Annotated in this window: 46 protein-coding genes (1 of these 46 running past the window's edge); 32 read left to right on the forward strand and 14 right to left on the reverse strand. The window is 61.4% G+C overall.

Going from position 1 to position 57671, the window contains the following annotated elements; translation table 11 throughout:
- The first annotated feature begins 148 nt into the window (after positions 1 to 148).
- The 9 genes from xerD (at position 149) to RLO07_RS05145 (ending at position 11102) form a co-directional block, all read left to right on the forward strand.
- A complete protein-coding gene (xerD, locus tag RLO07_RS05105) occupies positions 149 to 1042 on the forward strand; it encodes a site-specific tyrosine recombinase XerD (protein ID WP_462291050.1) in 894 nt (297 codons plus the stop codon).
- A gap of 85 nt (positions 1043 to 1127) precedes the next feature.
- The gene (locus RLO07_RS05110) at positions 1128 to 1874 is read left to right on the forward strand and encodes a DsbC family protein (RefSeq protein WP_462291051.1); all 747 of its coding nucleotides are present in this window, start codon (positions 1128 to 1130) and stop codon (positions 1872 to 1874) included.
- Between the two features lie 128 nt (positions 1875 to 2002).
- Positions 2003 to 3190 (forward strand): alanine transaminase, encoded by a 1188-nt coding sequence (gene alaC, locus RLO07_RS05115; protein ID WP_462291052.1) that lies wholly within the window; start codon positions 2003 to 2005, stop codon positions 3188 to 3190.
- On the forward strand, positions 3183 to 4538 hold the full coding sequence (locus tag RLO07_RS05120; RefSeq protein WP_462291218.1) for a homoserine dehydrogenase: 1356 nt from the start codon (positions 3183 to 3185) through the stop codon (positions 4536 to 4538). Before alaC ends, RLO07_RS05120 begins: the two co-directional genes overlap by 8 nt.
- A gap of 11 nt (positions 4539 to 4549) precedes the next feature.
- On the forward strand, positions 4550 to 5947 hold the full coding sequence (thrC, locus tag RLO07_RS05125) for a threonine synthase (protein WP_462291053.1): 1398 nt from the start codon (positions 4550 to 4552) through the stop codon (positions 5945 to 5947).
- Positions 5948 to 5956: 9 nt separating this feature from the next.
- On the forward strand, positions 5957 to 7699 hold the full coding sequence (gene recJ / locus RLO07_RS05130) for a single-stranded-DNA-specific exonuclease RecJ (protein ID WP_462291219.1): 1743 nt from the start codon (positions 5957 to 5959) through the stop codon (positions 7697 to 7699).
- Positions 7700 to 7817: 118 nt separating this feature from the next.
- Positions 7818 to 8916, forward strand: a protein-coding gene (gene prfB / locus RLO07_RS05135; protein WP_462291054.1) for a peptide chain release factor 2 whose coding sequence is annotated in 2 segments (ribosomal slippage) — positions 7818 to 7892 and positions 7894 to 8916 — 1098 coding nt in all. Because the reading frame shifts where the segments join, the coding sequence is not laid out codon by codon here.
- A gap of 8 nt (positions 8917 to 8924) precedes the next feature.
- Positions 8925 to 10421 (forward strand): lysine--tRNA ligase, encoded by a 1497-nt coding sequence (gene lysS / locus RLO07_RS05140; protein WP_462291055.1) that lies wholly within the window; start codon positions 8925 to 8927, stop codon positions 10419 to 10421.
- An 81-nt stretch (positions 10422 to 10502) separates the two neighbouring features.
- Positions 10503 to 11102 (forward strand): hypothetical protein, encoded by a 600-nt coding sequence (locus tag RLO07_RS05145; protein WP_462291056.1) that lies wholly within the window; start codon positions 10503 to 10505, stop codon positions 11100 to 11102.
- On the opposite strand, the gene RLO07_RS05150 is transcribed toward RLO07_RS05145, so the two are convergent.
- Genes RLO07_RS05150 through RLO07_RS05160 form a run of 3 tightly spaced genes read right to left on the reverse strand, consistent with a single transcriptional unit; the run spans position 11050 to position 14397 of the window.
- The gene (locus RLO07_RS05150) at positions 11050 to 12588 is read right to left on the reverse strand and encodes a sensor histidine kinase (RefSeq protein WP_462291057.1); all 1539 of its coding nucleotides are present in this window, start codon (positions 12586 to 12588) and stop codon (positions 11050 to 11052) included. The two genes, RLO07_RS05145 and RLO07_RS05150, sit on opposite strands and share 53 nt — an antisense overlap.
- Positions 12585 to 12959, reverse strand: coding sequence for a response regulator (locus RLO07_RS05155; protein ID WP_462291058.1), 375 nt, complete (start codon positions 12957 to 12959; stop codon positions 12585 to 12587). Before RLO07_RS05155 ends, RLO07_RS05150 begins: the two co-directional genes overlap by 4 nt.
- Positions 12952 to 14397, reverse strand: a complete 1446-nt coding sequence (locus RLO07_RS05160; protein WP_462291059.1) for an adenylate/guanylate cyclase domain-containing protein — start codon at positions 14395 to 14397, stop codon at positions 12952 to 12954. The genes RLO07_RS05155 and RLO07_RS05160 overlap by 8 nt, the downstream gene beginning before the upstream one ends.
- A 221-nt stretch (positions 14398 to 14618) precedes the next feature.
- Here RLO07_RS05160 and RLO07_RS05165 point away from each other — a divergent pair, with 221 nt between their 5' ends.
- Positions 14619 to 15266 (forward strand): Crp/Fnr family transcriptional regulator, encoded by a 648-nt coding sequence (locus RLO07_RS05165; protein WP_462291060.1) that lies wholly within the window; start codon positions 14619 to 14621, stop codon positions 15264 to 15266.
- Here RLO07_RS05165 and xseA read toward each other — a convergent pair.
- Entirely contained in the window at positions 15263 to 16618 is a 1356-nt protein-coding gene (gene xseA / locus RLO07_RS05170) for an exodeoxyribonuclease VII large subunit (protein WP_462291061.1), read from the reverse strand. The genes RLO07_RS05165 and xseA overlap by 4 nt on opposite strands.
- Before the next feature lie 76 nt (positions 16619 to 16694).
- Between xseA and guaB the strand changes: the two genes are divergently transcribed.
- Positions 16695 to 18164, forward strand: a complete 1470-nt coding sequence (gene guaB / locus RLO07_RS05175; protein WP_462291062.1) for an IMP dehydrogenase — start codon at positions 16695 to 16697, stop codon at positions 18162 to 18164.
- Between the two features lie 12 nt (positions 18165 to 18176).
- Positions 18177 to 19754: a glutamine-hydrolyzing GMP synthase gene (gene guaA / locus RLO07_RS05180; protein WP_462291063.1), complete on the forward strand. Its 1578-nt coding sequence runs from the start codon at positions 18177 to 18179 to the stop codon at positions 19752 to 19754.
- Between the two features lie 92 nt (positions 19755 to 19846).
- Here the strand turns inward: guaA and RLO07_RS05185 are convergent, their stop codons facing one another.
- The gene (locus RLO07_RS05185; protein WP_462291064.1) at positions 19847 to 20746 is read right to left on the reverse strand and encodes a LysR family transcriptional regulator; all 900 of its coding nucleotides are present in this window, start codon (positions 20744 to 20746) and stop codon (positions 19847 to 19849) included.
- 150 nt (positions 20747 to 20896) lie between these two features.
- Here RLO07_RS05185 and RLO07_RS05190 point away from each other — a divergent pair, with 150 nt between their 5' ends.
- Genes RLO07_RS05190 through RLO07_RS05205 form a run of 4 tightly spaced genes read left to right on the forward strand, consistent with a single transcriptional unit; the run spans position 20897 to position 23825 of the window.
- On the forward strand, positions 20897 to 21340 hold the full coding sequence (locus RLO07_RS05190) for a DoxX family protein (protein ID WP_462291065.1): 444 nt from the start codon (positions 20897 to 20899) through the stop codon (positions 21338 to 21340).
- A gap of 33 nt (positions 21341 to 21373) precedes the next feature.
- Positions 21374 to 21970 carry an FMN-dependent NADH-azoreductase gene (locus tag RLO07_RS05195; protein WP_462291066.1) on the forward strand — a complete coding sequence of 199 codons (597 nt, stop codon included), beginning with the start codon at positions 21374 to 21376 and terminating at the stop codon, positions 21968 to 21970.
- Between the two features lie 2 nt (positions 21971 to 21972).
- Positions 21973 to 22932, forward strand: a complete 960-nt coding sequence (locus RLO07_RS05200) for a glutathione S-transferase family protein (RefSeq protein WP_462291067.1) — start codon at positions 21973 to 21975, stop codon at positions 22930 to 22932.
- 32 nt (positions 22933 to 22964) lie between these two features.
- Entirely contained in the window at positions 22965 to 23825 is an 861-nt protein-coding gene (locus RLO07_RS05205) for a pirin family protein (protein WP_462291068.1), read from the forward strand.
- Positions 23826 to 24033: 208 nt separating this feature from the next.
- Here the strand turns inward: RLO07_RS05205 and RLO07_RS05210 are convergent, their stop codons facing one another.
- Positions 24034 to 24462 (reverse strand): hypothetical protein, encoded by a 429-nt coding sequence (locus RLO07_RS05210; protein ID WP_462291069.1) that lies wholly within the window; start codon positions 24460 to 24462, stop codon positions 24034 to 24036.
- A gap of 15 nt (positions 24463 to 24477) precedes the next feature.
- Here RLO07_RS05210 and RLO07_RS05215 point away from each other — a divergent pair, with 15 nt between their 5' ends.
- Together RLO07_RS05215 and RLO07_RS05220 are read left to right on the forward strand one after the other, a co-directional pair.
- Positions 24478 to 25077, forward strand: coding sequence for a c-type cytochrome (locus RLO07_RS05215; protein WP_462291070.1), 600 nt, complete (start codon positions 24478 to 24480; stop codon positions 25075 to 25077).
- 3 nt (positions 25078 to 25080) lie between these two features.
- The gene (locus RLO07_RS05220; RefSeq protein WP_462291071.1) at positions 25081 to 26373 is read left to right on the forward strand and encodes an FAD-dependent oxidoreductase; all 1293 of its coding nucleotides are present in this window, start codon (positions 25081 to 25083) and stop codon (positions 26371 to 26373) included.
- Between the two features lie 79 nt (positions 26374 to 26452).
- Here the strand turns inward: RLO07_RS05220 and RLO07_RS05225 are convergent, their stop codons facing one another.
- Complete coding sequence (locus tag RLO07_RS05225; protein ID WP_462291072.1) at positions 26453 to 27646, reverse strand: BaiN/RdsA family NAD(P)/FAD-dependent oxidoreductase; 1194 nt, start codon at positions 27644 to 27646, stop codon at positions 26453 to 26455.
- A gap of 305 nt (positions 27647 to 27951) precedes the next feature.
- The gene (locus RLO07_RS05230; protein WP_462291073.1) at positions 27952 to 28467 is read right to left on the reverse strand and encodes a helix-turn-helix transcriptional regulator; all 516 of its coding nucleotides are present in this window, start codon (positions 28465 to 28467) and stop codon (positions 27952 to 27954) included.
- Between the two features lie 131 nt (positions 28468 to 28598).
- Between RLO07_RS05230 and RLO07_RS05235 the strand changes: the two genes are divergently transcribed.
- The 9 genes from RLO07_RS05235 (at position 28599) to RLO07_RS05275 (ending at position 46972) form a co-directional block, all read left to right on the forward strand.
- Positions 28599 to 29789: a TolC family protein gene (locus RLO07_RS05235; protein WP_462291074.1), complete on the forward strand. Its 1191-nt coding sequence runs from the start codon at positions 28599 to 28601 to the stop codon at positions 29787 to 29789.
- Positions 29786 to 30820 carry an efflux RND transporter periplasmic adaptor subunit gene (locus tag RLO07_RS05240; protein ID WP_462291075.1) on the forward strand — a complete coding sequence of 345 codons (1035 nt, stop codon included), beginning with the start codon at positions 29786 to 29788 and terminating at the stop codon, positions 30818 to 30820. Before RLO07_RS05235 ends, RLO07_RS05240 begins: the two co-directional genes overlap by 4 nt.
- 1 nt (position 30821) lies before the next feature.
- Entirely contained in the window at positions 30822 to 33890 is a 3069-nt protein-coding gene (locus RLO07_RS05245) for an efflux RND transporter permease subunit (RefSeq protein WP_462291076.1), read from the forward strand.
- Positions 33883 to 34212 (forward strand): DUF3240 family protein, encoded by a 330-nt coding sequence (locus RLO07_RS05250; RefSeq protein WP_462291077.1) that lies wholly within the window; start codon positions 33883 to 33885, stop codon positions 34210 to 34212. Before RLO07_RS05245 ends, RLO07_RS05250 begins: the two co-directional genes overlap by 8 nt.
- Positions 34213 to 34405: 193 nt before the next feature.
- Positions 34406 to 35617 carry a sulfotransferase gene (locus RLO07_RS05255; protein WP_462291078.1) on the forward strand — a complete coding sequence of 404 codons (1212 nt, stop codon included), beginning with the start codon at positions 34406 to 34408 and terminating at the stop codon, positions 35615 to 35617.
- Complete coding sequence (locus tag RLO07_RS05260; protein WP_462291079.1) at positions 35617 to 36783, forward strand: glycosyltransferase; 1167 nt, start codon at positions 35617 to 35619, stop codon at positions 36781 to 36783. The genes RLO07_RS05255 and RLO07_RS05260 overlap by 1 nt, the downstream gene beginning before the upstream one ends.
- A 16-nt stretch (positions 36784 to 36799) precedes the next feature.
- On the forward strand, positions 36800 to 37534 hold the full coding sequence (locus RLO07_RS05265; RefSeq protein WP_462291080.1) for a polysaccharide deacetylase family protein: 735 nt from the start codon (positions 36800 to 36802) through the stop codon (positions 37532 to 37534).
- An 84-nt stretch (positions 37535 to 37618) separates the two neighbouring features.
- Positions 37619 to 38161 carry a ferritin-like domain-containing protein gene (locus tag RLO07_RS05270; protein WP_462291081.1) on the forward strand — a complete coding sequence of 181 codons (543 nt, stop codon included), beginning with the start codon at positions 37619 to 37621 and terminating at the stop codon, positions 38159 to 38161.
- Between the two features lie 276 nt (positions 38162 to 38437).
- Positions 38438 to 46972 carry a GH36-type glycosyl hydrolase domain-containing protein gene (locus RLO07_RS05275; RefSeq protein WP_462291082.1) on the forward strand — a complete coding sequence of 2845 codons (8535 nt, stop codon included), beginning with the start codon at positions 38438 to 38440 and terminating at the stop codon, positions 46970 to 46972.
- 353 nt (positions 46973 to 47325) lie between these two features.
- On the opposite strand, the gene RLO07_RS05280 is transcribed toward RLO07_RS05275, so the two are convergent.
- The 4 genes from RLO07_RS05280 to RLO07_RS05295 all read right to left on the reverse strand — a co-directional run bounded on the left by RLO07_RS05280 (position 47326) and on the right by RLO07_RS05295 (position 48681).
- Positions 47326 to 47490 (reverse strand): hypothetical protein, encoded by a 165-nt coding sequence (locus RLO07_RS05280; RefSeq protein ID WP_462291083.1) that lies wholly within the window; start codon positions 47488 to 47490, stop codon positions 47326 to 47328.
- A gap of 135 nt (positions 47491 to 47625) precedes the next feature.
- A complete protein-coding gene (locus RLO07_RS05285; protein ID WP_462291084.1) occupies positions 47626 to 47847 on the reverse strand; it encodes a DUF3185 family protein in 222 nt (73 codons plus the stop codon).
- A 42-nt stretch (positions 47848 to 47889) separates the two neighbouring features.
- Complete coding sequence (locus RLO07_RS05290) at positions 47890 to 48390, reverse strand: exopolysaccharide biosynthesis protein (RefSeq protein WP_462291085.1); 501 nt, start codon at positions 48388 to 48390, stop codon at positions 47890 to 47892.
- 27 nt (positions 48391 to 48417) lie between these two features.
- Complete coding sequence (locus RLO07_RS05295) at positions 48418 to 48681, reverse strand: MauE/DoxX family redox-associated membrane protein (RefSeq protein WP_462291086.1); 264 nt, start codon at positions 48679 to 48681, stop codon at positions 48418 to 48420.
- A 50-nt stretch (positions 48682 to 48731) separates the two neighbouring features.
- On the opposite strand from RLO07_RS05295, the gene RLO07_RS05300 reads away from it, so the two are divergent.
- Positions 48732 to 48899, forward strand: coding sequence for a hypothetical protein (locus RLO07_RS05300; protein ID WP_462291087.1), 168 nt, complete (start codon positions 48732 to 48734; stop codon positions 48897 to 48899).
- 167 nt (positions 48900 to 49066) lie between these two features.
- Here RLO07_RS05300 and RLO07_RS05305 read toward each other — a convergent pair whose 3' ends face one another.
- A complete protein-coding gene (locus RLO07_RS05305; RefSeq protein WP_462291088.1) occupies positions 49067 to 51112 on the reverse strand; it encodes a protein-L-isoaspartate(D-aspartate) O-methyltransferase in 2046 nt (681 codons plus the stop codon).
- 144 nt (positions 51113 to 51256) lie between these two features.
- Positions 51257 to 51880: a hypothetical protein gene (locus RLO07_RS05310; protein ID WP_462291089.1), complete on the reverse strand. Its 624-nt coding sequence runs from the start codon at positions 51878 to 51880 to the stop codon at positions 51257 to 51259.
- 298 nt (positions 51881 to 52178) lie between these two features.
- Here RLO07_RS05310 and RLO07_RS05315 point away from each other — a divergent pair, with 298 nt between their 5' ends.
- The 4 genes from RLO07_RS05315 to RLO07_RS05330 all read left to right on the forward strand — a co-directional run.
- On the forward strand, positions 52179 to 52949 hold the full coding sequence (locus RLO07_RS05315; protein ID WP_462291090.1) for a TVP38/TMEM64 family protein: 771 nt from the start codon (positions 52179 to 52181) through the stop codon (positions 52947 to 52949).
- Positions 52946 to 55198 (forward strand): hypothetical protein, encoded by a 2253-nt coding sequence (locus tag RLO07_RS05320; RefSeq protein WP_462291091.1) that lies wholly within the window; start codon positions 52946 to 52948, stop codon positions 55196 to 55198. Before RLO07_RS05315 ends, RLO07_RS05320 begins: the two co-directional genes overlap by 4 nt.
- Entirely contained in the window at positions 55195 to 56484 is a 1290-nt protein-coding gene (locus tag RLO07_RS05325; protein ID WP_462291092.1) for a glycosyltransferase, read from the forward strand. The genes RLO07_RS05320 and RLO07_RS05325 overlap by 4 nt, the downstream gene beginning before the upstream one ends.
- Before the next feature lie 162 nt (positions 56485 to 56646).
- Positions 56647 to 57671: the 5' portion of an endonuclease/exonuclease/phosphatase family protein gene (locus tag RLO07_RS05330; protein ID WP_462291093.1), read on the forward strand. 1306 nt of this gene lie beyond the right edge of the window; the window shows 1025 of its 2331 coding nt (coding positions 1-1025); it begins with the start codon at positions 56647 to 56649; its stop codon lies off the right edge, out of view.

Consider the following 57671-nt stretch of genomic DNA (forward strand, 5'->3'; position numbering starts at 1 on the left):
GTGAACCCGTCCTTGGGGGCTTGGTGACGGCATCCATGCCGTCAACAGTCCAGCCAGCCCCCTGCCTGGACCTCCGGGCTCAGGCTGGAGTGTACTCAACGCTCCCGCCGAGTGCTCACCACTGCCGCTTCCGTGGTAATCTTGCGCGATGCCCGCTACCCATCCTGATATTGAGCACTATATTGACGCCATGTGGATGGAGCGGGGGCTTAGCGACAATACGCTGAGCGCTTACCGACGGGATCTTAGCCAGTATCAGGAATGGCTGGCGTTACGGGGTGGCAGCATCCTTCGCGCCGATCGGGTGGATCTGCAAACTTATCTGGGCGCGTGTCTGGTGAAGGGGCAGTCGCAGCGGTCGACGGCGCGGTTCATGTCCTGTGCGCGAAGTTTTTACCGGTTCCTGCTGCGGGAAGGGCGGCTGCAGGTGGACCCGACCCTGGATGTGGACAGCCCGAAGCTGGGGCGGCCGCTGCCGAAGTCGCTGTCGGAGCAGGATGTGGAACGTTTGCTGGCGGCGCCGGATACCGACGTGGCTCTGGAGTTCCGCGACCGGGCGATGCTGGAAATGCTCTACGCCTGTGGCCTGCGGGTGTCGGAGCTGACCGGCCTGCAGCTGGTGCAGGTGAGCTTGAACCAGGGTGTGGTGCGGGTCTTCGGCAAGGGCAGCAAGGAGCGGCTGGTGCCGATGGGGGAGGAGGCCCTCAGCTGGCTGCAGCGCTACATGGCCGGGCCGCGGTCGGAATTGCTCAAGGGCATACCCTGCGATGCGGTGTTTCCCAGCCGCCGGGGGACACAGATGACTCGCCAGACGTTCTGGTATCGTATTAAAATCTATGCCCGTCGCGCGGAGATCAACAAGCCGCTGTCTCCGCACACGCTGCGCCACGCCTTCGCGACACATCTATTGAACCACGGCGCGGATTTGCGGGTAGTGCAGATGTTGCTGGGTCACAGCGACCTGACGACCACGCAGATCTACACCCATGTGGCGAAACAGCGGATGCAGGAGCTGCATGCGAAGCATCACCCCCGTGGCTGAGGAACTTGTGTGCTCCAGCGTGCTCCAAACAGGCGCCGCGAACAGAATCCTGTCGGCTCACGCCGCAGTAACCAGAGGATAATCGATGTTTAACCGAGTTTTCATTGCCGCAGCGTTCGTTACACTCTCAGCCGTCTCCCTGCTGGCACGGGCAGAGGACCCAGTCCCTGCGGAAGTGGCTGACTCCCTGCGGCAGATGCTGGAGAGTCCCGCCAACGGCCTCAAGGTCGCGAGCATCGAAGCCAGCGAAATTGCCGGTATGTATGCGGTGCAGTTCCAGGATGGTCCGCTGGTCTACGCCAATGCCAGCGGCCAGTTTTTCATTGTTGGCGATCTCTTTACCGTGGGCCCGGCGGGCTATGTCAATCTGGCGGAGAAGCAACGCGATGGCATGCGCGCCGAGGAAATGGCAGCGGTGGATACCAGTGACATGATCGTGTTCCCGGCGCAGGGAGAGACCCTGTCCCATATCTCCGTTTTCACCGACGTTACCTGTTTTTACTGCCAGAAGCTGCACCGGGAAGTGTCGGAACTGAACAAACGCGGAGTGGAAGTACGCTATCTGGCCTATCCACGGGCCGGCATCGGTTCCGAGGGCTATCGCAAGCTGGCTACCGCCTGGTGCGCGGACAATCCACCGCTGATCCTGACCCGGCTCAAGAACGGCGAGTCTGTTCCGGACAACGTCTGCAAGGACACGCCCATTGAGGAGCAGTACCAGTTGGGGCAGAGCCTCGGCGTCCGCGGTACACCGGCGATCATCACCGCCAGCGGGCAGATGATTCCGGGCTACCAGTCGGCTGACGAACTGATGGTCACGCTGGGTTTGTAGCAGCGCCAGCGGCGCCTTCCGGCAGCCAGGACCTGCGGATGCGTTGACAGTGCCGGGCGTACTCAGTACTGTTTGCCACCTTTTTAGATCGCGGCCCGTCATCGGCCGCCCGAGCGAGTTCCCAAGCCGTGGAAGACCAGTTTCAGCGCATCCAGCGCCTGCCGCCCTATGTTTTCAATATTATCGGTGACCTCAAGCAGAAGGCGCGCGCGGCCGGCCAGGATGTCATCGATTTCGGCATGGGCAATCCCGATCAGCCTACGCCCAGTCACATTGTCGAAAAGCTGATTGAGACCGCCCGTCGCGGCGATACCCATCGCTACTCCCAGTCCAAGGGCATTCCGCGCCTGCGCAAGGCGATCTGCGACTGGTACCAGCGGCGCTACAGCGTCACCCTGGACCCGGAAAGCGAAGCCATCGTCACCCTCGGCTCCAAGGAAGGTTTGGCGCACCTGGCGCTGGCGACCACCGGCCCCGGGGACGCCATCCTGGTGCCCAATCCCGCGTACCCGATCCACCCCTACGGCTTTGTGATCTCCGGTGCCGATATCCGCCACGTACCCATGGGCAACGAGGATGAGTTTTTCCAGGAACTGGACAGCGCCATCCGCAACAGCTGGCCACGGCCCAAAATGCTGGTGCTGAGTTTCCCCTCCAACCCGACCGGCCAGGTGGTCGAGCTGGACTTTTTCGAGCGGGTCATTGCCGTGGCCCGGGAACACCAGATCTGGGTAGTGCAGGATCTCGCCTATGCCGACCTGTGCTACGACGGCTATGTGGCGCCCTCCATCCTCCAGGTCGAGGGTGCGCGCGAGGTCGCCGTGGAGTTCTTCAGCATGTCCAAGAGCTACAACATGCCCGGCTGGCGGGTCGGCTTCTGTTGCGGCAACAAACAGCTGATCGGCGCACTGGGGCGGATGAAGTCCTACCTGGACTACGGTATGTTTACCCCTATCCAGGTTGCTGCCATTGCTGCCCTGGAGGGCGACCAGACCTGCGTCAGCGAAATCAACGCCATGTACAAGTCGCGCCGGGACGTGCTCTGCAGTGGCCTCAATGCCCTCGGTTGGCCGGTTACCCCGCCGCGGGCCACCATGTTTGTCTGGGCGCAGATTCCCGCGGCCTACCAGGCGCTGGGTTCGATTGAATTCAGCAAGCGGTTATTGCAGGAAGCACAGGTAGCGGTATCCCCCGGCGTCGGTTTCGGCGAGTATGGCGAGGGCTACGTCCGCTTCGGCCTGATCGAGAACGAACATCGCACCCGGCAGGCCCTGCGCAATATCAGGCGCATGTTCCGCAATGACGGACATGTCTGAACCCATGACCACCACCGAGACAGAGACAGGGAATAGCCACGTGCAACCGGTAAGAATAGGTATCTGCGGCCTCGGCACTGTCGGCAGCGGCACTTTCAATCTGCTGCTGGAAAACGCCGAGGCCATCGCGGCGCGGGCCCAGGCCCCGCTGGAAATTGTCCACGTCGGCATCCGCCGCGACAATCCGGCCTGTGACCTCAATGGTGTGCGGGTGAGCCGGGACGTTTTCGCACTGGTCGCCGACCCGGAAGTGGATGTGCTGGTCGAACTGATCGGCGGCACCACGGTTGCCAGGGAACTGGTGGCGGCGGCGATCCGCGCCGGCAAGCATGTGGTGACCGCGAACAAGGCGCTGATCGCCGAGCACGGCAACGAATTGTTTGCGCTGGCGGCGGAGCACAACGTGGCGGTGCGCTACGAGGCGGCCGTCGCCGGGGGCATCCCCATCATCAAGGCCCTGCGCGAGGGGCTGGCCGGCAACCGTATCGAGTGGCTGGCGGGCATCATCAACGGCACCGGCAACTTTATCCTCAGTGAAATGCGCGAGCATCGCAGGGAATTCTCCGATGTGCTGGCGGAGGCGCAGGCTCTGGGCTACGCCGAGGCAGACCCGACCTTTGACGTGGAGGGTATCGACGCCGCCCACAAACTGGTGATCCTGGCGTCCATCGCCTTTGGTATCCCGCTGCAGTTCGATTCGGTCTACACCGAGGGTATCTCCGGCCTCACGCCCCAGGATCTCGACTATGCCGATGAGCTGGGCTACCGGGTGAAGCACCTGGGAATCGCCAAGCAGGGAGAGAGCGGCGTGGAGCTGCGGGTGCACCCCACCCTGATCCCGGAAGACCGCCTGCTGGCCAACGTCAACGGGGTCAAGAATGCGGTCCTGGTCGAAGGCAGTGCCGTCGGCCCGACGCTCTATTACGGCGCTGGCGCCGGCGGCAAGCCCACGGCGTCAGCGGTGGTGGCCGACCTGGTGGACCTGGCGCGGGACCTGAGCGCCGGCCAGGTCAGCCGGGTGCCGTCGCTGTCGTTCTGCAATGAATCCCTGCGCGACCTGCCTATCGTACCCATGGCGCAGGTGGAAACGCCCTGGTACCTGCGCATGGAGGCCGAGGACCGCCCCGGTGTCCTGTCGCGGATCGCGACCATCTTCAGCGACCAGGGTATCAGCATCGAGGCCCTGATCCAGAAGGCGCCCGCGCCGGGGCAGGCGACGGTGCCGCTAATCGTGCTCACCAACCGGGCGGCCCAGGGCAAGGTGGACGAGGCGGTAACCAAGATTGAGGCACTGGACACGATTGCGGGCAAGGTGGTCCGCATTCGGGTTGAAGTTCTGGACGGTTGACGGGGGCGAACGTGAAATATATCAGCACCCGGGGGCAGGCCCCGGTATTGGATTTCGAGCAGGTACTGCTCACCGGTCTCGCCTCTGACGGCGGCCTGTACGTCCCGGAGGCGCTGCCGCAGTTCAGCCGCGAGGAGATCGCGGCCATGGCCGGCATGGATTACCCGCAGCTGGCGCAGCGCATTATCGAGCCCTTTGTCGGCGACAGTATACCCGCCGCGGACCTGCAGCAGATCATCGCCGACACCTACGCCGTGTTCCGCCACAACGCGGTCGCACCGCTGGTGCAGATTGGCCACAACCAGTGGGTGCTGGAGCTGTTCCACGGTCCCACCCTGGCGTTCAAGGATTTTGCCCTGCAACTGCTGGGACGCCTGCTGGACTATGTGCTGGAGCGCCGTCAGCAGAAAGTGGTGATCATGGGCGCGACCTCGGGCGATACCGGTTCCGCCGCGATCGAAGGCTGCAAACGCTGCAAGAACATCGACATCTTCATACTCCACCCCCATGAGCGGGTGTCCGAGGTACAGCGTCGGCAAATGACCACGGTGGTGGGCGACAACATCCACAACCTGGCGGTGCAGGGCAACTTCGATGACTGCCAGGCCATGGTCAAGGCCACCTTCGGCAACCGCGGTGTGCTGCCGGCGGATCGCGGCCTGGTGGCGGTGAACTCCATCAACTGGGCCCGGATCATGGCCCAGATCGTGTACTATTTTTACGCCGCCGTCGCCTTGGGCGGCCCGGCGCGGCCGGTCGCGTTTTCGGTCCCGACCGGCAATTTCGGTGATATCTTCGCCGGTTACCTGGCCCACAGGATGGGATTGCCGGTGGCGCAGCTGATCATCGCCACCAACCGCAACGACGTGCTGCACCGGGTCATGACCACGGCGACCTACGGCCGCCAGTCGCTGGAGCACACCCTGTCGCCGAGCATGGACATCACCGTTTCCAGCAACTTCGAGCGCCTGCTGTTCGATCTCTACGATCGCGATGGTGCCGCGGTCAATACGCTGATGCGCGACTTTGACCAGGGCGATGTCCACTTCTCCGAGGCCGCCATGGCCCGCGCCCGCGACCTGTTCAGCAGCTACCGGGTACCGGACGAGGAAACCTGCGCCCAGATCGCCTCGACCTGGCAGGACTGTGAGTATCTGCTGGATCCACACAGTGCGATCGGGGTAAAAGCGGCGCTGGCGTCGGGCATCGGCGAGGGCATTCCGGTGGTCACCCTGGCGACTGCGCACCCGGCCAAGTTCCCGCAGGCGATCCAGCGCGCGGGTATCGGGACCGAACCCGCGCTGCCTTTGCACCTGGCGGACCTGTTCGATCGCCGGGAGCGCTTTGAGGTGCTGCCGAAAGACCTGGCGGCAGTGCAGGCGTTCATGGCGAATAACCTGGGCGCCTGAGCGCCCGTGCTGATCCGCAGACTTGCGCGCCGCCAGGCCGAGCCGGCCTCCGGACTGGTGCAAGCCGGTCTGCACCCGCTGCTGGCACGGATCTACAGTGGTCGCGGGGTTACCGACCCGGCCGAGCTCAAGCTGTCGCTGCAGGAACTGTTGCCGCCCGCGACGCTGCAAGGCGCGGCGGCAGCGGCAGTGCTGCTGGCCGACGCCATCGCCAACCGGCAGCGCCTGCTGATCGTCGGTGACTTTGATGCCGATGGCGCCACCAGCACTGCACTCGGCATCACCGCCCTGCGCGCCCTCGGTGCCAGCCAGGTGGATTACCTGGTCCCCAACCGTTTCGAATACGGCTATGGTCTCACCCCGGAAATCGTGGCGCTGGCGGCAGAACGGCAGCCAGACCTGATCATCACCGTCGACAACGGCATTTCCAGCATCGAGGGCGTGGCAGCGGCGCGGGCGCTGGGCATCGCCACCCTGGTCACGGACCACCACCTCGCCGGGCGCGAACTGCCGGCGGCGGATGTCATCGTCAACCCCAACCAGCCCGGCTGTGACTTCCCCAGCAAGGCCATGGCCGGGGTCGGGGTGATTTTCTACGTGATGCTGGCGCTGCGGGCGGAGCTGCGCCAGCGCGGCTGGTTTGCCAGCAGGTCCCTGCCCGAGCCCAACTTCGCCGATTGCCTCGACCTGGTGGCCCTGGGCACGGTGGCGGATGTGGTGCCGCTGGATCGCAACAACCGGATCCTGGTGGCGGCGGGCCTGCAGCGTATCCGCAGTGGCCGCGCGCGGCCCGGGATCGCTGCCCTGCTCGAGGTCGCAGGTCGTGATCCGACCAGCGTTGTCGCCTCCGACCTCGGTTTTGCCATCGGGCCGCGTCTCAATGCCGCCGGCCGACTGGACGATATGTCAGTCGGCATAGAATGCCTGCTCGCGCCCTCCACCGCTGTTGCCCGGGACTACGCCGGGCGTCTGCAGCAGCTTAACCAGGACCGCCGGCAGATTGAGCGGGGCATGCAGCAGGAGGCACTGTCGTTGTTGGAGAACCTGCCGCTGCAGGACCAGGATGGCAGCCCGCCGGCTGCCATCGCCCTGTATGAGCCGGGTTGGCACCAGGGCGTCATCGGTATCCTCGCTTCCCGGGTCAAGGACCGCCTGCACCGTCCCACCATCGTTTTCGCCGACGCCGAACCCGGTGGCGACGAACTCAAGGGCTCGGCGCGCTCGATCAACGGTATCCATATCCGCGATGTGCTGGACGCGGTGGCCACCCGCAATCCGGGGCTGGTTACCCGTTTCGGCGGCCACGCGATGGCGGCGGGCCTGAGCCTGCCGAAAGCCCATTATCCCGCCTTCGCCGAGGCCTTCGTCGCAGAAGTCGCGCTCCATGGCCGCGACCTGGACCTGGAAGCGGTGCTGGAATCCGACGGCGAACTGGCTGCCGACGAGTTCGAGCTGCCGCTGGCCGAAGCCCTGCGCTTTGGCGGTCCCTGGGGGCAGCATTTCCCCGAGCCGCTGTTCGACGGCCGCTTCCGGGTTGTGCAGCAGCGTATCGTCGGTGAGCGGCATCTGAAACTGGTGCTCGGGCTCCCGGGTGGCGAGGTGGTGGATGCCATCGCCTTCAATGTCGACCTCGAGGTGTGGCCGGATCCGGCGTGGGAGTGGGTCGAGGCGGCCTATCGGCTGGACGTCAATGAGTTTCGGGGGCGACGGTCGTTGCAGCTGGTTGTTGAGCAGTTGCAGCCGGTGGAGTGAGTTCCGACTCTCGCTCCGTCCCAGTGGCAGTCCGGGACGCGCAGTCCGACGCAGGCGTTAGACCTGCAACCCCCGCCTGCGGTACACTGCGCGCCTTTTTCCGCAGGACACAAGGCACATGCTAGAGATCAATCCGCTGCTAACTACCCTCAAGGACATCGAGGCGCGCACCGGCGTGCTCAGGGGGTATCTTTGACTTCGCCAACCGCAAGGACAGGCTGGCGGAAGTAGAGCTGGAGCTGGCTGAACCCAGCGTCTGGGACGATCCGGAACGGGCCCAGGAGCTGGGTCGCGAGCGCTCATCGCTGGAGCAGATTGTCTCGACCATCGAGAAGCTGGAGGGCGCCACCGGCGATGCCGCCGACCTGCTGGAGCTGGCGGCGGCGGAGGACGACGAGGGCACGGTCGCCGAGGTCAAGGCCGACATAGACAAGCTGGTCAAGCTGCTGGAACAGATGGAATTCCGGCGCATGTTCAGCGGCGAGATGGACGTAGCGAATTGCTTCCTCGATATCCAGGCCGGCTCCGGTGGCACCGAGGCCCAGGACTGGGCCGAGATCCTGTTGCGCATGTACCTGCGCTGGGGTGAGGCCAGCGGCTTCAAGACCACTTTGATCGAAGTGTCCGAGGGCGAAGTGGCCGGCATCAAGAGCGCGACCATCCAGTTCGAGGGTGAGTATGCCTTTGGCTGGCTGCGCACGGAAACTGGCGTCCACCGCCTGGTGCGCAAGTCTCCCTTCGACTCGGGCAACCGCCGCCATACCTCGTTTGCCTCGGTATTCGTGTCGCCGGAGATCGACGACGACATCGAGATCGATATCAACCCGGCGGACTTGCGGGTGGATACCTACCGCTCCAGCGGCGCCGGCGGCCAGCACGTGAACAAGACGGACTCGGCGGTGCGGCTTACCCACAACCCTACCGGGGTAGTGGTTTCGTGCCAGACCGAGCGCTCCCAGCACCAGAACCGGGACCGGGCAATGAAGTTGCTGCGGGGCAAGCTCTACGAGCTGGAGGTGCAGAAGCGCAACCAGGTCAAGCAGGCGACCGAGGACAGCAAGGCGGATATCGGCTGGGGCAGCCAGATCCGCTCCTATGTGCTGGATCAGTCGCGGATCAAGGACCTGCGCACGGGCGTCGAAACCAGCAACACCCAGGCGGTGCTGGACGGCGATATCGACCAGTTTATCGAAGCCTCGCTGAAGAAGGGGCTGTAGGACAGAGCATGAGTGAGCAGGACCAGACCCCCCGCGGCGCCGAGGAAGAAAACAAGCTGATCACCGAGCGCCGCGGCAAGCTCGCACAGCTGCGAACCCGGCGCAATCCCTTCCCCAACGACTTCCGCCGTACCGGCCTCGCCGCTGACCTGCAGCGGGAGTACGGCGGCAGCGGCAAGGAGCAGCTGGAGCAGGAGAATCGCCACTACTCAGTGGCCGGGCGACTGGTCCGCAACCGCGGCGCTTTCCTGTTGATCCAGGACGGGTCTGGCCAGATCCAGCTCTACGTCAACCGCAAGGCGCTTGACGAGGCTGCCCTGGCGGAAATCAAGAGCTGGGACCTGGGGGATATCGTCTCCGCCAGCGGCCCCATCCACAAGTCCGGCAAGGGCGACCTCTATATCAACATGGAGCAGGCGCAGCTGCTGACCAAGGCCCTGCGCCCGCTGCCGGACAAGTACCACGGTCTGGCGGACCAGGAGCTGCGCTACCGCCAGCGTTATGTCGACCTGATCGTGAACCCGGAATCGCGCGCGGTGTTCCAGCTGCGCTCGAAGATCGTCCGCTTCATCCGTGACTACATGGATGGGCGCGGCTTCATGGAGGTGGAAACCCCCATGATGCAGGTGATTCCGGGCGGCGCGGCGGCGAAGCCTTTTGTCACCCACCACAACGCCCTGGATATGGACATGTACCTGCGCATCGCGCCCGAGCTGTACCTGAAACGGCTGGTGGTCGGCGGTTTTGAGCAGGTGTACGAGATCAACCGCAATTTCCGCAACGAGGGCCTGTCGACCCGGCACAACCCCGAGTTCACGATGCTGGAGTTCTACTGGGCCTACGCCGACTACCGCGACGCCATGGACCTGACCGAGGACATGCTGCGGCAGTTGACCGCCACAGTTCTGGGTAGTACGACCGTGCACTATCAGGGCTCGACCTACGATTTCTCGCAACCGTTCACGCGAATTTCCGTGTTCGACTCGATTCTCCACTACAACCCACACTTTGCTGCAACCGAGCTGGCGGACGAGCAGGGCGCGCGCGCTCTCGCAACCGGGTTGGGCATTCCCCTGAAAGACAGCTGGGGCCTGGGTAAGGTGCAGATCGAGATTTTCGAGAAGACGGTGGAGCACCGCCTGGACCAGCCCACCTTCATCACCGCCTACCCCACTGAGGTATCGCCGCTGGCGCGGCGCAGCGATGACGATCCCTTCGTTACCGACCGCTTCGAGTTCTTTGTCGGTGGCCGCGAAATCGCCAATGGCTTCTCCGAGCTCAACGATGCCGAGGACCAGGCCCAGCGCTTCCGCGACCAGGTGGCGGAAAAGGAAGCCGGCGACGAGGAGGCGATGCATTACGATCACGATTACGTGCGTGCGCTGGAGTATGGCATGCCGCCGACAGCTGGCGAGGGGATTGGTATCGACCGCCTGGTGATGTTGTTGACCAACGCCCCCTCGATTCGCGATGTCCTGCTGTTTCCGCACATGCGCCCCGAATAGGGGCGGTTGTCGCGGTCCGCTTCGCCCTCACTGCGGTGAATGTTACACTGGCAGCATGATGATTTACGCAAGGATATTCCCGTGACGGCACTCCTGACCCCGCTGCTGGCAGCTGGCATTGTCCTGCTGCTGACGGCCTGCGGTACCGTGCCAGAGGCTTCCGAGGCACCGGGACAGGAGCTGTCCGTGGCGGAGGCTGTGCCAGCACCTGAGCTTACCCTGAACCTGCCGACCCGCGAACAGTGCCAGTGCCAGCCGTCGCCCGCGCGCGATCTGACCTTCCTTGAGCGCGGCTACCAGGCCCTCAGCCAGGGTGATGCGGTGACCGCCCTGCAGCATTTCCAGCGCTACAAGCGGCTGGAAACGGGGGTCGCGGCGCAGTGGGAGGCTGACGTGGCCATTGCCTATCTGGCCATGCTGCCAGACAGCCCGCTGTATGACCACGATGCCGCTGAACAGAGCTACCAGTCCCTGGCCCGGCGCCTGCTGCCGGACATGCAGGTACACGCCACCGCGCTGTTGATGCGTGATTCGCTGGCGGCTTTCGCCCTGTTGAACCGGCACATTGCCGACCTGGAAAACAGCAACGCCACGCTCACCGAAGACCTGGCCAAGCGGGAGGAAGCAATCAGGCGGTTGCGGGAGCTGACTCTGGGGCAGTCGCGGGGATCTCAACCGTAAACTCGGCGCCCGCTCCCGGAGCGCTGCTGACGTTTATGCGCCCGCCCATCAGCTCACAGTACTCGCGACAGATCGCCAGCCCGAGGCCGGTGCCACCGTAGTTGACGCTGGTGGTGTTGTCAGCCTGGACAAAAGCGTCGAATATTCGCAACTGCTCTTCCTCGTTCATGCCAATGCCGGTGTCCCTGACGCTGAACCGGAGCCACGCATCGGGGCCACTGCCTGTGGCGCTGGCAGTGAGGTAGATGTCGCCGCCGTCAGTGAATTTGCAGGCGTTGCTCAGAAGGTTCAGGAAGATCTGGCGAAACCGTGTTGCATCCGAGTACAGCGCTGGCAGGTCAGACCAGTCCGCGGGCAGGTGCAACCGGTTTTGCCGTTCGCGCAGTAGCGGCGCCATGGCGTCCGCGACCTGGCGGAGAATGTCTGCGGCGGCGAAGTGCTCGTGGTGCAGGGCCATCTTGCCGGTCTCGATTTTTGACAGGTCGAGGATGTCATTGATCAGCGCCAGCAACTGGCGGCCGGAGCGCACGATCTTGTCCAGGTCGCGCTGGAACTGCTCCCTGTCCACCTCGCCGGTGTCATCCAGCTCGTCGTGCAGCATTTCGCTGTAGCCGATGATGGCGTTCAGCGGCGTGCGCAGCTCGTGGCTGACATTGGCCAGGAATCGGCTCTTGGCGGCATTGGCATCGTCTGCATCATCCTTGGCCTGGCGCACTTCTTCTATCGCGTTGCGCAATTTGTCCGACATGTCGTTGAAGGCTGTCGCCAGCTCCCCCAGCTCCCCGCGGTCCTCAATGCCGACGATGCGGTAGTCGAGATCGCCGCTGCCGATGCGCTGGGTACCGCGCTTGAGCCGTTTCAGCGAGCGATTGGTGTAGCGCAGGAGGAAAAAGCCCAGCAGGATGGTGAGGAAAATGGAGGCGATAAAGCCGATCACCGTGATGCGGTCGGTCAGGGCGATGGTGCGGTCACTGAGGTTGGCCCGCTGCACCGCGATGAAGGCCTGGTGCTGTTCGAGTTGGCGCAGGTGCTCCAGGGTCTCGACAAAGGGCAGTGGGTCGTCCATGTCGTCGCGAAAGTCGGGGTCATTGTACCTGCGGTAAAACTCCAGCCAGCTGGCCAGCAGGTAGTCGCTGGCCAGCTGCAGCCGCTGGTACTGGGGTCGCGTCACCTCGCTGCTGAGGGCGCGCAGCTCGCGCAGCTTGTCGCTGATGGTGGCGAGGTCTGCCTCGGCACGTTCCAGCTCCGCGGCCTCGAGCTTGTCACCCGTGGTCTCGCGCAGGGTGGCCAGCACCAGGATCTGCTGGCGCTGGTTTTCCAGCAACTGGGCCGCATCGGTGGACAGTTGCGCCGCGGTCACGGAGCTGCGGTAGGCGAGCATGCTCTCCTGGCGAGCGTAGCTGCCCCAGAAGTGCGTGCCGACGTTGATGGCAAACAGTACCAGGATGGTACACAGCGACAGGGTCAGGCGGCGGCGCAGGCTCATGAGAGGGTCAGTCTCCGGATCTTGGCCAGCAATTCCGGGAAATCGATGGGTTTGGTGGCATAGTCGTCGCAGCCTGCGGCAAGGGCACTGCGGCGGTCCGCCTCCATCGCATGGGCGGTGAGGGCAATGATCGGGATATCCCGCAGCTGCTCGTCTTCCCGCGCGGTCCGACAGGCAGTCCAGCCGTCCATTACCGGCAGATTCATGTCCATGAGTACCAGTGCGGGCCGGGCTCGCGCCATCAGCGCCAGCGCCTGTGCACCGTCGGCAGCGGTGATCACGGTGAAGCCGGCACGGGTCAGTCGCCGGGTCAACATCTCACAGTTGAGTTCGTTGTCTTCCACCAGCAGTACCGGGCGCTGCTCAGTCATGGCCGGCCTCCCGGATGCGTTGCACGGCGACCGATTGCTCAATGCCGCGGATGGCGAGTTCGCGGCGATCACTGAGGGCGTAGGTTCCCTGCAACTTGCTGGCGGTGCTGTCGGAGATGAGGATCTCCCCGCCCTGGCAGTGGTCTTCAATACGCGACGTGACGTTCATGGGATGGCCGACAAAGCCGTACTTGCTGCGGCGCTCGGAACCGATGTTGCCGGCGATCACAGAGCCGGTATTGAGGGCGATGCCGGTGGCCAGTTCGGGCAGGCCGGCAGCCCTGTTGTCAGCATTGATGGTGGCCATGGCGTCCTGCATGGCCAGCGCGCAGCGCACTGCCCGGTCGGCGTCATCATCCCGGCGCTGGGGCGCGCCGAAAACAGTCAGGATGGCGTCGCCGATAAACTCGTCGATGGTGCCATTGTAGGTCATGATGATGTCGGTCATGGTGCCCAGGTAGCGATTGAGCATGGCGACCACCTGCTGCGGGGCCAGGTGTTCACTCAAGGTGGTGAAGCCGCGAATATCGGACATCATGATCGTCACTTCCCGCAGATCGCCGCCCAGTTCCAGCCCCTCGGGTCGCTCCAGGATCTCGGTGACGATCTCGTCCGAGAGGTAGCGGCCGAAGGTGGCGCGGATGAATTTCTCGTTGCGCTCCAGTTGCTGCCGGTACTGCTCCTCGCGGTCGTGCCAGCGTTTGCGCTCAATACCGGCCTTGATCCTCGCCTGCAGCAATACGGGGTTGAAGGGCTTGAACAGGTAGTCGTCGGCGCCCGCCTCGATGCAGGCGATGATCCCGTCCATGTCCTGGCTGCCGGAAATCACGATCACCGGCGTTGCCCGCCATTCCGGGTGTTCCTTGATTCGCCGCAGCACCTCGCGACCGTCCATGTCCGGCATCATCAGGTCCAGCAGCACCACATCGACATCGGTTGTGGCGAGCGCTTGCAGTGCCTCCGCGCCACTGGCCGCAGTTACCACCAGGTGCCCGGAGCGGGACAGGTAGCGGGCGACCAACTCCCGGTTTTCCTGCAGATCATCAACCGCGAGGATAAAGCCGGGTTCAGCGGCCATGGTGCGTCGCGCTGGTGGCGGCGGGTTCGCTGCACCGTTGTGCGCGGTGTGCACTGCCTGCAGCAGTCGCGCCAGGCTGTCGCCGAGGCCCGTGGTGTCCGCGGCGGTGTCCTCCTGCAGAATCTCGGCATAGCCGCGGATGGCGGCCAGGCTGTTCATCTGGTCGTGGTGGCTGTCGAGAGCCGGGCTGGCGAGCTGCGTCTCCAGCGAGGCGGCAGCCCGGAACAGGCGCCGCAGGTCCTCCTGCACGGTGCTGTCGAGGGCGGCGCCATCTTCCTCGGCCAGTGCCCTCAGTTCGTTGACGGCGCTCAAGAGCATCTGGCTCCAGGGGGCGAGGGGGGGGCTGCTGTCTGTGCTCACAAGCTGATTGATCCCTGGATCGCGGATTGGCTTGCAGTATAGCGATGCTGACTTTACTGTGGAAATCCGCGTTTCATTCGTTATAGATACAGGGTGTCGCGGCGCGGCAGCACGGCGGCAGCGGTATCGACCGTTCGCACGTGCGTTCAGGTCTGAAGTTGAGGTACTATGGCGCCGAGGGCTTCAGGGATCAGGCTTTTCATGGGGCAGGTATAACAGGCATGTTGCAGCAAGTAGAAATCTTCCAGGGTCTCTCCCGGGAGGAGCTGGATGCGCTGGCAAGCAGCAGCACCAGCCGCTCCTTTCCGAAAAACACGGTGGTCATCCACGAGAACGATCCAGCCGACTCCTTGTTTGTCATCGAAAGTGGCAGGGTCAAGGTGTACTGCAGCGACAAGAACGGCAAGGAGTTCATCATGAACACCCAGGGCGCCGGCGACTATTTCGGCGAACTGGCCCTGCTCGACGACTCCCTGCGCTCTGCCTCGGTTCGCACAGTGGAGAAGTGTTCCTTTTGCATTATCTTCAAGGAAGATTTCAACCGGGTGCTGGACCAGCATCCGAGCATTGCCCGCAAACTGATCAGCAACCTCGCCCAGCGGGTGCGCAAGCTCACTGCAGACGTCAAGAGCCTCGCCCTGCAGGATGTCTATGGCCGCGTGGCCAACGTGTTGATGGACCTGTCGGAAGAGCGCGGTGATGGTACGTTGTTCATTCCCGAGAAGCTGACCCAGCAGGATATTGCGGATCGTGTCGGCGCGTCCCGGGAAATGGTGGCGAGGATACTCAAGGACCTCACCATTGGCGAGTACATTCGCTTTGAGGGCCGCCACATCATCATCAATACGCGTCTGCCGGCGAAGTACTAGCCCGGTTTCACTTCCAGTCGCAGCCGGCCCCTGGCCAGGCGGGCGTCCAGCAGGTCGCCCGCCGCCACCTGCTCCGCATCCCGAACGACCTTTCCATCGTTATCCGTGAGGATGCTGTACCCCCGATTCAGGGTTGCCAGCGGGCTCACGGAATCCAGCAACTGCGCCATGTGGGCAAGACGCGTGGTTGCCGCCTGTAGTTTGCTGCGCATGCCGCGCTGCTGTCTCTGCTCCAGTCGTGCCACCTGATCCTGCAGATTCCTGAGCCGGGTTGCCGGTGAGCGTGCCTGCAGGCGGCTCTCCAGCAACAGCAGCCGGCCGCGCTGGTCTCGCAGCAGGGTGCGCTGGGCACGCTGCAGGCGCTGTTCCTGGTCATCCAGGCGCTGCGCCTGTTCCCGCAACAGGTGCCCGGGATGGCGCAGACGCTCACGCAGGTGCAGCAATTCGCGGTTGGCCTGGCGTAACCTGGTCTCCATGCGGCTGGCCAGGTTCTGCTCCAGCTGCGTCAGTCGGGCGATCCACTCGCGCTGGTCCGGGCTCAGCAACTCCGCCGCCGCCGAGGGGGTCGCGGCGCGCCGGTCGGCCACCATGTCGGCGATACTGATGTCGACCTCATGGCCGACGGCGCTCACCACCGGCAGCGCGCTGGCGACGATGGCGCGAGCCACGATTTCCTCGTTGAAGGCCCAGAGGTCTTCCAGGGAGCCGCCGCCGCGGGTGACCAGCAGGGCATCCAGCTGCACCAGTCCCTCTGCATGCCAGCGGTTGGCGCGCTCGATAGCAGCGCAGATTTCCCCGGCGGCGGATTCGCCCTGGACCGGCACCGGCAGCAGCAGCACCTCCACCGAGGGGCAGCGTCGCCGCAGTACCGTGAGCACATCGTGTATCGCCGCTCCTGTGGCCGAGGTAATCACGCCCAGCCGCTTTACCTGCGCGGGCAGCGGGCGCTTCCGCGCCGCTTCGAACAGTCCCTCGGCCTGCAGCTTGTCCCGCAACCGCTCAAAGGCCGCCTGCAGGGCACCTGCACCCGCGTGCTCCAGAAATTCGACGATCAGCTGGAACTCGCCGCGGCCCTCGTACAGGGACACCCGGCAACGCAGGCGGATGGCCATGCCATTCGCCGGTGTCAGGCGCATGTGCTGGTTGCGATTGCGGAACATGGCGCAGCGCACCTGGGCGGCGCTGTCCTTGAGGGTGAAGTACCAGTGACCGGAGGAGGGCGCGACGAAGTTGCTGACCTCGCCCTCCACCCAGAGGTAGTCGAAGTGGCTTTCCAGCAGGCGCCGTGCTTCCCGGTTCAGCTGGCCAACGGTCAGGGTCGGCGGGTTGTCGGAAACAGGGTGTTGCAGCACGGACTCTGGTTTACCTGTGGTGGGCAGAAGATTTATAATTACATGTTTAGCTGCAACCCGCCAGCCGGAGAGACCCATGTTGCGAATTGCCCAGGAAGCCCTGACGTTTGATGATGTACTGCTGCTGCCGGGTTATTCCGAGGTGATTCCCAGCGATGTTTCCCTGCGCACCCGGCTGACCCGCGCCATCGAGCTGAATATCCCGCTGATGTCCTCCGCCATGGATACCGTCACCGAAGCCCGGCTGGCCATAGCCATGGCTCAGGAGGGGGGTATCGGCATCATTCACAAGAGCATGACTATCGCGGAGCAGGCCGAGGAAGTGCGCCGGGTCAAGAAATTCGAGAGCGGCGTGGTCAAGGATCCGATCACCATCCAGCAGAACGCCAGTCTGGCGGAGTTGCGCGAGCTGACCGGCGCCCACGGCATCTCCGGGGTGCCGGTGCTGGACGGCGAGGATCTGGTCGGGATCGTCACCCGCCGTGACACCCGCTTCGAGTCCAATCCGGCCAAGCTGGTGTCCGAGATCATGACCCCCCGCGACAAACTGGTCACGGTCAAGGAGGGCGCCAGCTCGGAAGAGGTACAGCGCCTGCTGCACCAGTACCGGATCGAGAAAATCCTGGTGGTCAGCGACCGGTTCGACCTCCGGGGCATGATCACGGTGAAGGATTTTGACAAGGCGGAAAGCTTTCCGCTGGCCTGCAAGGATTCCTACGGCCAGCTCCGGGTCGGCGCGTCGGTGGGTACCAGCCCGGATACCGACGACCGGGTCGCCGCCCTGGTGCGCGCCGGGGTGGATGTGCTGGTGGTGGATACCGCCCACGGCCATTCCCGCAACGTGATTGATCGGGTGCGCATGATCAAGCGCGACTTTCCCTCGGTCCAGGTCATCGGCGGCAATATTGCCACGGGGGCTGCCGCGCTGGCGCTGGTCGAGGCCGGCGCGGACGCGGTGAAAGTCGGCATCGGCCCGGGTTCCATCTGTACCACGCGGGTTGTGACCGGTACCGGCGTGCCGCAGATCACGGCCATTTCTAATGTGGTTGCCGCCCTCGAAGGCCGCGATATACCGGTGATCTCCGACGGCGGAATACGCTTCTCCGGCGACATCGCCAAGGCCCTGGTGGCCGGCGCCTACTCGGTGATGATGGGCAGCATGTTTGCCGGCACGGAAGAGGCGCCGGGCGAGGTCGAACTGTTCCAGGGCCGCACCTACAAGGCCTACCGTGGCATGGGCTCGCTGGGCGCCATGTCCCGCACCCAGGGCTCCGCCGACCGCTACTTCCAGGATGCGGGCAAGGGTTCCGAGAAGCTGGTGCCCGAGGGCATTGAGGGCCGGGTGCCCTACAAGGGCCCGGTATCGGCGATTATCCACCAGCTCATGGGTGGAGTACGTTCAGCCATGGGCTACACGGGCAGTTCCACCATCGACGACATGCGTACCCGGCCCGAGTTCGTGCGCGTTACCTCCGCCGGCATGTCCGAGAGCCATGTCCACGATGTCTCCATCACCAAGGAAGCGCCCAACTATCCCGTGCGCTAGGGCCGAATTTCCATGACTGCAGATATCCACGCCAGCCGGATCCTCATTCTGGACTTCGGTTCCCAGTACACCCAGCTCATCGCCCGTCGGGTGCGGGAAGTGGGGGTCTACAGCGAAATTCGCGCCTTTGACATGAGCGAAGACGAGATTCGCGCCTTCGCTCCCAGCGGCGTTATTCTGTCCGGGGGGCCCGAATCCGTGCCCGCGCCGGGCTCGCCGCGGGCGCCGGATTGCGTGTTCGAGCTGGGGGTGCCGGTGCTCGGCATCTGCTACGGCATGCAGACCATGGCGGCACAGTTTGGTGGCGAGGTCTCGGCGTCTCCCACCAGCGAATTCGGCTATGCCCAGATCCGCCTGGTTTCCACCACCGGGCTGTTCCATGATATCCGCGACCATTTTGACCCGGACGGCAACAGCGTTCTGGATGTATGGATGAGTCACGGCGACAAAGTGGTGGAATTGCCGCCTGACTTCGAGCTGGTGGCCGCTACTGAGAGCTGCCCGATCGCTGCCATGGCGCACCGGGACAAGCCCTTCTACGGTATCCAGTTCCACCCCGAGGTCACCCACACATTGCAGGGCAAGCGTATCGTCGAGCACTTTGTGCTGGAACTGTGCGGCTGCGAGGCACTGTGGACCCCCGCCAATATCGTCGAGGATGCCATTGCCCGGGTGCGTGAGACCGTTGGCGGCGACAAGGTGCTGCTGGGACTTTCGGGTGGTGTCGACTCCTCCGTGGTGGCGGCCCTGCTGCACCGGGCCATCGGCGACCAGCTGACCTGTGTGTTTGTCGACAACGGTCTGCTGCGCCTGAAAGAGGGCGACCAGGTCATGGAAATGTTCGCCCGCAACATGGGGGTGAAGGTCATCCGGGTGGATGCGCAGGACCTGTTCCTGGGCAAACTGGCCGGGGTTGCGGATCCGGAGGCGAAGCGCAAGGTCATCGGCAACACCTTTATCGAGATCTTCGATACCGAGGCGGGCAAGTTGCAGGACGTGAACTGGCTGGCCCAGGGCACCATCTACCCGGATGTGATCGAGTCCGCCGGCGCCAAGACCGGCAAGGCCCATGTGATCAAGTCACACCACAATGTCGGCGGCCTGCCCGAACATATGAAGATGTCCCTGGTGGAGCCCCTGCGCGAGCTGTTCAAGGACGAGGTGCGGCGCATCGGCCTGGAGCTGGGCCTGCCCTACGACATGGTCTACCGCCACCCCTTCCCGGGCCCGGGTCTGGGCGTGCGTATCCTTGGTGAGGTCAGGCACGAGTATGCGGAGCTCCTGCGCCGCGCCGACGCCATTTTCATCGAGGAATTGCACCGCGCCGACTGGTACCACAAGACCAGCCAGGCCTTCGCCGTGTTCCTGCCGGTCAAGTCTGTCGGTGTGGTCGGTGATGGCCGCCGCTACGAGTGGGTGATCGCCCTGCGCGCGGTGGAGACAGTGGATTTCATGACCGCGCGCTGGGCGCATCTGCCCTATGAGTTGCTGGAAACCGTGTCCAACCGGATCATCAATGAGATCTCCGGGGTGTCACGGGTGACCTACGATGTCAGCAGCAAGCCGCCGGCGACAATTGAGTGGGAGTGACCTGGCAACGTCAGGTGCTCACTGGCAAAGTCTGTCGCTGAAAGGCAGCCAGGCGTATGTCGCCGCATTTTTTTACTCGGGCAAATTGATCGCTAGAAAGTGTCGTTCAAAAGTTGGGTGAGTCGTTTTAATCCCTTGCCCTTGTTACTGATTCTCCACGCTATATAGTATTCAAGGTTTTCAGTAGTCTGTGTTTCGGTGGTCAGTTTCACCAGCGCGCCGCTCTCCAGATACATCTGAATGAATTTGCACGGCAAATGACCGACTCCCAGTCCCGCCAGTTGCGCCTGTATTTTTTGTTCCATGGTTTGCACATAGAGTACTTGTTTCCCAGTGGTTAATCCCGCTGCACGCATAACATTATGCTTGGCTGTGTCATGGGTTACGATGCGTCGATAGTGGGGTAACTGCTCGGCGAGAGTGTGTGGATCATTCGCGAGGCGAGCAAGAGGATGGCTGGCCGCAGCCACTAACACCATCTCCGCAGGCGGGATGGGCAATGCTCGGAAGCCCTTTTGCAATGGTACCGGCGCGGGAGCTCCCACCAGTAAGTCAATGCTGTCCATTTCCAGTGCCTCCCAGCCGCCACTGAGAACACATTCCTGAATATCTATCTCCATGTTCGGCTGCTCTTGCAGCAATTTACCCAGAGCTTGAAAAAGGGGCTCACGCTCAAGAGTGGATTCAAGCCCAATGCGTAATCTCGGCTCCCAGCCAGTAGCCAGTTCTTTCACCTGGTCAGCCAAATAAGCGGTAGCACCGAGAATTTTGCGGCCCTCATTGAGCAACAACCTGCCGCTGGGTGTGAGCACCGAGCGTCGCCCCTGTCGTTGAAAGAGTGTTACTCCCAGTTGCTCTTCCAGTTTCTGCACGACGTAGGAAAGTGCTGAGGTCGCCTTGTCCAACTCTTCAGCGGCCTTGGCGAAGCTGCCGCGTCGGTCGATGGCGTCCAGCGCTTGTAGTGCATCAAGGGTAATGGGGGAATAGCCCATGATCGGCTCCTCGGGATCAGCTGGTGGCATTATTATTGTTCAATAAAATTGAATAATCTAGACGAAAAACGACTCTTATTCACTGGTTGGTCCAGCATTAGAGTGTCTCTGTCAGTTCAATAAATCCTACATTTCTATCAGGAGATCATCATGAAAACGTTATTGAGACAGATTACCTCTTCCGCTGCGGGCTTTGACGCTTTGCCGGTGCGCGTTGCCGCTGGCGTTATCTTTGCTGCTCACGGTGCGCAAAAACTGTTTGGCTGGTTCGGCGGCTATGGCCTGCAGGGCACGGGTGGCTGGATGGCCTCTATTGGTCTGGAGCCCGGCATGCTAATGGCGGCACTGGCTGGTGGCGCTGAATTCTTCGGCGGCCTGGCCCTGGTTTTAGGTTTGCTGGTGCGTCCCGCTGCCGTGGTGTTGGCGTTCACCATGGTGGTGGCGATCGTCACGGTGCATCTGGCAAACGGCCTGTTCATGGCGAACAACGGTTATGAATTTGGACTGGCGCTGCTTGCAGTGAGTGTCAGCCTGGCAATCCGCGGCGCGGGAAGTGTGAGTGCCGATCAAGTGATCAGCGCCAGGCTTCGCTAGTACAACCCAACACATTTCGACAGGAGATATCCTATGACTGTACTGAAAATTGATTCCAGCGCCCGGGTGGAGGGCGCTAACTCGCGCATCATTACTGATTATCTGGTGCAACAACTGGGGCAGCCGGTCATCGAACGGGACCTGGTTAAGAACCCTCTGCCGCCGATAAGTCCGCAGGATCTGGTGGGTGTGCACGGCTCACACCAGGACGACCGTGCCAGCCTGCAGCAGCATCTGGCGATGTCCAATAAATTGATCGCCGAATTGCAGCAAGCCGACACGCTGGTGCTGGGCGTGGCAATGTACAACTTCAGTGTTCCCGCCTACTTGAAACAGTGGATCGATTATGTCTGTCGCGCCGGGGTTTCATTTCGCTACACAGCGAACGGCCCGGAAGGGCTCACCGGTGTGAAGCGGGTGTTTATTGTAACGGCTTCCGGCGGCACGCCGATTGGCGGTGACTGGGATTTTGCCGGCCGCTATATGGAGCACATCTGTCGCTTTCTGGGCATCAATGAGGTGGTTCATGTCGATGCCAGTGGCTCCAAGGGCTCCCCAGAGGTGGTGATAGCATCGGCTCGGCAGCAGATTGATGCATTGTTGGCGCAGCCCGAACTAGAGGAGGCCTGATCATGGGTTTGTTACAGAACGGTCAATGGGTGGACCAGTGGTATGACACCCAGTCAAGCGGCGGCGAATTCCGCCGCCAGGACAGCCGCTTTCGCAACTGGGTGACGGCGGATGGCGCTGCCGGTCCGACCGGCAGCGAAGGGTTTAAGGCGGAACCCGGGCGCTACCATTTATATGTGTCGCTGGCTTGCCCCTGGGCACATCGTACGCTGATTTTCCGTCAGCTCAAAGATCTGCAGGAGCTGATTGATGTCACGGTGGTCGAGCCATTGATGCTAAGCCAAGGATGGGAATTAAGGAACGATCAATACGACCTGGATTATCTGTACCAGTTGTATTTAAAGTCAGATCCAGACTATAACGGCCGGGTCACTGTGCCGGTATTGTGGGACAAGGAAAGACATACTATTGTCAGCAATGAATCAGCAGACATTATTCGCATGTTTAACAGTGCGTTTAACGAGCTTACGGGTAATGACACTGACTATTACCCCCACTCCTTGCAGGCGCAGATAGACGCCATTAATGAGCGAGTTTACGACTCGATCAACAATGGCGTGTACCGGGCCGGCTTTGCCACCACCCAGGAGGCCTACGAGGCTGCCTATTACAAACTCTTCGACGCTTTGGACTGGGTGGAGGCGACCCTGGCTCGTCAGCGCTACCTTGCGGGCAGTGTGTTGACCGAAGCCGACTGGCGTCTGTTCACCACGCTGATTCGCTTCGATGCCGTGTACTACGGACATTTCAAGACTAACCGCCAGCGCATCGTCGATTTCCCCGCGATCAGCCATTATCTGCGTGAGTTATACCAGCAACCGGGCGTGGCGCAAACGGTAAACTTCGAACATATCAAGCAACATTACTACGGCAGTCACGTCACCATTAACCCAACGCAGGTGGTGCCACTGGGGCCCGATCAGGATTTTACGCTACCCCATAACCGGGGCCAGCTTGACTGAAAACATCAGGTTCCCAGCGCAGGAGGTTCAAAATGTATAGAAAATTATCGCAGGTGTATCCGTCGCGACCATCCCGTGATGGTGATGGCGTCAAAATCAACCGCATTGCCGGCGTATCAATGCACAGGATGCTGGATCCGTTTCTGATGGTCGATGAAATCAACTCGGATACTGCTACCGACTATATGGGCGGCTTTCCAGAGCATCCCCACAGAGGCTTTGAAACCATCACCTACATGAAGGCCGGTCGCATGCGCCATCGCGATCACATGGGTAACGAGGGCGTGATCGGCCCCGGTGATGTGCAGTGGATGACGGCAGGTCATGGGGTAATTCACTCGGAGATGCCAGAGCAGGAGCAGGGCCTGATGCACGGCTTTCAGATTTGGTTGAACTTACCCGCCAGGGGCAAATACAAGCCGGCTGCCTATCGCGATATTCGCAGTGCGGAAGTCGCCTACTGCCGGGATGATGTTGGCAATGAAGTACGACTTATCGCCGGCGAGATGAATGTGGGAGACACGACGCTTAACGGTTGCTTACCGGCCATGGCTACCCGACCGTTACTGGCAGATGTGTCTGTAGCAACTGACGCGGAATTTATTCTGGATGTCGGAGGCTACGAACGGGTCCTGGTGTTTGTTTATGCTGGAGACAGCACAGAGTTAAAGACCAGGCAACTGGGTGTTTACGGCACTGGTGACAAGCTGACACTGCGGGCAGGCGAGCAGGGTTTCGAGGCGCTGGTCCTGGCGGGTGAGGCCTTGCGCGAACCCATTGCCCAGTATGGCCCCTTTGTGATGAACCAGCCTGAGGAAATCGAGCAGGCTATACGTGACTTCCAGGAAGGGAGGCTAGTGACGCAGCGCGCGCCGGGCAGAACTCATCTATGACCCATTCGACCACATCGCTCGTTGCATCCACCAAACAGCCGGTACTATTCATCCCTACGGCGCGGGTCCGTGTTTCTTCATGGACTGGAACCCGCCGATACGTGGCATGGTATGGCGGCCTACCTCAAACGCATTGCGGCTTCGCTGCCAACTCGCCCAAAGGTCATTGTGAAGGTCTCTGCCCATTGGCAGACGGCAGGATTCAGTGTCACGACCAGCGATCAGCCAGATCTGATTTTCGACTATTATGGCTTTCCCGAGCAAACCCTGCTTGTTGGTTGCCGTTTAAAACTGACCCGGGGTTGCCGTCCATCACGGTGACGGCCGTTATGCCATAGTCGAATCCCTCAATGAAGGCGGCACCATTGAGTAGAGTCGCCGTCGGCGGCCCCAGGAAAAGGTCGGCGATCTGCGCCTTTGGCCGCCGATGCCCGCTACGCAGGGCATCGATAGCCCTCTGCCACGATATCAGGTCAATGACATTGTCATAGCTGATGTAATTGGATGTCACGCCTGCTTCCTTCAATGCAAACTTTACGCACGATCTATCTCGGTCGATATACACACGGACGGCGCGGGCGCAGTCTATCTGTTCGAGCAAAAAGGGGCCGAATGGCAGGAATTCATTGTACTGCATACGGAGAGAGCCCGGTTGCTGGTCGAAAAAACAGAAAATTGCTTGCATTTCGTCATAATTGGGAATATTTTCCCAATTATGACGCTACAAATTGTGTGGTTATTAGAGAGGGAAAACGAAATGCAGCCAAATCAAAAATCATTCTCGAAGCTCAGCGCGGCGATGTTGCTTACTGTACCGCTCTCCTTACCCGTCTTCGCGGACGATGTGACGATCAATCGGATGCTCGCGAGCCAATGCAGTCAGTGCCATGGCACTAATGGCTACGCAGTTGGGGATATCGACTCACTAGCGGGAGAAAGTGTCAGGGAGATTCAGGAGGAATTACGCGAGATGCAGTCAGAAGGCAGCCCTGACGACATGATGGATCATCAGGCTCTAGGCTACACCGATGACCAGATTCGCCGGATAGCTGAATACTTCGCCGGGCTTCCGGAGAACAGTGCCACCGACACACCCGAGATACATTTAAGTGCCTCAGACGCTTCTTCGGACGGCAACCACGATGAGGATGACGAGCGTGATGAGGACGACGAGCGTGATGAGGATCGCGACCACGACAAAGACTGGGGCGAGGATCGCGATGAAGATGATGAAAAAGACGAGGAGGACTGAGATATGAGCATTTCACGCCGTAATCTCCTGCGCGTGGCAACCAGTGTTGCCGCAATGTCCGCAGTTGGCAAACTGCACAGCCAGACAGCCCATAAAGTGGTTGTTGTTGGGGGTGGATTTGCCGGCAGCACCTTCGCCCGTTACCTGTCACTTTGGGGCGGCGGCAAGTTCTCAATCACGATGATCGACCCGCGTGAAGGACACAGTTCCTGCGTGATGAGCAATCTCGTTCTCACCAATGAGTTGAGCCTGTCACAGTTGACTTTTGACCACCAATCGCTGGCCGATCGCTTCGGTTTCAACACAGTTATGGCTTCAGTAGCGGGGATTGATACGGATGGTCACCAGGTGAACCTTGATGATGGCTCATCATTGCCCTACGACTCTCTGGTACTTGCCACCGGCATTGAGTTCGAGGATATTCCCGGCTATGACGCCTCCCTCGTGCCTCATGCCTGGATTGCCGGCACGCAGACCGAACAGCTTCAGAGCCAGCTGAACAGCGAACTCCCCCCCGGCGGCACTGTCGTCATGACAGTTCCGAAGGCGCCTTACCGTTGCCCACCCGGTCCTTACGAGCGCGCTTGCCTGCTGGCCGCTATCGCGCAGCGGATTACCAATGATGCGGGTGGCACGGGCGTACACGGCACGCCGAGAGTTGTGGTACTGGATGCCAACAGCCATATCCAGGCTGAGGAAGCGACTTTTACTGCTGCATTTAATGGCTTGTATGGCGGTGTCATCGAGTACGTGGCGGATGCAGAGTTGGTGTCGGTAGACTCGGAAAACCGGAGTGTAGTAACGACCGCCGGCAGCTACTCCAGTGATGTGCTGAACGTTATCCCGAACCACCGGGCGCCTGCGCTGTTGCGCAATGCGGGATTAACAGCTGGTAGCGCATGGGCTCCGGTCGATCCCGTGACCTATGAAACCCGGGTGGCGGGGCTGAGTGATATTTACGTGATTGGCGATGCCCAGGCCACAGGCCAGCCCAAGAGTGCGCACATGGCAAACGCACAGGCCAAAGTATGTGCGGATGCCGTGATGAGAAAACAGGCCGGGCTGTCAACGCACTCCGCTGAGCGGTTGGCGAACGTGACTACCAATTCTGCATGTTTCAGTCCTGTCAACTTTACCGAGGCGGCGTGGCTGACAGCTGTATTTCGATATAACCTGGCCGCAGACGCAATGGAATTGGTGCCGAACTCGCTGGGCGCATCCGACGGCTGGGACAGGGAGAGCTACAGAGAAATGTACACCTGGGCCAGTAATCTGTTCTCAGATACCTTCGTTTGAGCGTATGAAGAAGCTGCCAGCGATACTGGGGCTTTTTCATATTGCTGGCATCCTTTTACGTTACGCTGGAGGTTCTTCGCTAGGCGTCGTTCCCCGCCGCCACAGCGGACGCCCAGGCCCACTGGAAATTGTGGCCGCCGAGGTGGCCGGTGACATCCACCACCTCGCCGATGAAATACAGGTTCGGTCTCGCCAGAACCGCCATGGTTCTGGAAGAGAGCTGGCGGGTGTCAACGCCACCCAGGGTGACCTCCGCAGTTCTGTAGCCTTCGGTGCCGGCGGGCTTGATCGACCACTGCCCCAGAGTATGTGCCGCCTGTTCGATGTCGCCGTTCTTGTATTCCTGTAAAGGACCGCGCCAACCCTGCAGTTCGGTGAAGGCCTGGGCAAACCGTTTTGGCAGGTGCCGGGCCAGATACTGGCCAAGCGTCCATTGCGGCCGGCTTTTGCGCAGGCTGAAAAGGTCTTCGGCAATGTGGCAGGCTGGCAGCAGGTTGATGGCCAGGCTGTCGCCAGGTTCCCAGTAACTCGAAATTTGCAGCATGGCCGGGCCGCTGAGCCCCCGGTGGGTAACCAGCATGGGTTCGCGGAAGTGCTGGTCATGGCATTGCACATCCACCGGGCAGCTGACTCCCGACAGGGGCGCAAGCTGCTCCTTGAGTTCCGGATGCAGGGTAAACGGAACCAGGCCGGCCCGGGTGGGTAATAGTTCCAGTCCGAATTGCCTTGCCACGTTGTACCCGAAGCCGGTGGCGCCCATGGTGGGGATCGAGAGCCCGCCGCTGGCGATCACCAGGGATTCACAGCTCAGACCACCCGAACCGGTCTGCAGGCGGTATCCGGAGCTGGTTTCGTCGACATTTTCGACGCTTGTTCTCAGGCGAACCTCGGCACCGGCCCAGTCGCACTCGGCAAGCAGCATGTCGAGGATGTCCCTGGCGCTGTCCCTGCAGAACAGCTGTCCGGGCGCTTTCTCCTCGTACTCGATGCCATGGCGATCCACCAGGTCCAGAAAGTCCTGGGGGGTGTAGCGTTTCAGAGCAGAAATGCAGTAGGGGGGATTGTTCGAGAGAAAGTTGGCGGGAGTGCTGTTCAGGTTGGTGAAGTTGCAGCGGCCGCCACCGGACATCAGGATTTTCTTGCCCGGTTTGTTGGCGTGGTCCAGTACCAGAACGCGGCGGCTCCGATAGCCGGCGGTCGCTGCGCACATCAGGCCCGCTGCGCCGGCGCCGATGATGATTACGTCGTACTCTGATGCTGAACCCGCCGCCACACTGCCTGCCGATCGAAGGAAAACGGCGGACAGTATACCAGCCTCACTCCAGTTCGAACGCCCGGGCGAGACACAGTGCCATGTTGCTAACGCCCATTGTGACGCTGGCGCTTGCAGAAACAGGGGAACCGGTAATAGCGATCGCAACCTGGATAGCGACAGTTTTGGCGTGACCGGTGTGTGGGATATGGGCCCATACGCTGGGTCTGGGCTACGATTTCTGATCTGCTTCAAGGGGCCGGCCCTGCTTCCCCTTCTGTCAGCCTGCGGGGAGCATGCACGGTTGCGAGCGCATGCCGGGTCGGTTACTCCGGTGCCCGCGGAGTGTCCTCCATCAGAAAATCCTCCAGAAACCAGGCGGAGATGGCATGACGGCCCTCCAGCCCGGTCTTCCCGTAGATGCTCGAGGCCTGCTGGCGGACAGTTTTTTCCTTGGTGTTCCTGACACTGGCAATCTCCCTCAGGCTCAGGCCCTTGAGCAATAGCAACGCCACTTCCTGTTCGCCGCGGCTCAATCCCCAGTTATCGAAGTGCTCCTGTATCACCTCGGCGTACTGTCGCCGTGCGTCGCGCATACTCTGATCAAGCTCCTGCAGCTTCTGGTTACTGAGAAACAGAGAGCTCCTGAGCTGTTGAGTCTCGCGGGTACGCCGACGGATATCCACCAGGAGGTAGACAAAGCCTGTCGCGGAAAGCAGCAACAGGACCCATTCCTGCAGCAGGTGCCAGGCGGGCACACCGAGATCGGCATCAAAAATGACATCGACAAGCTTCAGCAGGACAATGCAAGCCAGGAGGGTGGCGATCAGGCGGTCTTTCAAAAAAACCTCGCAATAACAGCAGGTTACAGTTATCGGGCAAATGTACCAGAAGCGCCTTCGCGGGACATGTGCAGGATGCACAAAGGTACAAAGCCGTTAGAATACACAATAACCTGAGGTAATGGTGGCTGATGTCCAGCAAATTGATGAACCCCCTGGCCTTTGCTGCCTGTCTGCTGGTGGCAGGAACGGGTGCGGCCCAGCAGGCCAGCGACATGAGCCTCGGCGAAGTGCTGTCGGCGACGCTGGCTTTCCAGGACGCCGGCCACAGCGAGAGTGTGGATGTGGCCGCGGGCATGAGTCTGTTGGGCGATTTGCCGGTGCTGTCCGCACTTCATGTTCAGAGCGACCTTGACCAGGGCGCCGACGAGACCGAGTTGTCGCTGAACCTGCCATTGAAATCCGGCCTTCGGCATCGGCTGGATGAGTCGTTGTCTGGCCTGGAGGTGCGCCTCAGCGAGGCCAGCACGGTCTACCGGGCCTGGTACTTTTCCGGCTTGATCCGGGAAGCGGTATGGGCGCATCGGCTGGCTCAAGTGCAGATCAGTCAGGCCCGGGAACGGGTGAAGTTGCTGGCGGAGCTGGAGTCGCGCTCGAAACTGCAGGTAAAGGCTGGCACCGTCTCCGAGTATGCCGTGTTGCTGGCGGGTCAGGAGCGGCTGGATGCCGAGCTGTTACTGTCAGATCACCAGGCCGCGCTGCGCGAAGCGGCGCTGCGTTTTGGCTCCCTCACCGGTCTGCCTGCAGTGCCGTCGGATATTTCAGAGCCCGTGCCGGTTCCCCAGCAGCCACGCTACGATATCCATCCTCGTCTCGTGCTGCTGGAGTCGAAGCGCGAGCAGGAGCGTTTGCTGGCAGGTCTTGCCGATCCTCGTGCGGCAAACTGGAACCTGGCTCTGGTTGCACGCGATTTCTCCGGGCCTGGTCAGGACGAGCGACAGTTCGGGTTGGCGGTGGATGTCCCGCTGGGTCTTGTGGAGGTGCGTCATCGAGGTGTCGAAAGTCAGAAAGCTGCCGCACAGCGTGACTTCATTCTGCAGCGCGACCAAGCGCGTCTTGAGATCCGGCGCGACTGGCAGGCCCTGCGCAGCGACGCGGAGCGCTTGCAGACACGACAGCGGTTACTGCAGGAATCGGCACTCCTGGGTGAAAAGATCGAAGCGCAGCTTCTCTCCCTGCGCGCGAGCAACGAAGTCGAGGCGGAACTGGTCCTGCGCCGTCTGCTGGACGTTCTGGACCGCCGCGGCGAACTGGCGCTGATCAAATCACAAATACATCGAAACGCCGCGCTGCAGCGGCAGGCTGCGGGGTACCCTTTGTGAATCGGTATATTCATGTGCTGCTGTGCGCCGGGCTGTTCTCGGCGCTGTCGGCGGCGGAGGCCGGGAGTGCACGCGTTGCGATCACCGATCTTGGGGATCTCGAGCTGAAGTTTGCGACCGTAAAGCAGCTGGATGAAGTACCGGGACCGGCGGTACAGGCTCGCGTCACCCACCCCGGCAGCGCCATGTATCGTATTGGCCTGCCGCGGGATGTTCGCCGCGCCTCTTATCTGGTCGGCAATGGCGAAGTGGTGCGTGCGGGCCAGCCTTTCGTGATTCTGCAGGGCCCAGAGATACACCACCTGCTACTGGAGTATTCGCTACTGGAGACCCGCTACGAGGCCGCGAAAGACCGCTATCAGCGCAGTCGCGAATCCTATCGGCAGAGAGCCTTGCAGGAAGGTCAGTGGCTAGCCATTGTCGATCGCTATCTGGAGTTGCAGCTCGAGTACGAGCATATGCGGCACTTCCAGGAGCTGGTGCAGGAGTCGACTGACAACAGCGATTCGATTACGCTTCTATCGCCCATCGATGGCCGTATTCAATATCGTGACACCCAGGAGCGCCTGGTAGCCGGCACTGAACTGGCCGGTTTCCTGGCTGCGACTGCGCTGCAGTTGCGGGCGCGTGTGCCGATGGCCTCAGCAGATGATCTGGTGGCGCTGGTGCTGCCGGGTTGTCGCCTGCCGCTTGCCCGACTCGATCACGTCGCTGAAGGGTTTTTCCTCACGGCCTGGAGTGAGCCGATATCCGCTGACTGTGATCTGCCCCTGAACGCCACGGTCAGCGCCCGCCCCCTGTATCGGCAGGCCGCCTATTCGGTACCACGTTCGGCGGTATTCACCCGGGACGGCGAGGCGCAGGTGCTGGTGCGGCGCGGCGCTGCCCTTGAGGCGGTCACTGTTTCCCTGTTGCTGCCGGTGGGCGATGACTACGCCGTGACGGCCGACAGCGAGCTGGCGGATACCGCCGTGCTGGTGACCTCCGTGAGCGCCGTGCAGGGTGTTCTGCTGGGATTGGGCGGCGACTGACATGCTGAACCAGGTGGTACGCTTTTCGCTGACGCAGCGACTCTTCGTCTGTGTCCTTGCGGTGCTGTTAGTCGCCCTGGGTATACGCGCCTGGCTGCTGCTGCCGGTGGATGCCTATCCAGACATCTCGCCGACCCAGGTCAAGGTCATCCTCAAGGTGCCCGGCATGACCGCGGAAGAAATCGAACAGCAGGTAACCTATCCGGTAGAGACCGAGCTGCTGGGTATCCCGCGCCAGGCCATGCTGCGTTCTACGACCAAGTATGCGATCACCGACATTACCCTGGATTTCGTCGAGGGCACCGACATCTACTGGGCCAGGCAGCAGGTCAATGAGCGCCTCGCCGGCATCCTCGATGATCTGCCCTTTGCAGTTGAGGGTGGTCTGGCACCCATGAGCACACCTCTGGGCGAGATGTTCATGTTCACGGTGGAGAATCCGCAGCTGTCCCTGATGGAAAGACGCCGCCTGTTGGAGTGGGATATCCGGCCGGCACTGCGAACGGTAGATGGTGTTGCCGATGTGAACGTTCTGGGCGGCTATGCCAGAACCTTCCAGGTGACACCGCGCTCGGCAGAGCTGTCGGCGCTGGGCCTGGACATGGTCGCTATCGAGGCAGCCATCGCTGGACAGAATCTGAATGCCGGGACCGGGCGCATTCTGCTCGGCAATGATGTGCTTGTGGTGCGGGTAGAGGGCCGCATCGACTCCCTGCGGGCACTGGGCGACGTGGTGGTCAGTGCCGGGCCAGCTGGCGTGTACCGGCTGCGCGACGTCGCCGATGTGGAGATCGGGCACCTGGCTCGCTATGGCGCCGTGACCCGGGATGGCGAGGAAGCGGTACAGGGCCTGGTGATTGCCTTGCGGGACAGCAACACTGGTGCCGTCGTGGCCGGCGTCAAGGAGCGCCTGGCCGCCCTCGAAAACACGCTGCCGCCCGGTACGGAAATCAACGTGTTCTACGACCGGGCACGCCTGATCAGCACCGCTATCGGCACCATGTCCAGTGCCCTGTTCCAGGCAATCGTCCTGGTGGTGGCCGTGCTGGCGGTGTTCCTCGGCAATCTGCGGGCCGCGCTGGTGGTATCGCTGTCGCTGCCGCTGGCGGCCCTGGCGACATTTTTTCTCATGTCAGTGACACAGCTCACGGCAAACCTCATGAGTCTGGGCGGATTGGTAATCGCCATCGGCATGCTGGTGGACGCGTCAGTGGTAGTGGTGGAGAACACTGTGACACGCTTGGCCAATACCCGCGGGCAACCGCGGCTGCACGTGATCTACCGCGCTGTACGCGAGGTGGCGCTACCGGTGGTGTCCGGGACCCTGATCGTGATTATCGTGTTCTCTCCCCTGCTGACTCTGAGCGGTCTTGAGGGCAAGCTGTTTACCCCCGTCGCTCTGACCATAGTGTACGCCATGATTGCGGCGTTGCTGCTCGCACTCACCGTGATCCCGGTGGCCGCGTCACTGCTGCTGAGCGACCGCACTGCTGCCATGCCTCAGTTCATGCAGCGTCTGCAGGGGAGCTATGCGCAGATGCTTGGCGGCGCTCTCGCGCGTCCGCGCTGGTTGCTGCTCTCGGTGGGCGGGTTGCTGGCGCTGAGTGCGCTGCTGCTGGCACTGATCGGCAAGACCTTCATGCCGGTGCTGGATGAGGGCGACGTGATCGTGCAGTTGGAGAAGTCCCCCAGCATATCGCTTGCGGCTTCAGTAGAGCTGGACAAGCAGATCGAAATTGCGCTGCTGGCGGCGGTGCCGGAGATACGGCAGATCGTCGCGCGCACCGGCTCCGACGAACTGGGCCTTGACCCGATGAGCCTGAACGAGACCGACGTTTTCATGGAACTGGCGCCACAGGATTCCTGGCGCATGGACGGCAAGGACGAACTGAAGAGCGCGGTGCGCGCGGTACTGACAGGATTTCCGGGCATGAATATCAATTTTACCCAGCCCATTCAGATGCGTGTCTCCGAGATGCTCACCGGCAGCAGCGGCGATGTGACCATCAAGCTGTTTGGCGAAGACCTCGCGCAGCTGGCGGAGCTTGTACCGCGAGTTGCCGAGATCGCGCGCGAACTCCCGGGCGCCGTGGACGTGCAGGCCTCGGTCACCGAGGGTGGCAAGTTTCTCAATGTGCGGGTACAGCCGCAGCTGGCCGCCGGCCACGGTCTTACCGCCGCGGGTCTGGCGGATTATCTGAAGACACAGATAGAGGGCACAGCCATCTCCGAGGTGCGGGAAGGGCGCCAGCGCACACCGGTAACCCTGGCATCGGGGTCTGAATCCGTAGCGGCTCCAGCGACGGTGGCCGATCTTGAACAGCGCGTCGTGGTGCTGCCAGACGGTGAGCTGGCAACGCTGGGGGATATTGCCGACATCAGTTACGCGGAAGGGCCGTTGGTTGTAGAGCGCGAGCGCGGTAGCCGGTTCGGGATCGTGACGCTGAATGTACAGGGACGGGATGTGGTCGGCCTGGTCGAGGATCTGCGTGAGGTACTGGCGCGGGAGGTGCCCTTGCCTGCGGGCTACCGCCTTGAGTATGGTGGCGAGTTCGAGAATCAGCAGCGGGCCACGCGGAACCTGCTGTTGGTAGTGCCGGTGGCACTTCTCTTGATCATGATAATCCTGTTCGCCACGTTCCGGTCGCTGGCACTGGCGGGGATCATACTGGGCAACGTGCCCTTTGCCCTGATGGGCGGCGTGATCGCGCTGTTTGCCAGCGGAGAATATCTGTCCGTGCCCGCATCCGTGGGCCTGATCGCCTTGCTTGGGGTCGCCGTTCTCAACGGCGTGGTTATGGTGAGCTATTTCCAGCAGCAATGGCACCTGCGCGCCGAGCTGTCAAAGCGCATTGTCAGCGGCGCAACCCAGCGCCTGCGACCCGTGCTGATGACAGCGACCACGGCGATTTTCGGGTTGCTGCCCCTGGTGTTTGCCACAGGGCCGGGCGCGGAGGTGCAGCGGCCATTGGCCATTGTAGTGGTCGGTGGACTGGTGACTTCAACGGTTACAACGCTGTTTCTGTTGCCCGTGTTCTACCAGTATTGGGGGCGTCGCCAGCATGAGTGATTTGCAGCTGATGGTGTTACTGGTTCCCGGGCGTCTGCACGATGATCTGGTAGACGTGCTAATGACACTGGATGGTCTCTCGGGCTTCAGCGCTGTGGAAGCGGCGGGTTTCAGTCGCGAGCACAGCCACTTCGACGTCGCCGAGCAGGTCGCTGGCGCACGCCGCTTCAGCCGTTTCGAGATTCTCCACTCGCCCGAACAGCATGAACGAATTATCGGCGCGATTGAGCCGCTGGTGGGGCGGGAGCATGTGCGCTATTGGTTGGTGGAATTGTTGCATGTGGGGCGTTTGCCGGATGTGCCTGGAGAGACCCCGCAATAGAAGTCTTGATGAGCCCCTGCCGCTATCCACCGGTGCGAGGTTTGGATCTCGTCATGCGGAATTTCAATATTGACAATACCCACTATGGATGCGGGTCAGGCCGGGGGCAGGGAAGGCAATCGGTAGTCACCTTTTCGTCACATTGGGTTGGTAACCTGAGTGTCATGACTGGCCATGGAACCAGCTCACTGACGTGACGTACGCTCTGGGTTTCTATCTGTCGCTGCTGCTCACTGGCTGGAACTCAACCGAAGGTTTCCACCGGCGGCGGCTCGCGCTGCGACGCTGGTTGATATTGTGCTTGTTCTGGCCCCTGTTCATCCTGTTGCAAGTCATTAATGCCATCTGCCTGTACCTGGACAACTGGCTGTTTCCGGGATACCGGCAAGTTGTCGTCAGGCAGCCGGTTTTTGTGGTCGGCATGCCGCGCAGCGGTACCACATTTCTGCACCACCTGCTGGCGCTCGATGAGGACCGTTTCACCACTGCCGTGCTGTGGGAACTGATCTTTGCGCCGTCCATTGTCCAAAGGCGTTTCTGGGGCGGCCTGGGTCGCCTGGATGCCTTGATCGGCCGTCCCCTCGGCCGGGTGGTCTACGGCGCAGAACGTTTGCTGCTCACCTGGCTGGACGACGTACACAAGACCGGTCTGCAAGCGCCGGAAGAGGACTTTCTTGGCCTGCTGCCGGCGGGGGGCTGTTTCCTGTTGGTATTGCTGTTCCCGCGGCAGCAATTCTGGCATCTCGCGCATTTCGATCGCGATCTTCCCGCTGCAGAACAGGCGCGTATTCTGGGCTTTTATCGCAGGCTGGTCCAGCGCCACCTCTACTGCCGTGGCCCGGACAAGACCTATCTCAGCAAAAATCCCTCTTTCAGCCCGATGGTAGCAGGCCTGGCGCGCACCTTTCCCGATGCCCGTTTTATCGCCTGCTTCCGCAATCCGACCGACGCCGTGCCATCCCAGGTCAGCTCGATGCTGAATGTGGCGGTAGCGATTGATCCGCGTGCCGACACCAGCTACTGGCGCGAGCACCTGACCGAGCTGATGCAGTTCTATTGCCACCACCTGCTGCAGGTTTTGCCGGCACTGCCGCCTGCACAGCACGCCTTTGTCACCATGGAAGCTCTGTCGCAGGCACCGTTGGCCACACTGCAACGGCTTTACCAGTGTCTTCAGTTGCCTCTCTCCGATGCGTACCGGCGAGCGCTGGCGCCCGAAGTCGAGAGGGCGCGACACTATCGCAGCCGGCATGATTACTCGCTGGGTGGACTGGGTTTTTCGCCGGAGCGTTTGCTGAATGCATTTGATTCTGTCTATCTGCGCTTCGGTTACCCGCCTCCACGGAGGCGACAAGATCGCGATAGTCACACTTTTGTAACAGAAAGTGCATATAACGGCAGGTGATGATTACTGATAAATTGCGTCTGTTGTTTGTCGTCGATGCCATTTGTGGTCGCAATGGTGTCGGCACCTATTTCCAGGATCTGGTGGCCCATCTTGAAGGCCACGAAAAAATTGCACGTGTTGAACTGGTAGCGCCGGGCATCGAAGCACCGCACCCATGCCAGGGAGCATCGATTCCAATGCCCGGTGACGCCACCCAGCGGCTTTACCTGCCCAGGATGCGTGCCTTGACACAACTGGCGCTGGCAATGAAGCCGCATGTCATCATCGTCCCCGGCCCCGGGTTCTTTTCGCTGGCTGGCTACTGGATTGGGAAAAAACTCGGCATCCCTGTTTGCGTCACTCACCAGAGTGATTATCGCGCCATGGTCAGTCTATACTGGCATCCGCTGTTGGCGGGTCCTGTCGGTAGCCTTCTGCAGCTGCTCAATATAAGGATGTTCCGCGGCAGTTCATCAGTCATTACCATCAGTCAATCGATGGTCGAGCACGCCCGCGGCATCGGTGCGATCAATCCACGCCTGGTGCCCACCCCGGTAGCTCACAGCTTTGTTTATCATCCGGTCACTGCCATTCGGCGAAAGATTCAGCGCGTCATGTTTGTCGGCCGCCTGGCAGCGGAAAAAAATATTGGCCGTTTTCTGGAGCTGGCAGAGCAACGACCGGATCTTGTGTTCGAAATCGTTGGCGATGGACCGCAACGCAGGCTCGTCAGTCAAAAGGCAGCCGAACTACCCAACCTGATCTTCACCGGATGGTTGAGTCGCGACCAGGTGCTGCAGCACCTGAATGACAATGACCTGTTGATCCTGCCTTCTTCCGTAGAAGCCTTCGGCACCGTGGCGCTGGAGGCCATGGCCCGTCAGCGCCTGGTTCTGACTACGCTCGCCTGCGGTATAAACCAGTGGCCGGCGCTGGCAAGGGGCCTGTTCACGCTGTCCCCGGAAGAGACGTTGTCCAGCGCACTGCAACGCATTGAGGCCCTGCCATACTGGGAGCGGCAAAGCATCGCCGAGCATGCCCGCAACGCGGCATGCCGCCTTAACGGTGACGCCATCCAGAGTTGGCTGAATGTTCTGGAGCATACGGCCCTGCAGCAGCGCTATCTGCCCAGGCCGGCGCGCTCCGCCACATTTGCCTTGCTGCGAAGGTTTGCCACGGAATGACCCCCAGGGAACGGCAATGTCGACGCACCACCCTATTCACTCGGCGCTGATATCGATTCACGATGTCATGCCTGAGGCACTGGTTGCGGTCGACAAGCTGTTGCAGGAGCTCGGCCGCATACCACCGGATCGCATCACCCTGCTGATAGTCCCCGGTCGCAGTTGGACCCAGTCGGATATTGCCTGGTTGCATGCACAGCAACACCAGGGGTACCAGCTCGCCGGCCATGGCTGGCTGCATCATTGCAGCAAGCCGAGGAGCCTTTATCATCATCTGCACAGTCGGGTCCTGTCCCGCGACGTGGCCGAGCATTTGTCTCTGGATAGCTCACAGATACATGCCCTCATGGCGCGCTGCCATGACTGGTTTGCTGATCAGGGCCTGGACAATCCAACACTGTATGTGCCTCCAGCCTGGGCCATGGGCAATATCGACAGGTCCCTGTTGCAAGCATTGCCGTTTAGCCAGTATGAAACCCTGGGCGGTGTTTATCACAGCGACAGCGATCTGTTCGAAAAACTTCCGCTGACAGGTTATGAAGCGGACATGCCATCGCGGGCTGTATTCCTGCGCGCCTTCAATCGCTATCAACGCCTGCGCGCCGCCCAGGCGCGGCTGCCACTGCGGATCGGTATACATCCGCGGGATCTGCAGTATCGCCTGGCCAGCGATCTGCGGAGAGACATACATGCCGTAACACAAGCTCTCAACTATCGAAATTATCGTCCAGCAGGCTTGCAACCGGCATAGAAACACCTGTCGGAGCGCCGGTTGCGAATTCTGTCCAGCCTGTCTACCCTGATGACATGTTGTCAATTCCAGGGAGGTATCCTCATGTCCGACCAGCCATTTCTGTCCGATGTGAAAACCCTTCGTGAGCGGGCACGAAAGCACATCGAGGAAGGTGCTGTGACGTCAGGCTATAGCGCGGACCGCGAAACTGTTCTGAAAGTCCTGAATGAAGCGCTGGCAACAGAACTGGTTTGCGTGTTGCGCTACAAGAGACACTACTATATGGCGTCTGGTTTTAACGCCCAGGGCGCGCAGCAGGAGTTTCTCGAGCATGCTCACGAAGAACAGCAGCACGCAGACCAGATTGCCGAGCGCATCACCCAACTCGGCGGGGAACCGGACTTCAATCCCGACAGCCTGACCTCACGCAGCCATGCGGAGTACAAGGAAGGCACTTCGGTAACCGAAATGATCAAGGAGGATCTGATAGCGGAGCGCATCGCGATCGAATCATACCGGGAGTTCGCCGAGTACCTTGGGAATGATGACCCGGTGACCCGTCGCATGATAGAAGCTATCCTGGCGACCGAAGAGGAACACGCCGACGATCTCGCGGGCCTGATTTCCAGGATGGACGGCACTTGATTTTGCGACACGGTTTTTGACACGGCGCAAGCGTCGCCCCTGGCTATCCGGTAGTCGGATTGCGCAGTGGTATTACTGCGAATGTGCGCGACCGTACAGACGGTCGCGGTCTCCAGAATCATGCTGTTATTGGCGGTGATCATGGTCGGTAGGTGGTCATACGACCAATGCTGAGGTGACCGTCAAGGGCTTGCCAGGGAGTGTGTCATAACCATCACGACGTTCAGGTTCTCGGCACGCGCAGGGAAGGCTCAAGACCACCCCCGGAATACCGATTTGTTGCGTGCGGAGTTGTTCAGTATTGAGCAACTCAAGCGTCACGCGGTCAACCTGGCAGGTCGGTATAGAATCAACCCGCACCCGGGCGCGGACAGATTGCTGCCGCGGCTGGCGGACAACGCACGGGTTCTGCTTGCGGCCTACGATGTCGTCACGGCAGCCGCTGCGCCGGGCCAGCGGATCGTACCGACCGAAGCCTGGCTGCTCGACAATTTCTATCTGATCGAGCAACAGATTGGCCAGGCGCGTCGACATCTCCCGCGCGGCTACAGCCGGCAGTTGCCACGTCTGGCTACTGGTCACTTGGCTGGGTTCCCCCGTATTTACGACCTGGCGCTGGAGCTGATTTCCCACATGGACGGTCGGGTCGACAGCGATAACGTGACCCAATTCGTCGCCGCCTTTCAGACCATTGAACCCTTGAAGCTGGGCGAATTGTGGGCGTTTCCCATCATGCTGCAGCTGGCGCTGCTGGAAAACCTGCGCCGGGTGGGTGTGCGCATCGCGCAAAGGCGCGAAGAGCGCGATGTGGCCATTACCTGGGCTGACCGCATGCTCGTCGCGGCCGAAAACGATCCGAAGCAATTGATCCAGTTGCTGGCCGAGTTTGCCCATGCCGATGTTCCGCTCACTGCACCCTTTGTAGAGGAATTTTACGACCGGCTGCAGGCCCAGGGGCCGGCCATGGCCTTTGTGCAGGCCTGGGTCGAACAGAAATTGCATGAGCAGGGTGTAACTGCCACGGAGCTGTCGGAGGTGGCCGGGCGTACAGCCGCGGCCAATCAGATCTCCATTGCCAACAGCATCGGCAGCCTGCGCTTCATCGGCAGCATGGACTGGAAGCAGTTCGTCGAGTCGCTCAGCGTGGTTGAAAAGATCTTGCGTGAAGATCCGTCAGGTAAACACCCTCGCCAGGATTTCCCTACCCGCGACCGCTACCGGCATGTCATCGAGGACATGGCCAGGATCAGCACGTGTAGCGAGATGGCAGTGGCACGCGAAGCTATTGTTCTCGCACAGGCAGCTGCCGCGCAATCGGGCCAGGGCCACCGTAGCGCGCATGTCGGGTACTACCTGATCGATCGGGGGCGCCGGCGTCTGGAGCGGGCGGTCGGCTGCCGTCTGACAGTGACAAACCGCCTGAAACGGGTGGGCCGGCATGTTCGCCTGCCCGTGTATCTTGGCACCATCCTGGTGCTGACGCTGCTCACGACGGCGAGTCTGCTATATGCGCTCGGTGGCTTCGTGGTGCATGACTGGCGGTACTGGTTTTTTGCGATTGTCGCCCTGATTGGCGCTTCGGCGCTGGGGGGGGCTCTGGAAAACATGGCGATCACGCTGCTCATACCGCCACGAGCATTGCCACGCCTGGACTTTGCCGAGGGTATTCCCGAGGTTCACCGCAGCATGGTTATCGTTCCCTGCTTGCTGGGCAGTCGGTCGGAGATTGATGATCTGGTCGATGCCCTTGAGATACGTTATCTCGGTAATCGCGATCCGAATCTGTACTTTGCCCTGCTGTCGGATTTTGTTGACGCTCCAGAGCAAACCCTGCCGGATGACGGCGCCTTGCTTGCCCACGCACGCGCCGCTGTCGAGGCGCTCAACAAAACTTACCAGGACGACCGCCCTTGCGTCTTCTATCTATTGCACCGCCCACGGATGTGGAATCCGGTTGAGCGCGTGTGGATGGGCTACGAGCGCAAGCGTGGCAAGCTCGAGCAGTTCAACGCCCGGCTTCGCGGCGGTGCGCATACGGCCTTCTCAGAGATCGTAGGCGATCAATCCATTTTCGGCTCGATCCAGTTTGTCATTACCCTTGACGCTGATACCCAGCTCCCGCGCGACGCGGCACGCGCCATGGTTGGTAACCTGGCGCATCCGCTCAACCGGCCAGTCTACGACGCCGCCCGGGGTCGCATCGTTGAAGGCTATGCGATCCTGCAGCCCCGCGCTTCGATCAGCCTGACCAGTGCCGGCCAGTCGCGCTTTACCAGACTGTTCGCGGGTGACGCAGGTCTCGACCCCTACACGCGCGAGGTCTCGGATGTTTACCAGGATTTGTTTGGGGAAGGTTCGTTCATCGGCAAGGGTATCTACGACGTCGATGCATTTCGTCAGGCTGTCGAGAGGCGTTTTCCGGAGAACCTCATCCTCAGTCACGACCTGCTTGAAAGTGGCTACGCGCGTTCGGCGCTGGTGACTGACGTCGATCTTATCGAGGAGCACCCGGCCAGTATTGTCATAGAGGCGAGCCGTCGCCACCGCTGGATCCGCGGTGACTGGCAGCTGGCCGGCTGGCTACTGCCGCGCGTCCCGGGCCCTCCTGGCATGGATGGCGCCAGGCCGCAGCGGCAGGCGAATCCGTTGTCAGCCCTGTCGCTATGGAAGATTTTCGACAATCTGCGACGTAGCCTGGTGCCGCCGGCGCTGGTCGTCCTGCTGGCTGGAGGGTGGCTTTGGAACTCGGGCGTGGCTTGGGTGTGGACTCTGGTGGTCCTGGCGATAGTGTTCCTGCCCACTCTGTTGTCCACAGTGGTTGAGCTGATCAGGAAACCCGACGAGCGTGACTGGCTGGCCCACCTGAGCATGACCGGAAAATCCGCGGGCCGTCCGCTGGCGCTCGCCATCCTGAACCTGGTTTTTCTGCCCTATGACAGCCGGATTGCCCTGGGCGCTATTGTGTGTTCCGCTGCGCGCATGCCGTTTACGCGGAGAGGCCTGTTGCTGTGGCAATTACCCAGCTACGCGCGCCGCAACGCGGCCAGATCGCTGACTGATTTTCTCCGGGAGATGTGGCTCGCTCCGCTTCTCGCGACAGGGCTGGGCCTGGCCTTGATTGTAGCCGGGAGCCAGCCTGGCGTGTGGCTGTTTGCTGGGCCCATCCTGTTGCTATGGCTGCTGGCGCCTGTTGTCGGTTGGTGGATCAGCCGGCCGCTGGTCGCACCCACGCCGGCCTTGAATGCTGAAGAACAAGTCTTCCTGCGGACCGCGGCTCGCCGTACCTGGCGCTACTTCGAGGATTTCGTCGGCGCGGATGACAACTGGCTGCCGCCCGACAATTTCCAGGCCTGGCCGGCCGCGGCCATCGCCTCGCGTACCTCCCCTACCAACATCGGCATGTCGCTACTGGCTGATCTGGCGGCGGTGGATTTTGGTTATCTCACTGCCGGGGGGTGTCTGCACCGTATCGGCAATACGCTAGCCGCGATGGAGAAGCTGGAGCGCTATCGCGGCCATTGCTTCAACTGGTACGACACCCGCACGTTGCAACCGCTTCACCCGCGATACATCTCGGCGGTGGATAGCGGTAACCTTGCCGGCAGCCTGCTCACTCTGCAGGCGGGCCTGGCCGAGCTTAAACACCAGCCGGTCCTGTCACCGAGTGCGCTACAAGGCCTGCAGGACACTCTGCAGGTACTGGCCGGGGAGGCGCGAAGTGCAGCAGCGCCAGAACTGGCGGAAAGAATTCGCGTGCTGCAGGATACCCTGCGCGCGCTTACGTTCGAAGGTTCGCCGCAGACTCTGGCTGCCGCCGTCAGCGCGCTGGACCAGATACAGCACTCAGGCGGTACGTTGTCTGCCTGGCTGCCGGTGGATATCGAATCCGCCAGCGAGCTGGTTTACTGGACACGGGCATTTGATCAGCAATTTTGTGCGCTGCGCGACGAATTTGCATCGCTGCAGCCGGAGTTGTGGCAGGGTAGTACGCTCCCGAGCCGGGTGGAGCTGGCAGGCACACAGAGCGAAGTTGCTCAAATACAGCTCGATACCGTCGACAACCTGATCAATCGTTGCCGTGTTCTGGCGGAAATGGATTTTGAATTTCTTTACGATGGCGGCAGTGACCTGCTTTCCATTGGCTACGACGTCGGCGAACGGCGCCGCGATTCAGCCTGTTACGACCTGCTGGCATCAGAAGCACGCCTGGCGAGTTTCCTGCTTGTCGCGCAGGGGCAGGTACCACAGAAGCACTGGTTTGCGCTCGGGCGCCTGCTGACCAGTCACGGTGGCGACGTCAGCCTGATTTCATGGAGCGGCTCGATGTTTGAGTATCTCATGCCGCAGCTCATGATGCCCAGCTATGCAAATACGCTGTTGGAGCAGACGTGCAAGGCCGCCGTCTCGCGGCAAATGGAATACGGCCGGCAGCGCGCAGTACCCTGGGGAATATCCGAATCCTGCTACAATGCCACTGATGCCAACCAGGTTTACCAGTACCGTGCATTCGGCGTGCCCGGCCTCGGTTTCAAGCGGGGACTGGGTGACGACCTTGTAATCGCGCCCTACGCCAGCGCGCTTGCGCTGACAGTGATGCCGCGGGAAGCCTGCCGCAACCTGGAGGTGCTGGCCGGGCAGGGATTCCTCGGCGCCTATGGCTTCTACGAGGCAATCGACTACACGCCCTCGCGCGTACCGCGGGGCAAGCAACATGCCATCGTGCAGACCTTCATGGCGCACCACCAGGGCATGAGTCTGCTGGCCTTTGCACATGTACTGTTCGAGCAACCGATGCAGCGGCGCTTCATGTCCGATCCGCAGGCACGGGCAACCGAGTTGCTGTTGCAGGAGCGGGTGCCGAAGAAGGGTGACACCCTGCATCCGCACGCGGCCGAGGTCACCGCAGCCGCTCACCCGCCCAGCGCGGAAGCCGGCGCGACAATGCGCGTGTTCACGGATCCCGCCACGCGCCTCCCCGAAGTCCACCTGTTGTCGAATGGTCGCTATCATGTCATGGCGACCCATGCAGGTGGCAGTTACAGCCGCTGGCGTGACCTTGCCGTCACCCGCTGGCGTGAGGACGCCACCTCGGATAACTGGGGCACCTTTATCTACCTGCGCGACCGCGACAACGGCAAGTACTGGTCGACGGCGCACCAGCCGACCCTGCGTCCGGCAGATTACTACGAGGCGATTTTTGTCCAGGCACACGCGGAATACCGGCGCCGCGACCACGCGATCGAGGCGCATACCGAGATCAGCGTGTCCCCGGAAGACGATGTCGAGATCCGTCGCGTCAAGCTCACCAACCAGTCTTCGCGTACCCGCCATATCGAAGTGACGAGCTACGCGGAAGTGGTGCTGGCGCCGTTGAGCGCCGACCTTGCACATCGATCATTCAGCAATCTCTTCGTACAGACCGAGATTCTGCCCGGGCAGCAGGCAATTCTCTGTACCCGACGCCCGCGTACACCGGGGGAACAGGTACCGTGGATGTTCCACCTGCTCGCCGCACCGGGCGCGGTTGCGGACGAACCGTCCTACGAGACCGACCGCGCCCGCTTCCTCGGGCGCGGTCGCACCGCCGCCAATCCCCTGGTGCTGGACAGCGAAGCTCACTCCTTGGCGCTGTCGAATACGCAGGGGTCGGTACTCGATCCTTGCGTGGCGATTCGCAGCACGCTTACCTTGTTGCCTGACGAGTCAGCGAGTGTGCAGATCATTTCCGGGGTCGCGGACACACGCGAAGCTGCACTGGCCCTGCTGGAGAAGTACTGCGACCGCCACTTCGTCGAGCGCGCATTCGAGATGGCCTGGTTCCAGAGCCAGGAGGTGCTGCGTCACCTCAACGCCACCGAGGCCGATGCCCAGGTTTTTGGCCGCCTGGCCAACTCGGTCATTTACGGCAATGGCCTGCGCCGTGCCGCGCCGGAGATCATCGCCCGCAACCAGCTGGGTCAGTCCGGATTGTGGCGCTTTGCCATCTCCGGAGACTTGCCCATCGTCCTGCTTCAGATCGGTGATCTCAAGCGTATCGATCTGGTGAAGCAGGTGCTGCAGGCGCACGCCTATTGGCGCATGAAGGGTCTGGCCGCAGACCTGGTGATCGTCAACCAGGATTTCTCCGGCTATCGGGCGGAGCTTCAGGACCGGATCGTGGGATTGATCAATATGGGATCCGAAGCACAGGTGATCGACAAACCGGGCGGCATCTTCGTGCGCCGTGCCGAAGAGCTTTCCGAGGATGAACGCGTGCTTTTGCAGACGGTTGCCCGCATTGTCTTCAGCGACACCGCTGAAACACTGATTGAGCAGGTGGATCGTCGCGTATCTCAAGAACGGGTATCGGACCTTCTGGAGTCTTCACAGCAGGCTGTCTTCGAACCCGTTGCTCCGCTGATGCCCCGTGATCTGGTCTTCAGCAACGGTGTCGGAGGTTTCACGCCTGACGGTCACGAGTATGTCGTCATGCTCGAACCCGGACAAACCACGCCGGCGCCCTGGGTCAACGTGATCGCCAGCCCGCATATCGGCACCGTCGTCAGCGAGAGCGGCAGCACCTACACCTGGGTTGAAAACGCGCACGAATTCCGCCTGACCCCCTGGCATAACGACCCGATTGCGGACAGCAGCGGTGAGGCTCTCTACATCCGTGACGAAGCAACCGGCGCGTTCTGGTCACCGACTCCCCTGCCTGCCCGCGGCGACTCCGGCTACGTCTGTCGGCACGGCTTCGGCTACAGCGTTTTCGAACACCATGAGGCCGAGATCGACTCGGAACTCTACACCTATGTTGCCATGGACGCATCGGTTAAGTTCCTGGTGGTAAAACTACGGAACCAGTCACAGCGTGCACGCAGTCTGTCGCTCACCGGTTACTGGGAGTTGGTGCTCGGGGAGTGGCGTCACGCCAACCTGATGCATATTGTCACCGAAGTCGATCCGCACAGTGGCGCGCTGTTTGCCCGCAATGCCTACGGTCGCGAATGCGCCAACCGGGTGGTGTTCGCCCACGTCAGCGAGCGCGAGCGGTCGATGAGCGGTAGTCGTACCGAGTTCATTGGCCGCAATGGCTCGCTCACCAGTCCGGCTGCGATGCGCAGGAAGCGCCTGTCGGGCAGGACCGGGGCCGGCCTCGACCCGTGTGCCGCGATCCAGGCCCGAGTCGAACTCGACGCCGGTGAAGAGCGCGAGATCGTGTTCGTTTTCGGTGCCGCCAGCAACACTGACGAGGCAAGGCATTTCATCCAGCAGTATGGCGGGCGTGCGGGCGCGCGACAGACACTCGAAACAGTCTGGGAGCACTGGAACCGGACGCTGGGCGCGGTCCAGGTGGACACGCCCGATCCCGCCCTGAACGTGCTGGCCAACGGCTGGCTGGTCTACCAGACCATGTCATGCAGGCTGTGGGGTCGCAGCGGCTACTATCAGTCCGGAGGCGCCTACGGGTTCCGCGATCAATTGCAAGACAGCATGGCGCTGATCCACACGACGCCGTGGCTGGTCCGCGAGCAGTTGCTCCGCCACGCTGGTCGCCAGTTTCTCAAGGGCGATGTGCAGCACTGGTGGCACCCACCGAGCGGTCAGGGCGTGCGTACCCACTTTTCCGACGATTACCTGTGGTTGCCCTATGCCACCTGCCGCTATGTCCTGGCGACGGGTGATACCGGGGTGCTTGATGAGCCCATTCATTTTCTGGAAGGGCGTGAGCTGTATGCGGAGGAAGAGGCCTACTACGACCAGCCGCAACGCTCGGCGGAAGCGGCGAGTCTGTATGAGCACTGTCTGCGTGCCCTGAAGCACGGTCTGCGTTTCGGTGCCCATCAATTGCCGCTGATGGGCTGCGGCGACTGGAACGACGGCATGAACCTGGTCGGCAAGGAAGGCCGCGGTGAAAGTGTCTGGCTGGCCTGGTTCCTGGTGGAAAATCTTGAGCTCTTTGCCGGCCTGGCGCGCGACCGTGGCGACCTTGAATTCGCCAGATCATGCAGTGCCCAGGCGGCACAACTGCACAGCAACATTGAGGCGAAGGCCTGGGATGGCGCCTGGTATCGTCGCGCCTGGTTCGACGATGGCACACCGCTGGGTTCGGCCAGTAACGATGAATGCCAGATCGATTCAATCAGCCAGAGTTGGGCGGTCATCTCCAACGCGGGCGACACATTGCGTGCCCGTCAGGCGATGGCTGCAGTGGACCGGCGCCTGGTGCGGCGCGACAAACGCATCATCCAGCTCCTCGACCCGCCCTTTGACAAATCAGACCTGGAGCCCGGTTACATCAAGGGTTACATCCCCGGCGTGCGCGAGAATGGGGGTCAATATACGCATGCCGCGATCTGGGCCACGATGGCGTTTGCGATGCTGGGTGACACCGAACGTGCGTGGGAGCTTTTCGCCATGCTCAATCCCGTTAACCACGGCAGTACCCCCGAATCCATTCAACGTTACAAGGTGGAGCCCTACGTCATGTGCGCAGACATCTATGGCGTCGAACCCCACACTGGCCGTGGCGGCTGGACCTGGTACACGGGAGCGGCTGGCTGGATGTACCGCTTGACCGTGGAAACACTACTGGGCCTGCACCTGGAAGTCGATCATCTGCGAATCGCTCCCCGGGTTCCGGCCGCCTGGGATGTTTATACGATCCACTACCGTTTTCGCGAAACCGTCTACCACATCACCGTCAGGTGCAGCGGTGAAACATCAGGGGCGGTAAGCCGGATCATCTTGGACGGTAGCGAGCTGCCTGACAGCCGCATTCCGCTTGTTGATGACCGCCAGGATCACACTGTCGAGGTGTACCTTGGTTAAAACTCCTGGAAGACCGTGAAGGAGAACCGAGCAAATGGCATCCCGGCATTCGTATCCTGGCGAGATGGCTCCAGCAGTGTAGGCTGTACGCTGTAATACGCGATCACGGCGGCTGCCTGCTGAGTGCATGCAGATGACCACTGGCAGACAACCAGTTTTCTGGTAGGTGAATGCAAAAGACCCGAAAACGAATCGAGCCCGGTCTCCACCGTGGCTGATGGTAGTTCGGGGCGAATTTCCCTGGGAGTTGCGGGGCTGGACGAGATACTTGAAGGTGGTCTGCCAGCGACTTTCTCGCAGATGCGATCCTGGTGCGGCGGGGTGGCGGCAGTTAGCCGCCCCCCAAGGCAGGCTCAGTCGCGATCAGTCGCATCTTCGATGGCGTCACCCGTTTCTTCGATGCTGTCGTCTATTGCCTCACCAGCCTCTTCCATGGGGCCTTGATTGTCGCAGCCAGGCAGGGTGATCATGAGAGTAGCTGCGAGCAGTGCGGTGAAGATAGTTGCGTTGAGTTTCATGGTGCTTTAACTCCTGGTAAGTTTGGCGCCCATCATGGAGGCTTGTCGCAGGTATATCTGTGCGCTAGCGTACACAAATGCAACCGCATTGCTCACCGGCGACTGTTAGCCAGCGGGACGTTGCGAATTCCCGCTTTATCTGCCGCCGGATTTACCGAACAGCAGTAGCCCGACGCCGGCGGCCGTAGCGGCAGCGCCGAGGAGCAGGAACCAGGTGGTGGAGTCGGTGAAGCGACCAGTAACGGCCTCGGTCACCTGATCGCCCAGGCTCTGGGATGACTGGTAGGCAAAGAAAAGCAGGATCAAGCCCACTACAAGCATCACAAGAGCAAGAATTCTATTACTCGACAATGTCACCTCCAGTCGCGGACGCCGTGCAGGATGAGGATCTCGCGCGGTTTAGCGCAGGCCCAAAAGCCCCAGGATGAACACGACAATGACGACTGCACCTACAATCCAGATGATAGAGTTCATGATCTGCGTCCTTCTGCTGTTACTGAAGCGCTTTTGTACCATTGCAGGGGCACTGCGTTGGTGCGCTACCGAACACAGCGCAAAAGAATCTGGCGAACTTCGAGTACACTGCGCTACCGAACGGACAAGACAAATCTCCGGCCTTAGCCTGTGTGGGAGCCAGAAATAGTCGCGTCCCAGCAGTAATTGTAGCGCCAGCAAAAACACGAATATGCCGATGACCGTGGGCGTACCCGGAATGTCACCGATGATTGGCGCCAGCGTCAGCAGGCCGGCCATCAGCAACAGCGGCCCGAATGACCGCCGACCGACCATGTTCATAATGTCGTCCACTAGCACCTGTCCTTTACTCCGGCTGGCCGAGACGATTTGATCAATCATTTGCTCAAGATTGGTAAAATCCTGGCCTTGTTCAGCGTTGCCCATCAGGCGGACTGTCTGGACGCGGGAATGCTATTTCAGCACCATCCAGATTGCCATCGCGACCATCATCAGGTTTTCCGTCAGCGATATGAACCCAAGCGGGACGTTGCTGTCGCCGCCGACGCAGGCGCATTTCAGTTCGCGCTTGTCGATATAGACGGCTTTGAAGACGGAGACTGCGCCTATCGTGCCGATGACCAGCGCTACCGGAGCGGCGATCCAGATAAGGGCGCCGGCGATCATCAGGATACCCGCCAGGGCCTCGGCGAAGGGGTAGATGTAGGCATAGCGCACTTCGCGCTGGGCCAGGAGGTCGTAGCCCAGAAACTGGTTGGAGAAACTGGTTGGAGAAGCTGGAGAGATCCTGCAGCTTCAGGATCGCCAGTATAGAGATGGAGATGGCGATAAACCATTCCACGCCGCGAACCGTGAAGGGCGTACCAAAGGCGGCGAAGCTGGTGGCCAGCGCCAAAAATAGTGCCATGGTGAAGACGGCGATGACCGGCTGGTAGCTGGGAGCGTCTTCGTCCTGTGCCGCGCTCTTTTTGCCGAAATGGACCTTCAATTCCTCATAGCCGCCGATACGGTCGCCATTGATGAAGATTTGCGGCGTTGTATTCCGGAACAGGGAGGGTGTCGGCGTCTGCCATGATCGAGCACCGTTCCCGAAATGGTTGACTTACAGCCCGAACGGGTAGGTATCCGGCGCCCCCTCCAGTTCCCGTTCTCCCAGAGGCGTGACGGCAGTGGTTTCGTCGAACCAGACATATTCGTCGAATTGGTCTCCCAGCCGGGCGTGGAAATAGTGACTCGCCCGCTCCGTACGGGGACGGTAGATGACGCCGATGGCACGCTCGGGCCGCTCTTCGACGAGCCGCCGATGCAGTTCACGGGGCGCGTGATGGCGTACCGGAGCGATGAAAGCCGGGATCCCGGTATCGTGAAACAAGCGCTCCCAACTCCCCGCCAATGACGGCGTCACGTTCATCACCTTCATCGGTCTCCCCCAGTCGTTGGCGGCGGCAACGGTCCCGGTATGGGTGCCCATGCCGATCAGGTAGGCATCGTCGCCAAAGGCCTGCCGACAAAGCTGGCCCACGTTGTGCTGGCCGCGCGCACTCATGTCTGTCGCGGCGGCATCGCCGATATGTGAGTTGTGCTCCCAGACCACGATCTTGCCGCTGTCCCCGCGATATTCCAGCAGCGAGGTCAGGGTATCGAACATGTGGGTATCGCGCAGGTTCCAGGAATCGGCGTAGCCATCGTAGAGGCTGCGGTAGTACTCTTCCGCATTGGCGACGAGGCGCGCATTCTGTACCGCATTGAGAAAACTGTCGCCGTCGTGGGCGGAATACTCCAGCTGGCGTTCCATCAATGCAGTCAGGATATCGACGACTTCGCGCTGGCATTCCCGGTGGCGTCCGGAGGTGACCGCGCGGCCATAGGTGGCGGGATCCTTTTCCCAGGGCATCAGGCAGCTGTAACGCTGGCGCGCTTCGGCGGCGGCTTCGGAATCGATGGAATCGAGATAGCTGAGCACCTCCTCTATCGAGGTGTACATGCTGTAAAGGTCCAGCCCGTAAAATCCGACTCGCGCATCCACTGTGGGAATGCCGGCATTGTGGCGCCGCAGCCAGTCGACGAATTCCTGAACATCGGTGTTGCGCCACATCCAGGCCGGGAAGCGGGCGAAGGCGCGCCATTCCGACGGCGGCGTCGTTAATTCGCGCACGTAATGATCCACGCGTGCGGCATCCGGCCAGTCCGATTCGGTGGCGACGATATTGAAGCCCTTGCGCTCGATCAATTGCCGGGTGATGCGTGCACGAAACCGGTAAAATTCAGACGTGCCGTGACTTGCTTCCCCGATCAGTACCACGCGGGAGTCGCCGATGCGCTCGAGCAGGCTGTCGAGTTTGCTGTCGCTGCCAATGGGCTCCGCTATGTCGGCCAGCAACTCGATGGTATCGCGCTGACGGTTCTTCTTGCCCCTCGCGCCCATGCTGCCACCATCGCGTGCATCATCCGGATGGTCGGAGGTGCTCGCATGACGCCCATGTTCGTCCCAGCCGGCTTTCCCGATCAACGGGACGAAACGCACTCTGCTGAGCTGTTCCTGATCGAATTTGTCTTCAGCGATGCGCGTGATCCGCATCAGCCCCTGAGATCCCGACTCCCCGACGGGGATGACCAGGTGGCCACCGACTTGCAACTGCTGTTTCAGCGCTTCGGGTGCGTGCGGACCGCCGGCCGCCACCACGATACCGTTGTAGGGCTGGGCCTGTGGCCATCCCACAGAGCCATCCCCGTGAATCACCATGATGTTGCGGTAGCCCAGTTTTTCCAGCAGTCGGCGGCTGCTGTCAGCGAGCCCTGCTACCCGTTCGATGCTATAGACGTCCGCCACCATTTCGGCGAGCAAGGCCGCTGCGTAGCCGGATCCGGTGCCGACATCAAGCACCCGGTCGGACGCATCGAGATCCAGTGCTTCCAGCATCAGTGCCACGATATAAGGCTGGGAAATCGTCTGGCCGCTGGCGATAGGCAGCGGCCTGTCCTCGTAGGCGAACTCCCGCAAGTCAGCAGGGATAAATTCCTCGCGGGGTACCCGGCGCATTGCCTCAAGCAGGCGCGGGTCCCTGATTCCGCGCCGCACGATCTGGTGCTCGACCATCCATTCGCGTTTGGCGGCAAGATCGGTATCTTCCTGCTCGCTGTCATTCATGGCAGAAGCCCAACTATCGCTGTCTCCTTCTCAAGTACACGGTCAACGCCGATGTCAGGCGGGGCGGCGCCGTGCGTGGCCTGTTAAAGCTAGTCGAGAATTCCAGGCTCTGCAATCCGTGCCCGGCAGCAGGACACCCCGAGGCTACTGGAAGACAGCAAGGCCGTCTTCGGTAAATGCTGGCGTCGCCCTGATACGCAGTGTCAATTCGTTGATTCGAGTGTCGTCGAACACCAGCAGCACCTGCGCGGAAAAATAGGGCGCGAGCGCCTCCAGCAGCCGACGGACTGCTTCTTCGTTACCCTTGGCGGTATGGACAACCATCGGTGCGCTCCAGTTCCCACCGCCGTCGCCCGGTATTGGTTCGGCGGTGACAGCGCCGCGATCCAGCCCGTACTGGGACAACGCCCGGGTGAGCTCCTCTGCCAGCTTTGCGCTGTCCGGCGAATCCGGCGGGTAGCCCACTGTCATCGCCGGTGCCAGCTGTTTGTAATCGGCCCGGAACTGACTCAGCCGCTGCAGTACCTGGTCCCGTCGCGCCGGGGCCGGTGGTACAAACCCCGGGGCCGCAGGCGCCGCGGTCCCGGCAGCATTGACCGCGAGCAATGTTGCGCCGGCTCGGGTTTCGAGTTGGGTAGCGGTCGCGCCGGGATCACTGGCCGGTGGTCGTAGCAGCAGCAGTACGCCGATGATGATCGCAAGCGGTATCAGCCCCCATGCCAACCTGCTTGCGGAGCGCGTTCCGCGGTGAACAAAACGAATTGACACGGCAATCATCCTCCCTGGGCGGCTTCGACGGATTCGCTAGTACTCTCTGCCTGTCTTTACAGCATTGGGCCGGAGCCGGATTTTTTCAAGTTCAACTTCGCTTCGGCCAGTCGGCTCCAGACTGGGGCGTGTCGCCGCGACCACAGTCACCTGCCCGCTTTGCCAGGCTGTTTCGTTCTGCATGTAGTAGTATCAAGATGCTACAGTGGCTCTATTGGCGGGCATCATCGCTTACCGATCAGCAGTGCTGCCCCGCTTCCCGGAACTGAAGACTGTGTATTGACCGATGCAGGGAGATATGGGCGAATACGGCGGCGCCAGACGTTCACAACCATTCCAGTCACCCTTCTGGGCCCTCACGGCAAGTATCGCTTTTGTCGCTGTTCTGCTGGGTGTCCTGGTTTATTTCAACCTGCATGAAAAACTGCTGGATGTACTGGCATGGGTGGAGCAACAGGGTGCCTGGGCCGCCGTGTTGTTCGTTCTGATCATGGCCGCGGCGGTGTTCCTGCTGTTGCCCGGGATTTTTTTAACGATGGGTGCCGGGTTTGTATTCGGGGTGGTGGAGGGCTCGGTCCTGGTCGTGGTCGGTACCACGCTCGGTGCGGCGATTGCATTCCTGATCTCACGTCATCTGCTCGGCAGCCGTGCAAAGCGCTTCATTGTCGAACATGAGCGCTTGCGGGTCATCAATGCGGAGATGGCGCAACACGGGTGGAAGGTGGTCCTGCTGACCCGGCTGATCCCGTTTTTTCCGAGCAAGGTAGCCAATTATTTTTTCGGGCTGACGACGTTTCGATTCCGTGGCTACCTGCTGGGTTCATTTCTCGGTTTCATCCCGTTCTCGGTGCACAACGTCTATCTTGGCTCTATCGTCGGGGACCTTACCGCGCTGACCCAGCGTGAACTGGGCCGCACCCCGGTGGAGTGGGCGCTCTACGGCTTCGGTTTTCTCGCCACCGTGGTTGCGGTGGTGTATTTCAACCGTCTGGCGCAGCGCGCTCTCGCGCACTACGCCGCCGAGGACGGCAGCACTCATCCCAGCCAGATCGACAGAGAGGTAAAATGAACTTGATGAGATGGTTGCCCTGGCAGTTTATTATTCGCCGGGCCGCACGTAGCCAGGGTTTTCTGGATCCGATCGAACTGATGGCGCGTATGCGGCAGTTGGCGCAGCCTTCCGAGGTCGGTGAGCCCATTGAATTGTTGCGTGCGGGGCTTGTGTTCCACGCCCGCGGATTGATCAATACCAAGGTGATACAACACAATCTGGATTGGGTCTGGCCCTACTGGATCGAGCGTCAGTTCGACCCGAAAGACGAATCTTTCATTCCCCGTTCGTTCTCGATCTCGCACATCAATCTCACTCACCGGAACTGGACCGCGATTGGCCAGCCGGACTGGGAAGAGCTGCCTATTGTCGACCCACGCGGACTGTTGACGCCGCTGCTTGACGGCTGGTCGCTCGACACCTGGATTGTGACTGAAGATGGCCGTAGATTGCTGCCGTCCCGCGCCCGCAGCGTGGAGCAGTATCAGGAACTGGATCCAGGAGTCGCGGTGATCACCCGCAGCAATCAGGGCGGTCTCTCATTGCAAAGTCGGGCCGAAGTACGGGTCGAAGATGGCAGAGCGATATGCACCATGACAGCGACCGCCGACAGCGATAGCGCGGGCTGGCTGGTGCTGGCACTCCGCCCCTGCAATCCGGAAGGGGTCAGTTTCGTGCACAAGGTGAATCTTGCGCAGGACCGCAAAAGCTGGCTGGTGGACGATGCGCAACGGGTGCAATTCAGCGAACCGGCAGAGCGACATCACGTATCCGATTACCATCGTGGCGATGTGTTTATCCATCTCAATGACCAGCAGGAGAACAGCGAGGGCCGTTGCAAGGTCGGCATGGTCACCACGGCGGCGATGTTCCCGATCGGGGCCGGTGGCCAGCGCAGGATCACGGTCAGCGTGCCACTGCCGGGAAATCGCTCAGACACGCTTTCAGACGAAACCTGGCGCACGGAACGGGCACAGACCTGCAGGCTTGAGTGTCCCGAGCCGCGCTACCAGTTTCTCTATGATGCTGCTGTCACTTCGCTGGTGCTGCATTCGCCCGGTGACGTCTATCCAGGCCCCTATACGTACAAGCGCTTCTGGTTTCGCGATGCTGCATTCCTGATCCATGCAATGTTGTGCGTTGGGCTGGAACACAGGGCAGCGCGCGCCCTGGACCGGTTTCCGGACCGGCAAACTCCGCTCGGCTACTTCCGGTCCCAGGAGGGCGAGTGGGACGCCAACGGCGAGGTCTTGTGGATACTGCTGCGCTACGAACAGCTGACCGGCAAGCGGCTGGGGGCGAAATGGGAAGGCCCGATCAAGCGCGCGGCGCGCTGGATCACGCGTAAACGGGTCAGCGCGGACATCGACGCGCCGCACGCGGGCCTGTTGCCAGCGGGATTCAGTGCGGAGCACCTGGGCCCCAACGACTATTACTTCTGGGACGATTTCTGGGGTGTGACGGGTTTGAGGGCCGCGCATCTGCTGCTGCGCGATAGTGCCGCCGGCAAAGGCGACGATTTCGCCGCGCAGGCGGACGACTTCGCCAGCGCGATTGATCGCAGCCTGGAAAGCTGTGCGCGGCGCCTGCGCCGTCCCGGCATGCCGGCGTCTCCATACCGCCGCCTTGATGCGGGCGCGATCGGCTCGCTCGCGGTGGGCTATCCGTTGCAGGACTGCAGGCCCGACGATCCCCGACTGCTCGATACGGTCAACTTCCTGTTGTCCAGCTGCTTTATCGACGGCGCATTTTTCCAGGATATGATCCACTCGGGGCTCAACGCCTACCTGACCTTGCATGTCGCGCAGATCCTGCTGCGCGCGGACGATCCACGGTATCTGGACCTGATGGATGCGGTAGCGGCAATGGCCTCAACCACGGGCCAGTGGCCGGAAGCGGTGCACCCGCGGACGATGGGCGGTTGTATGGGTGATGGCCACCATGTATGGGCCTCGGCCGAATGGGTGCTGATGGTGCGGCATCTGTTCGTGCGCGAGGAGGGTGAGCGGCTGGTTCTCTGTGCCGGAATCCCCAGTCGCTGGCTCAGGCACGAGCGTCCGATCTCGTTCGGTCCGGCTCCCACCACATTTGGCCCGGTCTCGGTTGTCGTCACTCCCTGTGCCGCAGGGCAGGTGAAGGTGGAGTGGCACGGAAACTGGCGCAGTGGAGAACCCATCATCGAGCTGCGGCTGCCTGGTCATGCGCCACGCACTATCGACCCCGGCACCACCTCCCTGACCCTTTCAAGCGAGGCCACCGACACGTGAACATCGTGCTGTTTACCAATACCTTTACTCCCCATGTCGGCGGCGTCGCACGCTCCGTTGAGGCATTCACCGAAGAGTATCGCCGCCGTGGCCACCAGGTACTGGTCGTCGCGCCGGAGTTTCATGATACGCCTGAACACGAAATTGGCGTGGTCCGGATACCGGCGATACAGAATTTCAATACCAGTGATTTTTCGGTAGCGTTACCAGTACCGATGATACTGTCTGGGCGACTTGACAGCTTCGAGCCAGACATCATCCACTCACAGCATCCGTTCCTGCTGGGGACGACTGCGTTACGTGTCGCCCGACAGCGCGGCCTGCCCCTGGTGTTCACCCATCACACACTGTACGAACAATATACCCACTACGTGCCGGGCGATTCGCCGGTACTGAGGCGGTTCGTTATCGAGCTGGCAACCCAATACGCGAATCTTTGCGATCAGGTGTTCGCGCCCAGTGAAAGCGTTCGCGAGCTGTTGGTCGAGCGCGGTGTCACCGCGCCGGTCCTGGTGGTTCCGACCGGCGTGCAGCCAGAGCGCTTCAGCCATGGCGATGGCTCCCGCTTCCGGCGGCAAAACGGTATTCCGGACGATGTGTTTGTCGTGGGTCACCTGGGTCGGCTGGCGCCGGAAAAAAATCTCGAATTTCTGGCACGGTCGGTCGCCGCGTACCTGCAGTCAGCTCCCGACGCGCAATTTCTGGTCGTGGGAGCCGGCCCATCCGAGGCGTCGATCCGGGAGATTTTCGCTGCCGCCGGTGTCGACGATCGACTGTTGCTGCACGGGGTGTTGCAACATGAACAGCTTGCCGATGCGCTTGCGGCGATGGATGTATTCGCTTTCGCTTCCATGAGCGAAACCCAGGGCATGGTACTGACCGAGGCGATGGCCGCCGGGTTGCCAGTGGTAGCGCTCGACGCGAGCGGGGTCCGGGAAGTGGTTGCCGACGGCAGTAATGGCCGTCTGCTGATGACAGCGGATGAGGCTGAATTCACTGCGGCGTTGGCATGGGTGGCATCGCTACCGGAGCCGGAGCGCGCGGCATTGAACCGCGCGGCACTGGAAACAGCCGATGCCTGGTCGATGCCGCGTTCGGCGGATACGGCGCTCGCCTGCTATGAGCGCCTGCTGGCAACACCAGTGGGACATGAGCACCGGGAGGAGTCGGGCTGGGATAACGTCCTGGCCCGGATCAGGGCCGAGTGGGACATTATCAGGAGCCTCGCCACCGCGGGTGAAGGTGCGCTGAGCGAGGGAGCGACCGACGGTGACAAGCTCGACTGAGCGGCTGATGCCTTCCATTCTGTTACCACGACGCACGGCATGATCAGCCGTATCGAGGTATTCATGCGCGGTCTTCGCCGCCGGTTCAGCCGCAGTTATTGGCTGACTCGCATGTTGCGTTTGCCGGAGTCAATCGGTCATGGGATGCGGCCGGGATTGCTCATGGTCCAGGTTGACGGGTTATCGGAAGCTCAGCTCGAGCGTGCACTCGCGCAGGGTGAGATGCCCTTTCTCAAGCGGTTGATAGAGCGCGAGCATTACCAGGTGCAGCCGCTGTATTCGGGCCTGCCTTCGGGAACACCTGCGGTACAGGCAGAGCTGTTCTACGGTGTCAGGACCGCGGTCCCGGGGTTTTCGTTTCGTGACCGCGAGCAGCAGCGGATCGTGCGGATGTACGAGCCAGGCGCGGCGGAGCGGGTGGAAGCGCGGCTGCGGCAGATGGGAGAGGGGTTGCTCGCGGGTGGCAGCGCCTATGCCGACAATTTCACCGGCGGCGCAGAGGAGGCGCATTTCTGTCCGACGTCGCTGGGCTGGGGGCCGGGTCTGCGTGGTGCGAGACCCGGCGCAACGCTCCTGTTGCTGGTCAGTCACCTCTATAGCGTGCTGCGCATCATTGTGCTGCTGTTGCTTGAAACCGGGCTCGCACTGGTCGATTTCATACGCGGCCTGTCCAACGGCAGGGATTTTCTGCGCGAGCTGAAGTTCGTGCCCACACGCGTTGCGATCTGTATCCTCATGCGCGAGCTCTGCGTGATCGGTGGCAAGATCGATCTCAACCGTGGCCTGCCGATCATTCATATCAACCTGCTCGGCTACGACGAGCAGGCGCATCGGCGTGGGCCGGAATCCGCATTTGCCCACTGGACGCTGAAGGGAATCGATGATGCGATCGGGCGTCTCTGGCGGGCGGCACACCGCGCTCCGCTGCGCCATTACGAGGTCTGGATCTATTCCGACCACGGCCAACATCCGGCCCGTTCCTATTTTAGTCTGCAGGGCTACCAGTTCGGGGAGGCGGTTGAGCGTGCGTTCGCCGCGCTGGGCGCACAACCGGAAGTCGCTGGCGGGAGTCCGTCTGAAAGCGTACAGACCCAACGGGTGCGGTTCCTGGGCGGACGCCGGTTCCAGCGCCTGTTTGCCGTGTTCGGTGTCGAGACGGATTCTCCCGCTGAAGAGCGGCTGCAGGT

Origin of the sequence: Haliea sp. (assembly GCF_040221975.1) — a bacterium.
Lineage (GTDB): Bacteria > Pseudomonadota > Gammaproteobacteria > Pseudomonadales > Halieaceae > Haliea.

Excerpts from the sequence above, each read along its gene's own strand:
- RLO07_RS05120 (WP_462291218.1), top strand. The coding sequence starts at position 3,183 with ATGTCTGAACCCATGACCACCACCGAGACAGAGACAGGGAATAGCCAC.
- guaA (WP_462291063.1), top strand. The coding sequence starts at position 18,177 with ATGACTGCAGATATCCACGCCAGCCGGATCCTCATTCTGGACTTCGGT.
- RLO07_RS05200 (WP_462291067.1), top strand. The coding sequence starts at position 21,973 with ATGGGTTTGTTACAGAACGGTCAATGGGTGGACCAGTGGTATGACACC.
- xerD (WP_462291050.1), top strand. The coding sequence starts at position 149 with ATGCCCGCTACCCATCCTGATATTGAGCACTATATTGACGCCATGTGG.
- RLO07_RS05185 (WP_462291064.1), bottom strand. The coding sequence starts at position 20,746 with ATGGGCTATTCCCCCATTACCCTTGATGCACTACAAGCGCTGGACGCC.
- guaB (WP_462291062.1), top strand. The coding sequence starts at position 16,695 with ATGTTGCGAATTGCCCAGGAAGCCCTGACGTTTGATGATGTACTGCTG.
- RLO07_RS05290 (WP_462291085.1), bottom strand. The coding sequence starts at position 48,390 with ATGGGCAACGCTGAACAAGGCCAGGATTTTACCAATCTTGAGCAAATG.
- RLO07_RS05205 (WP_462291068.1), top strand. The coding sequence starts at position 22,965 with ATGTATAGAAAATTATCGCAGGTGTATCCGTCGCGACCATCCCGTGAT.
- RLO07_RS05165 (WP_462291060.1), top strand. The coding sequence starts at position 14,619 with ATGTTGCAGCAAGTAGAAATCTTCCAGGGTCTCTCCCGGGAGGAGCTG.
- RLO07_RS05220 (WP_462291071.1), top strand. The coding sequence starts at position 25,081 with ATGAGCATTTCACGCCGTAATCTCCTGCGCGTGGCAACCAGTGTTGCC.
- RLO07_RS05235 (WP_462291074.1), top strand. The coding sequence starts at position 28,599 with ATGTCCAGCAAATTGATGAACCCCCTGGCCTTTGCTGCCTGTCTGCTG.
- RLO07_RS05250 (WP_462291077.1), top strand. The coding sequence starts at position 33,883 with ATGAGTGATTTGCAGCTGATGGTGTTACTGGTTCCCGGGCGTCTGCAC.
- RLO07_RS05305 (WP_462291088.1), bottom strand. The coding sequence starts at position 51,112 with ATGAATGACAGCGAGCAGGAAGATACCGATCTTGCCGCCAAACGCGAA.
- RLO07_RS05280 (WP_462291083.1), bottom strand. The coding sequence starts at position 47,490 with ATGAAACTCAACGCAACTATCTTCACCGCACTGCTCGCAGCTACTCTC.
- RLO07_RS05320 (WP_462291091.1), top strand. The coding sequence starts at position 52,946 with ATGAACTTGATGAGATGGTTGCCCTGGCAGTTTATTATTCGCCGGGCC.
- RLO07_RS05265 (WP_462291080.1), top strand. The coding sequence starts at position 36,800 with ATGTCGACGCACCACCCTATTCACTCGGCGCTGATATCGATTCACGAT.
- RLO07_RS05195 (WP_462291066.1), top strand. The coding sequence starts at position 21,374 with ATGACTGTACTGAAAATTGATTCCAGCGCCCGGGTGGAGGGCGCTAAC.
- RLO07_RS05210 (WP_462291069.1), bottom strand. The coding sequence starts at position 24,462 with ATGCAGTACAATGAATTCCTGCCATTCGGCCCCTTTTTGCTCGAACAG.
- RLO07_RS05190 (WP_462291065.1), top strand. The coding sequence starts at position 20,897 with ATGAAAACGTTATTGAGACAGATTACCTCTTCCGCTGCGGGCTTTGAC.
- lysS (WP_462291055.1), top strand. The coding sequence starts at position 8,925 with ATGAGTGAGCAGGACCAGACCCCCCGCGGCGCCGAGGAAGAAAACAAG.
- RLO07_RS05260 (WP_462291079.1), top strand. The coding sequence starts at position 35,617 with ATGATTACTGATAAATTGCGTCTGTTGTTTGTCGTCGATGCCATTTGT.
- RLO07_RS05150 (WP_462291057.1), bottom strand. The coding sequence starts at position 12,588 with ATGAGCCTGCGCCGCCGCCTGACCCTGTCGCTGTGTACCATCCTGGTA.
- RLO07_RS05270 (WP_462291081.1), top strand. The coding sequence starts at position 37,619 with ATGTCCGACCAGCCATTTCTGTCCGATGTGAAAACCCTTCGTGAGCGG.
- RLO07_RS05245 (WP_462291076.1), top strand. The coding sequence starts at position 30,822 with ATGCTGAACCAGGTGGTACGCTTTTCGCTGACGCAGCGACTCTTCGTC.
- RLO07_RS05155 (WP_462291058.1), bottom strand. The coding sequence starts at position 12,959 with ATGACTGAGCAGCGCCCGGTACTGCTGGTGGAAGACAACGAACTCAAC.
- RLO07_RS05315 (WP_462291090.1), top strand. The coding sequence starts at position 52,179 with ATGGGCGAATACGGCGGCGCCAGACGTTCACAACCATTCCAGTCACCC.
- RLO07_RS05110 (WP_462291051.1), top strand. The coding sequence starts at position 1,128 with ATGTTTAACCGAGTTTTCATTGCCGCAGCGTTCGTTACACTCTCAGCC.